The sequence below is a fragment of the Bacillus litorisediminis genome (assembly GCF_022808645.1).
Taxonomy (GTDB): domain Bacteria; phylum Bacillota; class Bacilli; order Bacillales; family JC228; genus Bacillus_BF; species Bacillus_BF litorisediminis.
Window position 1 is genome coordinate 1 of the sequence record NZ_JAKZKT010000027.1, and the last position, 57,671, is coordinate 57,671.

Annotated in this window: 54 protein-coding genes (1 of these 54 running past the window's edge); 16 read left to right on the forward strand and 38 right to left on the reverse strand. The window is 38.1% G+C overall.

Going from position 1 to position 57,671, the window contains the following annotated elements:
* Nucleotides 1–483 precede the first annotated feature (483 nt).
* Nucleotides 484–927: a VOC family protein gene (locus MLE14_RS14015; protein WP_243299036.1), complete on the reverse strand. Its 444-nt coding sequence runs from the start codon at nucleotides 925–927 to the stop codon at nucleotides 484–486.
* An 87-nt stretch (nucleotides 928–1,014) separates the two neighbouring features.
* Between MLE14_RS14015 and MLE14_RS14020 the strand changes: the two genes are divergently transcribed.
* Nucleotides 1,015–1,953: a helix-turn-helix transcriptional regulator gene (locus MLE14_RS14020; protein ID WP_243299037.1), complete on the forward strand. Its 939-nt coding sequence runs from the start codon at nucleotides 1,015–1,017 to the stop codon at nucleotides 1,951–1,953.
* Nucleotides 1,954–2,066: 113 nt separating this feature from the next.
* Here the strand turns inward: MLE14_RS14020 and MLE14_RS14025 are convergent, their stop codons facing one another.
* From MLE14_RS14025 to MLE14_RS14040, 4 genes are all read right to left on the reverse strand, one after another.
* The gene (locus tag MLE14_RS14025; RefSeq protein WP_243299038.1) at nucleotides 2,067–3,206 is read right to left on the reverse strand and encodes a mannitol-1-phosphate 5-dehydrogenase; all 1,140 of its coding nucleotides are present in this window, start codon (nucleotides 3,204–3,206) and stop codon (nucleotides 2,067–2,069) included.
* On the reverse strand, nucleotides 3,207–3,644 hold the full coding sequence (locus MLE14_RS14030) for a PTS sugar transporter subunit IIA (RefSeq protein WP_243299039.1): 438 nt from the start codon (nucleotides 3,642–3,644) through the stop codon (nucleotides 3,207–3,209).
* A gap of 14 nt (nucleotides 3,645–3,658) precedes the next feature.
* Nucleotides 3,659–5,749, reverse strand: a complete 2,091-nt coding sequence (locus MLE14_RS14035) for a BglG family transcription antiterminator (protein ID WP_243299040.1) — start codon at nucleotides 5,747–5,749, stop codon at nucleotides 3,659–3,661.
* Between the two features lie 201 nt (nucleotides 5,750–5,950).
* A complete protein-coding gene (locus MLE14_RS14040) occupies nucleotides 5,951–7,387 on the reverse strand; it encodes a PTS mannitol transporter subunit IICB (RefSeq protein ID WP_243299041.1) in 1,437 nt (478 codons plus the stop codon).
* 553 nt (nucleotides 7,388–7,940) lie between these two features.
* Here MLE14_RS14040 and MLE14_RS14045 point away from each other — a divergent pair.
* The gene (locus MLE14_RS14045; protein WP_243299042.1) at nucleotides 7,941–8,234 is read left to right on the forward strand and encodes a CD3324 family protein; all 294 of its coding nucleotides are present in this window, start codon (nucleotides 7,941–7,943) and stop codon (nucleotides 8,232–8,234) included.
* A 94-nt stretch (nucleotides 8,235–8,328) separates the two neighbouring features.
* Here MLE14_RS14045 and MLE14_RS14050 read toward each other — a convergent pair whose 3' ends face one another.
* From MLE14_RS14050 to MLE14_RS14060, 3 genes are read right to left on the reverse strand one after another with little or no spacing between them, the layout of a single operon-like run.
* Nucleotides 8,329–9,111 (reverse strand): ABC transporter permease, encoded by a 783-nt coding sequence (locus MLE14_RS14050; RefSeq protein ID WP_243299043.1) that lies wholly within the window; start codon nucleotides 9,109–9,111, stop codon nucleotides 8,329–8,331.
* Between the two features lie 7 nt (nucleotides 9,112–9,118).
* The gene (locus MLE14_RS14055; protein ID WP_243299044.1) at nucleotides 9,119–9,922 is read right to left on the reverse strand and encodes an ABC transporter permease; all 804 of its coding nucleotides are present in this window, start codon (nucleotides 9,920–9,922) and stop codon (nucleotides 9,119–9,121) included.
* Nucleotides 9,919–10,896 carry an ABC transporter ATP-binding protein gene (locus MLE14_RS14060; protein ID WP_243299045.1) on the reverse strand — a complete coding sequence of 326 codons (978 nt, stop codon included), beginning with the start codon at nucleotides 10,894–10,896 and terminating at the stop codon, nucleotides 9,919–9,921. The genes MLE14_RS14055 and MLE14_RS14060 overlap by 4 nt, the downstream gene beginning before the upstream one ends.
* A gap of 176 nt (nucleotides 10,897–11,072) precedes the next feature.
* Between MLE14_RS14060 and MLE14_RS14065 the strand changes: the two genes are divergently transcribed.
* Entirely contained in the window at nucleotides 11,073–11,234 is a 162-nt protein-coding gene (locus MLE14_RS14065) for a hypothetical protein (protein ID WP_243299046.1), read from the forward strand.
* 11 nt (nucleotides 11,235–11,245) lie between these two features.
* Here MLE14_RS14065 and MLE14_RS14070 read toward each other — a convergent pair whose 3' ends face one another.
* The 4 genes from MLE14_RS14070 to MLE14_RS14085 form a co-directional block, all read right to left on the reverse strand.
* A complete protein-coding gene (locus MLE14_RS14070) occupies nucleotides 11,246–12,037 on the reverse strand; it encodes a serine/threonine protein kinase (protein WP_243299047.1) in 792 nt (263 codons plus the stop codon).
* A gap of 435 nt (nucleotides 12,038–12,472) precedes the next feature.
* Complete coding sequence (locus MLE14_RS14075; RefSeq protein WP_243299048.1) at nucleotides 12,473–14,350, reverse strand: PTS fructose transporter subunit IIABC; 1,878 nt, start codon at nucleotides 14,348–14,350, stop codon at nucleotides 12,473–12,475.
* A gap of 12 nt (nucleotides 14,351–14,362) precedes the next feature.
* On the reverse strand, nucleotides 14,363–15,280 hold the full coding sequence (gene pfkB, locus MLE14_RS14080; protein ID WP_243299049.1) for a 1-phosphofructokinase: 918 nt from the start codon (nucleotides 15,278–15,280) through the stop codon (nucleotides 14,363–14,365).
* A complete protein-coding gene (locus MLE14_RS14085) occupies nucleotides 15,277–16,029 on the reverse strand; it encodes a DeoR/GlpR family DNA-binding transcription regulator (RefSeq protein ID WP_243299050.1) in 753 nt (250 codons plus the stop codon). The genes pfkB and MLE14_RS14085 overlap by 4 nt, the downstream gene beginning before the upstream one ends.
* A gap of 257 nt (nucleotides 16,030–16,286) precedes the next feature.
* Here MLE14_RS14085 and MLE14_RS14090 point away from each other — a divergent pair, with 257 nt between their 5' ends.
* Both MLE14_RS14090 and MLE14_RS14095 read left to right on the forward strand, forming a co-directional pair.
* Entirely contained in the window at nucleotides 16,287–16,976 is a 690-nt protein-coding gene (locus tag MLE14_RS14090) for a YjjG family noncanonical pyrimidine nucleotidase (RefSeq protein WP_243299051.1), read from the forward strand.
* Nucleotides 16,977–17,198: 222 nt separating this feature from the next.
* The gene (locus MLE14_RS14095; protein ID WP_390628897.1) at nucleotides 17,199–17,786 is read left to right on the forward strand and encodes a YdhK family protein; all 588 of its coding nucleotides are present in this window, start codon (nucleotides 17,199–17,201) and stop codon (nucleotides 17,784–17,786) included.
* A gap of 83 nt (nucleotides 17,787–17,869) precedes the next feature.
* On the opposite strand, the gene MLE14_RS14100 is transcribed toward MLE14_RS14095, so the two are convergent.
* Both MLE14_RS14100 and MLE14_RS14105 read right to left on the reverse strand, forming a co-directional pair.
* Nucleotides 17,870–18,244 carry a hypothetical protein gene (locus MLE14_RS14100; protein ID WP_243299053.1) on the reverse strand — a complete coding sequence of 125 codons (375 nt, stop codon included), beginning with the start codon at nucleotides 18,242–18,244 and terminating at the stop codon, nucleotides 17,870–17,872.
* Entirely contained in the window at nucleotides 18,238–18,624 is a 387-nt protein-coding gene (locus MLE14_RS14105) for a DUF4383 domain-containing protein (protein WP_243299054.1), read from the reverse strand. The genes MLE14_RS14100 and MLE14_RS14105 overlap by 7 nt, the downstream gene beginning before the upstream one ends.
* 315 nt (nucleotides 18,625–18,939) lie before the next feature.
* Between MLE14_RS14105 and MLE14_RS14110 the strand changes: the two genes are divergently transcribed.
* The 4 genes from MLE14_RS14110 (at nucleotide 18,940) to MLE14_RS14125 (ending at nucleotide 21,232) form a co-directional block, all read left to right on the forward strand.
* Complete coding sequence (locus tag MLE14_RS14110; protein WP_243299055.1) at nucleotides 18,940–19,413, forward strand: DinB family protein; 474 nt, start codon at nucleotides 18,940–18,942, stop codon at nucleotides 19,411–19,413.
* 264 nt (nucleotides 19,414–19,677) lie between these two features.
* The gene (locus MLE14_RS14115; RefSeq protein WP_243299056.1) at nucleotides 19,678–20,379 is read left to right on the forward strand and encodes an NAD(P)H-dependent oxidoreductase; all 702 of its coding nucleotides are present in this window, start codon (nucleotides 19,678–19,680) and stop codon (nucleotides 20,377–20,379) included.
* Nucleotides 20,380–20,567: 188 nt separating this feature from the next.
* Nucleotides 20,568–20,750 (forward strand): hypothetical protein, encoded by a 183-nt coding sequence (locus MLE14_RS14120; RefSeq protein WP_243299057.1) that lies wholly within the window; start codon nucleotides 20,568–20,570, stop codon nucleotides 20,748–20,750.
* A gap of 26 nt (nucleotides 20,751–20,776) precedes the next feature.
* Nucleotides 20,777–21,232 (forward strand): GNAT family N-acetyltransferase, encoded by a 456-nt coding sequence (locus MLE14_RS14125; protein ID WP_243299058.1) that lies wholly within the window; start codon nucleotides 20,777–20,779, stop codon nucleotides 21,230–21,232.
* Nucleotides 21,233–21,371: 139 nt separating this feature from the next.
* On the opposite strand, the gene MLE14_RS14130 is transcribed toward MLE14_RS14125, so the two are convergent.
* From MLE14_RS14130 to MLE14_RS14190, 13 genes are all read right to left on the reverse strand, one after another.
* Nucleotides 21,372–21,941, reverse strand: a complete 570-nt coding sequence (locus tag MLE14_RS14130) for an NADPH-dependent FMN reductase (RefSeq protein WP_243299059.1) — start codon at nucleotides 21,939–21,941, stop codon at nucleotides 21,372–21,374.
* Nucleotides 21,942–21,967: 26 nt separating this feature from the next.
* Entirely contained in the window at nucleotides 21,968–23,203 is a 1,236-nt protein-coding gene (locus tag MLE14_RS14135; protein ID WP_243299060.1) for an MFS transporter, read from the reverse strand.
* Nucleotides 23,204–23,225: 22 nt separating this feature from the next.
* Nucleotides 23,226–25,409 carry an insulinase family protein gene (locus MLE14_RS14140; protein ID WP_243299061.1) on the reverse strand — a complete coding sequence of 728 codons (2,184 nt, stop codon included), beginning with the start codon at nucleotides 25,407–25,409 and terminating at the stop codon, nucleotides 23,226–23,228.
* Nucleotides 25,375–26,313 (reverse strand): NAD-dependent epimerase/dehydratase family protein, encoded by a 939-nt coding sequence (locus MLE14_RS14145; RefSeq protein WP_243299062.1) that lies wholly within the window; start codon nucleotides 26,311–26,313, stop codon nucleotides 25,375–25,377. Before MLE14_RS14145 ends, MLE14_RS14140 begins: the two co-directional genes overlap by 35 nt.
* Nucleotides 26,310–27,413, reverse strand: coding sequence for a pyridoxal phosphate-dependent aminotransferase (locus tag MLE14_RS14150; RefSeq protein ID WP_243299063.1), 1,104 nt, complete (start codon nucleotides 27,411–27,413; stop codon nucleotides 26,310–26,312). The genes MLE14_RS14145 and MLE14_RS14150 overlap by 4 nt, the downstream gene beginning before the upstream one ends.
* Before the next feature lie 23 nt (nucleotides 27,414–27,436).
* Entirely contained in the window at nucleotides 27,437–28,120 is a 684-nt protein-coding gene (locus tag MLE14_RS14155) for an O-methyltransferase (protein ID WP_243299064.1), read from the reverse strand.
* Nucleotides 28,117–28,701: an NAD(P)H-dependent oxidoreductase gene (locus MLE14_RS14160; RefSeq protein WP_243299066.1), complete on the reverse strand. Its 585-nt coding sequence runs from the start codon at nucleotides 28,699–28,701 to the stop codon at nucleotides 28,117–28,119. The genes MLE14_RS14155 and MLE14_RS14160 overlap by 4 nt, the downstream gene beginning before the upstream one ends.
* 6 nt (nucleotides 28,702–28,707) lie before the next feature.
* On the reverse strand, nucleotides 28,708–30,558 hold the full coding sequence (locus MLE14_RS14165; protein WP_243299068.1) for a hypothetical protein: 1,851 nt from the start codon (nucleotides 30,556–30,558) through the stop codon (nucleotides 28,708–28,710).
* Between the two features lie 517 nt (nucleotides 30,559–31,075).
* On the reverse strand, nucleotides 31,076–31,933 hold the full coding sequence (locus MLE14_RS14170) for a glycerophosphodiester phosphodiesterase (protein ID WP_243299069.1): 858 nt from the start codon (nucleotides 31,931–31,933) through the stop codon (nucleotides 31,076–31,078).
* 194 nt (nucleotides 31,934–32,127) lie between these two features.
* Complete coding sequence (locus MLE14_RS14175) at nucleotides 32,128–33,033, reverse strand: metallophosphoesterase (RefSeq protein ID WP_243299071.1); 906 nt, start codon at nucleotides 33,031–33,033, stop codon at nucleotides 32,128–32,130.
* A gap of 102 nt (nucleotides 33,034–33,135) precedes the next feature.
* Nucleotides 33,136–33,714 (reverse strand): class I SAM-dependent methyltransferase, encoded by a 579-nt coding sequence (locus MLE14_RS14180; RefSeq protein ID WP_243299072.1) that lies wholly within the window; start codon nucleotides 33,712–33,714, stop codon nucleotides 33,136–33,138.
* A 146-nt stretch (nucleotides 33,715–33,860) separates the two neighbouring features.
* Nucleotides 33,861–35,309, reverse strand: a complete 1,449-nt coding sequence (gene cls / locus MLE14_RS14185) for a cardiolipin synthase (protein WP_243299073.1) — start codon at nucleotides 35,307–35,309, stop codon at nucleotides 33,861–33,863.
* A gap of 95 nt (nucleotides 35,310–35,404) precedes the next feature.
* Entirely contained in the window at nucleotides 35,405–35,917 is a 513-nt protein-coding gene (locus tag MLE14_RS14190; protein ID WP_243299075.1) for a lysophospholipid acyltransferase family protein, read from the reverse strand.
* A 289-nt stretch (nucleotides 35,918–36,206) separates the two neighbouring features.
* Here MLE14_RS14190 and MLE14_RS14195 point away from each other — a divergent pair, with 289 nt between their 5' ends.
* Complete coding sequence (locus tag MLE14_RS14195) at nucleotides 36,207–38,429, forward strand: alpha-galactosidase (RefSeq protein WP_243299078.1); 2,223 nt, start codon at nucleotides 36,207–36,209, stop codon at nucleotides 38,427–38,429.
* Nucleotides 38,430–38,668: 239 nt separating this feature from the next.
* A complete protein-coding gene (locus MLE14_RS14200) occupies nucleotides 38,669–39,991 on the forward strand; it encodes a M14 family zinc carboxypeptidase (protein WP_243299079.1) in 1,323 nt (440 codons plus the stop codon).
* Nucleotides 39,992–40,128: 137 nt separating this feature from the next.
* Here MLE14_RS14200 and MLE14_RS14205 read toward each other — a convergent pair whose 3' ends face one another.
* The 9 genes from MLE14_RS14205 to MLE14_RS14245 form a co-directional block, all read right to left on the reverse strand.
* Nucleotides 40,129–41,400, reverse strand: a complete 1,272-nt coding sequence (locus MLE14_RS14205) for an MFS transporter (RefSeq protein ID WP_243299080.1) — start codon at nucleotides 41,398–41,400, stop codon at nucleotides 40,129–40,131.
* Between the two features lie 205 nt (nucleotides 41,401–41,605).
* Nucleotides 41,606–42,394, reverse strand: coding sequence for an HAD family hydrolase (locus MLE14_RS14210; RefSeq protein ID WP_243299081.1), 789 nt, complete (start codon nucleotides 42,392–42,394; stop codon nucleotides 41,606–41,608).
* Between the two features lie 168 nt (nucleotides 42,395–42,562).
* Nucleotides 42,563–42,982: an arsenate reductase (thioredoxin) gene (gene arsC, locus MLE14_RS14215; protein WP_243299082.1), complete on the reverse strand. Its 420-nt coding sequence runs from the start codon at nucleotides 42,980–42,982 to the stop codon at nucleotides 42,563–42,565.
* A gap of 23 nt (nucleotides 42,983–43,005) precedes the next feature.
* Nucleotides 43,006–44,301 carry an arsenic transporter gene (locus MLE14_RS14220; protein WP_243299083.1) on the reverse strand — a complete coding sequence of 432 codons (1,296 nt, stop codon included), beginning with the start codon at nucleotides 44,299–44,301 and terminating at the stop codon, nucleotides 43,006–43,008.
* Nucleotides 44,302–44,316: 15 nt separating this feature from the next.
* Entirely contained in the window at nucleotides 44,317–44,661 is a 345-nt protein-coding gene (locus MLE14_RS14225; protein WP_243299084.1) for an ArsR/SmtB family transcription factor, read from the reverse strand.
* 113 nt (nucleotides 44,662–44,774) lie between these two features.
* Entirely contained in the window at nucleotides 44,775–46,046 is a 1,272-nt protein-coding gene (locus MLE14_RS14230) for an MFS transporter (RefSeq protein WP_243299085.1), read from the reverse strand.
* Nucleotides 46,047–46,081: 35 nt separating this feature from the next.
* Nucleotides 46,082–46,282 carry a hypothetical protein gene (locus MLE14_RS14235; protein ID WP_243299086.1) on the reverse strand — a complete coding sequence of 67 codons (201 nt, stop codon included), beginning with the start codon at nucleotides 46,280–46,282 and terminating at the stop codon, nucleotides 46,082–46,084.
* 91 nt (nucleotides 46,283–46,373) lie between these two features.
* On the reverse strand, nucleotides 46,374–47,726 hold the full coding sequence (locus MLE14_RS14240; protein WP_243299087.1) for an FAD-dependent oxidoreductase: 1,353 nt from the start codon (nucleotides 47,724–47,726) through the stop codon (nucleotides 46,374–46,376).
* Between the two features lie 266 nt (nucleotides 47,727–47,992).
* The gene (locus MLE14_RS14245; RefSeq protein ID WP_243299088.1) at nucleotides 47,993–49,765 is read right to left on the reverse strand and encodes a SpoIID/LytB domain-containing protein; all 1,773 of its coding nucleotides are present in this window, start codon (nucleotides 49,763–49,765) and stop codon (nucleotides 47,993–47,995) included.
* A 1,768-nt stretch (nucleotides 49,766–51,533) separates the two neighbouring features.
* Here MLE14_RS14245 and MLE14_RS14250 point away from each other — a divergent pair.
* The 5 genes from MLE14_RS14250 to MLE14_RS14270 all read left to right on the forward strand — a co-directional run bounded on the left by MLE14_RS14250 (nucleotide 51,534) and on the right by MLE14_RS14270 (nucleotide 54,282).
* Nucleotides 51,534–51,857 (forward strand): PadR family transcriptional regulator, encoded by a 324-nt coding sequence (locus MLE14_RS14250; RefSeq protein WP_243299089.1) that lies wholly within the window; start codon nucleotides 51,534–51,536, stop codon nucleotides 51,855–51,857.
* 1 nt (nucleotide 51,858) lies between these two features.
* Nucleotides 51,859–52,236 (forward strand): DUF1048 domain-containing protein, encoded by a 378-nt coding sequence (locus tag MLE14_RS14255; protein ID WP_390628909.1) that lies wholly within the window; start codon nucleotides 51,859–51,861, stop codon nucleotides 52,234–52,236.
* 18 nt (nucleotides 52,237–52,254) lie between these two features.
* Complete coding sequence (locus MLE14_RS14260; RefSeq protein ID WP_243299090.1) at nucleotides 52,255–52,599, forward strand: DUF1048 domain-containing protein; 345 nt, start codon at nucleotides 52,255–52,257, stop codon at nucleotides 52,597–52,599.
* 171 nt (nucleotides 52,600–52,770) lie between these two features.
* Nucleotides 52,771–53,532, forward strand: a complete 762-nt coding sequence (locus MLE14_RS14265) for an ABC transporter ATP-binding protein (protein ID WP_243299091.1) — start codon at nucleotides 52,771–52,773, stop codon at nucleotides 53,530–53,532.
* Nucleotides 53,533–54,282 carry an ABC transporter permease gene (locus tag MLE14_RS14270; RefSeq protein WP_243299092.1) on the forward strand — a complete coding sequence of 250 codons (750 nt, stop codon included), beginning with the start codon at nucleotides 53,533–53,535 and terminating at the stop codon, nucleotides 54,280–54,282.
* Nucleotides 54,283–54,705: 423 nt separating this feature from the next.
* On the opposite strand, the gene glmS is transcribed toward MLE14_RS14270, so the two are convergent.
* Nucleotides 54,706–56,508 (reverse strand): glutamine--fructose-6-phosphate transaminase (isomerizing), encoded by a 1,803-nt coding sequence (glmS, locus tag MLE14_RS14275; protein WP_243299093.1) that lies wholly within the window; start codon nucleotides 56,506–56,508, stop codon nucleotides 54,706–54,708.
* Between the two features lie 520 nt (nucleotides 56,509–57,028).
* Nucleotides 57,029–57,671: the 3' portion of a phosphoglucosamine mutase gene (glmM, locus tag MLE14_RS14280; protein WP_243299094.1), read on the reverse strand. Its footprint extends 707 nt past the window's final position; 643 of the gene's 1,350 nt are visible here — the last part of the coding sequence; the start codon falls outside the window, past its right edge; it ends in the stop codon at nucleotides 57,029–57,031.

Genomic DNA, 57,671 nt, shown 5'->3' on the forward strand with positions numbered 1-57,671 from the left:
TCGTTCCGCTATTTGGATGAAAAACCGTACATCAAGGACCGAAGCGGATCCTCGTTCCGTTAAAACTGCAAAATCAATCAAAAATGCAGGTTAAAAAGGCAAATAGCGGAACCAGGAACCGAAACTATCCTCCAAACGAGGATTTTATCTTGAATAACGGAATGAGGATTCATTATGTGAGGAAGGCGGATCCTCGTTCCGCTATTTGGATGAAAAACCGTACATCAAGGACCGAAGCGGATCCTCGTTCCGACCACCATAAAAATTAATCCTCTTTTTAGTAAAAAACAAGAGTTTTTTTGCGAGAGATCTACCTTCGCCACCCGTATTTACAGTATAAACCCACGAAAGCATTCGGAAAGTTATATACAAGACACGCGGCGAATTAAAAGAGCGGATTGCTCCATAATAAAAAGAAGTAATCGTCCCCTACTAACCTAGTGTGGATGATTACTTCTTTTTCTACATTAACTGGAACTAGTTTTAAAAATCATGCATGGTAACACAAAGCTGTATAACGATTCCAAACGGATCTCGTACAATTCCATATACAGGACTAAACACATTTGCTTTGAATGGGACCAAAACTGTAACCTTTTCATGTTGGATAAGAGAATCATACAGCTCACCAATCACTTTTTTATCTTTCGATTGAATGCACAATGAAAAGCTGTTCCCTAATTGCCAAGGTCGCGAATGGTCCATTCCTTCTTCTGCAATCATGACTTTATTCTCACCTATTTCCAAGACAGAATGGGTAAAATATTCTTCTTGTCCTTCTTTATAATGGAAGTTAGGATCCATTTCCTTCATTTCTTTATAAGTTTTCTTAAAGAGTACGTTAGCACCTAAATATTTTTCATAAAAACCAATAGCCTCACTGCCTTCCCCATTCAAAGATAAAAATGGGATCACTTCAAAACTCATGTTGTTGCCTCCTTTATCATTATTGATTACACTTTTAAGTATAGTGACTAAAGGTGACAAAAAGAGGCACCATTAAGGGGTATTTTTATGAAAAAATCGGAACGTCTGAATCAAATGCTCCGCTTCATCAATCAAAAACAACACTTTACCCTCCAAGATTTAATGCAGGAATTTCAAATCTCAAAAAGAACGGCATTAAGAGACATCGCTTCATTAGAGGAATTGGGGGCGCCCCTTTATACAGAATATGGCCGATACGGAGGTTATCGTCTGCTTAATCAGATGCAACTGCCTCCCATTTCATTTACTAGTCAGGAAATTTACGCCCTTTATTTTGCCTTGCAAGCACTTCACAGCTTTTCAACTTTACCCTTTCAAATTTTTTTTCGTTCCATTCATGAAAAATTTATTAACGCTTTATCGGATAATCAAAGACAGGAAATAGAGAGAATGCAAAATAGAGTATCCTTTCGACATACTGAACAAATCAAAGATAGTACCCATTTAGAAATTTTATTATTGGCGGCTGTTCAAAATATCGTATTAAAAATAACGTATCAACATACTCACAAGAAGAGCACACGTCACATTCATCCCATCGCTATTTATGCCATGAAAGGATATTGGTATTGCCAGGCTTACGATATGGATAAAAAAGTGTACCGTGTTTTCCGTTGTGACCGGATGACATCAGTTGAAAGAACGGAAATTCAACCATTAAAGGAGCTAAAGGACATTACTATACAAAATGCTCATTCACTTTGGAAGCCATCTGAAAAAGCGGTTCCATTTAAATGTCTTATGAGTCAAACAGGGATTGAGCGATTTCAACAGGAACATTATCCATCAATGAAGTTAGTCCGAGAGATGGAAAATACGTATATGGTTGGGACATATGAGCCAGATGAACTGAATTTTATGATTAAATATCTTGCTAGCTATGGAAAATCAATAAAAATAATAGAGCCAATCATTTTAAAACAATACTTAAGACAGTTCTATAGAGATCTACTTGATCATATTTAAAGAGCTAAATATCAAAGGGTATCTGAGTATATTAGACCAGATCTATACAAAAAACACTGACAATCTATTAGTATCTAGATCATCAGTGCTTTCACCATGCGGATTTAATGAATTTATTTAATTTGCTCCAAAACTAGTGATCTGAGAGGATGCTCATGTGTAAGGCCGCAAACTTCTTCTAGCGTCCCCTCATATCCCTTTTCTTTCACTTTCTCTTGCAATTTGACAGCTTCCTCATCTTGAGAAAAATCGTATTGAAGAGCAGCTGCGATCCCTTTCGCTAAGTGTACAGGCTGTCCTTCTAGGTATTCATAATATTGTACAGCTGGCCCCACCAAACGGTCATTTGGTCCAAGCTTACGAATAGGACCTCTTGCTACTCGAGGTATTTCATCGTTTATATAAGGATTCGTAAACCTCGCAATAATTTTTTTCACATATTTCATATGTTCATCATAATCAAAGCTATATTTTTTCACCAAAACAGAACCTGATTCCTTTAGAGCTTCTTGAACTGTTTGTGTTACCTCTGAATCCTCCATTGCATCCTTGATTGTCTTTAAACCTGCTTGAAATCCTAAATAAGCTGCAACAGCGTGGCCTGTGTTAACAGTAAACAGCTTTCTTTCAATATAAGGTTTTAAGTCATTCACAAAGGTTACGCCTTCAATATCGGGAATTTCCCCCACCATCTGGGACTGGTCGACAACCCATTCATAAAACGGTTCAACAGATACCATTAATTTGTCTTCATTACTTTGATTAGGAACGATCCGATCTACTGCCGCATTTGGAAAAGCAAAATATTGATCGAACTGTTGCTTTTCAGCTTCAGACAATTTTTCATATACTTTTTCCTTAAGAAAAGCACTGCCCCCAATCATGTTTTCACAGGCAATCACATTAAGAGGCTTGTCCGTTTGTTCTAGCCTTTTTCTTAAACCATATGCAATAAGCTCTGAAATAATCGCCAGTACATTAGGACCCACTGCTGTGGTCACAATGTCAGCAGCTGCTATGGCATCCAGCACAGCCTCTGGATTCTGTATGCTATTAATCGCTTTTACATTTTTAACGATTGTTTCTTGACTTTTTTCATCAGCTAGCACAACACGGTATTCTTGTTTTTCATTAATTAAATTTACAATCTCTGCATTTACGTCTACAAAGCACACCTGGTAGCCTGCATTGGATAAAAGACTTCCAATAAATCCTCTGCCGATGTTCCCTGCTCCAAAATGAACTGCAAGCATTTAATTCACCTCATTGAATAGGCTTAAAATTTCGTCAGCTGTCTTTGCTTCGACTATTTTTTCAATATTTTCTTCCTCCGAACAAACAATCGCGATTTTTGATAAAATCTCTAAGTGTTCTCCGTCTTTACCGGCAATTCCGATTAACACTTTCACAATATTACCGCCGCCGAAATCGACCCCGTCCGGAACCTGAATCAGGGATATCCCTGAAGACTTCACTGATTTTTTCGCATCCTCCGTACCGTGAGGAATTGCCACAAAATTCCCCATATAGGTTGAAGTTAATTCTTCTCTTTCCATCATTTTTTCGATGTATTCTGGTTCTACGTACCCTTGATTTACTAAGATTTGACCTGTACTTCTGATTGCTTCTTCTTTATTCGAAAAGCTTGCATTAAGGATGATATTTTCTTTCGTAAAGATTGGGTTTGTCATACCTGCGCACTCCTTTATTTTACTTTTTCTTGATAAATTGCTTTTAGTTCTGCTCCTAAAAAATCAGCCAGTTCTTCATCTTGACCTGACTGAAACATCTGGATTGATTGTTCATCCCTAATAATAAGGGAACTAATCGAACTTAATATTTCTAATGTTTCTTCATTTGCTTCTTTGGGTGAAAGCAAAAGAAGCATCGTATTCATTAGTATTTGAGTTCCATCCATCGATTTTACCGATATAGGATGTTTGAGCCTGCACATGGTAAAGCACGGTACTTGAACGTATTCACTTTTCGTATGATACAAAGCTAAGGACGTTCCCGGAATCCCTAGTCCACCTATATGTTCCCGTCTTAAAAGATCTTCAATAACCTTGTTGATATCATATACCGCATTTTGTTTATAAAGAGAGTGACATACTTCATTTAATGCACTTTCAACAGACACAGCCTCCGCATGATAAACAGCAAAATTGCTCAAAATCTCATATATAGCCATTGAATAGTTTCTTGTCTTTTGTAATTGTTCCAGAAAATAACCGCGGTCAACGGGGTGCAAGTCAGCTCTAGCGTTTTTCTTCAAGTTAGAGAAGGGGCGTTTTGTAAGTAACAGCCTTTTAATTTTATTGATCTCTTCCTCGGATAAAAGCGGACTTACGACCAAATAATCCTCTTTTAAATCTTTTAAGGGAACCGTTGAAACGATTGCATCAAAATCCTTCACATTAATCTTTTCTAAATCAAACAAAGAGGCATTTACTGTCTTAAGCCCCTGTATTTCTTGCTTTAACTTAGTTGAAAGGATTTTCGAAGTCCCAATCCCGCTTGAGCACACAACCAATATGTTATGTTGGGTATCTTGCTCTTTATTTAATAAAGCTGAAGCAAAATGCATCACTAAATAACCAATTTCCTCTTTAGGCACTTCTAAATCCGGAAAAATTACTTTTACTGCCTTTTCCAGGATTAAAAACATTTCCTGATACTCCTGCTCAATTCTAGGAAGTAGAGGATTTGATATACCCATGTTCTGTTTTATCCGATATAAGGCTGGCCTCAAATGGGCAACCAATCCTTGAAATAAGGATATATTTCTCGTTAAATCAAAACCAATTTCTTCACTAACAAATTGAATCAGTTTTTGTGCGGAATATCCGACTTGGATACTCAATTCCTCAAATAATTCATCGTGATCGGTGCGTAGCTTTGCCCCCAATAAATGCATTGTGATATAGCCTATTTCCCCTGGAGAGATATGAATTCGAAAGACCTCCTCAAGATTGGCCACAATCTTTTTGGCAACCTTGAATTCCTTTGTATCTTTCAGACCTTCAAGGAAATCTTGGTCAAAATGAATTTCTTCCCCGTGCTGTATTCGTTCGATAGCTAAGGCTAAATGAACGACGAGCCCAATATAAGAGCTGTCTGCAAGTGAATAAGGAAGATCATCTTTAATATTTTCTATTTGTTTTTCAATAATCAGAAGCTTCTTTTTGTCGACTAGCCCAAGCAGTCGATCTGTAATCGTATCCTCTGTTTGGGCGGACTTTTTTTGGATGGTCTCTTTTAAAATAGAAAGAAGCTCAGATTCCTCTATATGTTCCATAATCAGCTTGCTCATCGCTTTCCGCTTAGCTGATTCTTTCCCTATTATCTCTACACCATATCCTCGTTTTCTTAATAAACTTAGCCCAAATGGCTCAACTTGCTCTTCAATTTTATTTAAGTCATGACTAATCGTTGCAATTGTCACGTTAAGTTCATTAGCTAATGCCAGCAGCTTCACAGGCTCGTTTGCATCTAATAATGCGGACAAGACAAAGGTTTGTCTCTCTTCTGGTGTATATTCATGATGAGATAAATGAAATAGGAAAAGCCGTAATTTTTCTCGATCCTCCTGATTTCCTGTAATCTGAATACCGATTCCAGATTTCTTATTAAGCTCTAGTCCATTCTCTTGCAGAATTTCCTCTACCCCTTTTAAATCGCGATGAACAGTACGAGGGCTAACTGCTAGTTCATTTGCCAAATCCTTAACGGTCATTTCTTCGTGATGATTCAATAAAAGCTCCAATATCTTTCGCTCTCTCGCAGAGATATACATCGAATCCACTCCACATAATGGCCTATTACAAGAAACTTGTTGACAAAATTAAATTACTTTTTAGTTTTGTCAACCCTATAATAAAACCAGTTTCTCTAAATCACAAGGAAATGTATTTATAATTTCGTCATCTCAATTGTTGCCAAAATTAAAATGAACGAGGCTAACTCCATTATTTAGAGTTAGCCTCGCCAGTAAAAATTATTTTAGATTTTCTATCAGTTCATCATACTTCGGACTATTTAAGAAGTTATCAACAGAAATATGATGAGCTGTTGGTAATTTTTCTTTTGCCCTTGGTGTTAGGTCTTTATGCGTAATCACAATATCGGCATCATCAGGGATATTGCTGATGGCAGTATTCGTAATATCAATATTTAAACCGGCTTTTTGCGCTTTATTTCTAAGAATAGAAGCTCCCATCGCACTTGAACCCATTCCTGCATCACAAGCAAAGATAATTTTCTTTACATTTTTAGCATCGAATGTTTTGTTTTCATTTGCTTTTGGTGCTTCAAAGGTTTCAGCTACAGAACTCTTTTTACCCTTCATCTCTTGCATTTTAGCTGCAGCGTTAGTTATATCCTCTTCCTCGTCTTGCTTACTTGTTTTTAAAATCAGAGAAGCAATCGCAAAGGAAACAGCTGCAGCAACAAGAACTCCAAATAGCACCCCTAAGTGGCCTCCGCCTTTTGGAGTCATCGCCATCAATGCAAAGATACTTCCTGGTGATGGAGGTGCCACTAATCCTACATTGAATAATGTAAAGGTGAACACACCGCTGACTCCACCTGCGATCGCAGCCAAAATTAATAGCGGCTTCATTAAAATATAAGGGAAGTAAATCTCATGAATACCACCGAAGAAGTGGATAATGGCAGCTCCTGGAGATGTTTGTTTCGCTGTGCCTTTTCCAAAAAACATGAAAGCAAGCAAGATACCAAGACCTGGTCCAGGGTTTGTTTCAAGTAAAAACAGAATAGATTTTCCTGTATCTGATGCTTGCTCCGCACCAAGCGGACTTAAAATTCCATGGTTAATGGCATTGTTTAGGAATAAAACTTTTGCCGGTTCTATGAAAATATTAGCTAGCGGCAGTAAGCCTGCGTTTACAATGACTTCAACCCCTGCTGCTAGAACCTGGTTCAATCCTTCAACAACCGGACCAATTGCCCAAAAGGCAATGATCGTTAAAACAGCAGCAAGAATCCCTGCTGAAAAGTTATTCACTAACATCTCAAAGCCTTGTTTAACCTTCGGCTGAATAAATTGGTCTACCTTTTTGATTAACCAGCCTCCAAGCGGTCCCATTATCATAGCCCCGAGGAACATCGGGATATCGGATCCGACAATTACTCCCATTGTTGCGGTAGCCCCAACTACTCCACCGCGGCCTTCATATATCATTTTACCGCCTGTATAACCAATCAATAATGGCAGCAGAAATTTAATCATTGGATCAACAAGCTGACCTAATTCTTCATTTGGAAACCATCCAGTAGGAATAAATAATGCCGTTATAAGTCCCCATGCAATAAACGCACCGATATTTGGCATAATCATGCCGCTCAAATAACTGCCAAAGCGCTGAATCTTTACACGAAAATCAGACTTTGGAGTCTCTGTTACTTTTGACATACGTATTGCTCCTTTCTTTTCAATTGCATAACTATCTAAAGAGGCTGGACACTATCGTACAACTTAATGATAAATCTGATGTAAAACGGTTTCAATTTAAAGAAATGAGCATTTTGTCACTTGCAATGTTGCCAAAATTAAATAAGACTTTAGTCCTGTTTCATTAAAATCAGATGAAATATGAATAAAAGCTAGGTAAAAAATGATTATAATTATTTCTTCACTTGTTTACACTGGTGATTCTGTGAGTTAATAAAGGTGTCGGACCGACAGAAATTGGCGAAAGGAGGCTGATTGAAGTTGATCACAAAATATGAGGTGATTTCCGCTTAGTCGGAATCTCATGGTATGGGACCGCTGCAAAGCGGTCTCTAATATTTTCTGAACATTATGACTTCCCGCAAGTACAAATTCCACTTATACTATAAATATGTGTTATGCCTACACATTTTTGTAAACTGTACGATCAATTTACGAGCGAAAGGAGAGACATGAAACATGAAACATGCGAAATTGTTTTTTCACGTACACCTGAATAAGGAGGACGTAAATTTTGCAATACAAAAATGGAAAAGAGGTGTTCCCTCCTAGCTTGCTGAAAGAAGTACAGAAGCATATTCAAGGCGAACTGATTTATATCCCTAAGCAAAACAATCAGCGAGCGGGATGGGGCGAAGTGAACGGTTCCCGTCGATTACTTGCTCGAAGAAACGAAGAAATTTATCAATTATACAGTGATGGATGGTCCTTTGAGAAATTAGAGCAAAAGTACAATTTGTCCATCGAAAGCATCCGAAAAATTATATATAAAACACGCGGTGAATGTAACGAGCGGCGTGCCCCATAACAAAAAGACAGTCGTCCCCACTAATTAAGCGGGGATGATTGCCTCTTTTTATAATAAAAACTTTTTTATAATCGGACTAAAACCTTTATCGTCATTATGACCCGGTGGACCGATAATACTTAACACCTTTATGCCACAACAACAGACATGGAATGATAAATAAACACCCAAGCACAGGAGTAAACATAAAAATCAGGTCGTTCCCATCCGTTTTACCAAGGAGATAAAGAAGCGGAATATAGTTAACAGTGCCAAAGGGAATAACGTATGTGAAAAATTTTGCGATCCACTTTTGATAAATATTAAGCGGATATTGCGCCATCTCTCTTCCTCCGTCGGTAAAAATGTTCGTAACCTCTAAACCCTGAATCGTCCAAAAGCACAAGGTTGCAGCCAGTATGTAAATCCCCGTGAAAATCAAGACCCCGCTTATCACCATAAAGCATAGAGTGAGAACCTTCATTATACTCCAGTCAATGGTTAAATTTGCTAAAGCCCAAATTAAAACTATAATACTTTGCAGGAGCCTCCCGACTCTTGTAAACTCAAATTTCGATCCCAATACTTGAACGACCGTACTCCTGGGACGGACAAGCAATCGGTCAAAATCGCCATTCACGACTAAATTGGAGAAAGAATCAAATCCGCGCGCAAAGCACTCACTAATCGAAAATGCCATATGAATGATCGCGAAACAAAGAGCCACCTCAAAGAATTGCCAGCCTTTAATTTGTCCAAACTGCTCAAACAAAAAATAGAGCCCGGCGAAAACTGAAAATGGAATAAAAAATTGACCAATAGATAACAGCCAGAATGAGGTACGGTACTGCATTTGGGATTTAAATAGAATTTGTAAATAATAGAAATAGAGACTCAATCTTATTCTACCCCCCTTGTACAACAACCCGTTTCAATACATGTCGCATCGCCATTCTGCCGAAGATCAACAAAACCAACAGCCAAATCAATTGAAACATGATTCCTTGGATTGCCTCATCTTGCGGAATATGTCCGGAATAGACACGAAAAGGAAAATCAGCTGTAAAGTGAAAGGGCAGTGCGTAAGCAATCGATTGCAGCCAGTCTGGCATCAGCGGCAGCGGGATAATTAAGCCTGCAAAAAATTCCCCGGCCACGCCAAACACCAACAGAGAACCAATAGGAGACATCGTGATGAACACGGATATATAAATAATCATAGAAATAGCGACAAGAAGAAGCAGTCCAAATGTAACAGATAACACAAATAACAGACCGGATGTCAGACTTGGAGGAAAAGTCATGTTGTATGGCCAAGGCAGCAAAAAGGCCACAATCAGAATTGGAAAACAACGAAGAAAAGCACTCGACAAACGCTGAGCTAAAAGCTTGGCATACCAGAATGTATATAAATCAGACGGGCGGCAAAGTTCATAGGCAATATTTCCACTCGTAATCAACTGAAAAAGCTCTTGATCCCGAAACCATAACGCGATAAAAGCAAGCAATGACTGCTGCAGCCAAATATAGGTGATAATCTCTTTTAATGACATCGGCGGGGAAACAATCGCATTTTCATAAAACGCCTCAAAAATCATAATGTACATAAAACCCCAGAAAAATTGGGTTGCCACTCCAGCGAGGGCAGCTGCCCGGTACTGCAAACCAATCATCAGCCGCAACTTTAAGACAGAGTAATATACGTTCATATTTGATACTCCTTATAAAGCTCTACAATCATTTCCTCAATCGGCCTTGCTTCAATACTCACATCAATTAGTGCAAGCTTTTGCGACAATTGGGCGATTATATCTGAGGTAGAATGGCTGCTTGTATCCACACTTAAAATCGCACGCTGCGGTGACCAAGAGAGTACAGTAGCACCTTTAATTTGAAAAGACACTTGATTGTCCTGATAGTCAACCGTGATGGTCTTATTCTTACCAAAGCGTTTACGTAATGTTTCTATACTGCCATCATATAAAAGCGTTCCTTTTCCTATTAAGATTACCCGATCAGCTAGAGCCTCAATGTCACTCATATCGTGAGTCGTGAGAATCACGGTAACCCCTTTTTCCTTATTTATTTTTTTGATAAAATCGCGAACCGCTATTTTGGAAACGGCATCGAGTCCGATCGTCGGTTCATCTAAAAATAAAATCTTCGGACTATGTAGCAATGAGGCTGCAATTTCGCAGCGCATACGCTGTCCCAAACTGAGCTGTCTGACAGGAGAATCGATAAAAGCCTCTAATTCTAGTGCTTCAACAAGCAAATCTACGTTATGTTTATACTCATCCTCTGGCACTCTATAAATTTCACGCAGCAACTCAAACGAATCGATTACGGGAACATCCCACCATAATTGTGATCGCTGTCCAAATACGACCCCGATATTCCTGACGAATGGAACACGTTCTTTCCATGGAGTATAGCCCATAATCGTACAATTTCCTGAATCCGGCATCAGGATTCCGCTCATAATCTTAATCGTCGTCGATTTCCCCGCCCCATTTGGACCAATGTAGCCTACAACCTCGCCAGATTGGATTGAGAACGAAATATCATTAAGTGCGTGAATAATGGTGCGTTCCCGGTAAAAAAGTGATTTGGCTGCCTGCAACAGTCCCGAGGTCCGTTTTGCTACCTTATAAGTCTTACTAATTCCTTCTAAACGGATCAACTTCTCCCCTCCCTTTTCATAGAACGAGAGAAAATAGTATCACCAAAATTTAACATCTGTCAATCACTTTTTGAATTTTGAAAATAAAAATGTGAGTTCATTCAATATATAAATCATTATGGTTTGATCATTATCTGTGTTAAACTAAAAAAAATCCAGATGAAATGAGGGTAGGCATGTTAAAAAAAATATTGAAACAGCTGAAACAAATGTCTCATGGCAGCAGTGAAAGAAGACATGGTCATTATCATCGAGGAAGCAGCAGTCATCGCGGGTATAAACGATACCCAATGAGCGGAAGCGACCGCTATAAAAGAAAAGGCAGAAGCAGCAGTTAATCTACCTTTACCTAGTTGATATCTTGTTGTCCTGCTTTAAGTGCAGCCCGAAGGTCGACTAATATTTCACGGCTATTTGAGTATGTCTCTTTAGTGCCTAATAGCCTTTTTAGCAGAAAAACCGTTTCTTTTTCTAATGAAAGTTCTTCCTTCCAGGGAAGAGCTTTTTTCTTTTCGGAGGAGTACGTCGTATAAAGCAAATATAAAAGTATTTCCCCAAGATCATAGTAGTCCTGTTGCTTGAGCTCTTGTATTTTTTGCTGATTTAGCTCATTGTTCAATACTCGCTTAGATAAACCAAAATCGATTAAATATGGATGATTTTTTTTCATAATAATATTGGGAATGCGGAGATCCCGATGGTAAATGCTATTGAAATGGAGTTCTTTTACGATTTCCAGCAGCTCAGCAAGAATAAGCAGAGACTCTTTTTCTTTAAAGGTTTTTTTCTTTTCAAAAATCAGATCTTCGAGATTGTCCCCTTCTATAAAACTCATTACATAAAAATAGTTCCCGTTACCTGTAAAAGTTTCATAAACGGCTGGTACACGGGGATGGTTTAAGGAACGCATAACCTTAATTTCATTTTCAAACAGTTCTATTTCTCTTCTCTTCTTTCGTTTACTAGGTCTAAGCTGTTTAATGACTTTATTCTCTAAGGTCTTTAAATCTTTACAAAGATAAACAATGCCGTAGCTGCCTGTCCCCAGAACTCTTAAAACCTCAAAACGATCATTTAAAGTTGACCCTGCTTCAATGGGTATATCTACAAAAAACTGATACAATTTTCGAATTGAACGCAAAATGAAAACTCTCCTCACCTTTTAGTTACGCTATTATATCAAAATTAATCCTTATTTAGCTTATAATAAAGATTTTAACTATCGAGACAGATTTTGACCGATAGGACAGGATTTTGATTTATAGAACCTAGTTTAGACTTATAAACCAAGATTCTGACCCGAAGAAATTTACTTTGATTGATAGAATATCGGATGAGACCGATAGAATCGCTTATTTGACCGATAGACACCTGATTTTGACCCATAGAACAGGATCTTGACTCGTAAAAAACGATTTTCACCGATAGAACCATATTTTGACTGATAGATCCTCAGCTATTCGCCTTATAAACAGAAGATTTATCGAGTTCCACCAAAAATACAGATTCCGTAAATCCGCATCCCGAAACAAAAGTAAAGACACAGCCTGATATGCGCTGTGCCTCTGCTCATAATCTATTTAACTTCCTTTTTTAAAACGCCTAACAGGATTGCCGTAATGACTGCTCCTATTAAAATTGCGAGAACGTATAAGAATGGGTTCCCTTCGATCAAAGGTATAACAAATATACCGCCGTGTGGGGCTGGCAATCCAATTTCGAAAAGCATAGATAGGGCACCAGCCACTGCTGAACCGACAACAATGGAAGGAATTACGCGACCAGGGTCAGCGGCTGCAAAAGGAATTGCACCCTCCGTGATAAATGATGCACCCATAATATAATTTGTTTTTCCTGCTTCCCTTTCTTGCTTTGTGAATTTTCTGCGGAAAAATGTTGTTGCTAATGCAATTCCTAGCGGCGGAACCATTCCTCCAGCCATAATCGCCGCATGTGGTGTTAAAACCCCATCTGCAATCATTGCTATACCAAAAGTATAGGCAGCTTTATTAATCGGACCACCCATGTCGATCGCCATCATACCGCCAAGAATCAATCCCAAAATAACTGCATTGGTTGTTCCCATTCCGGCTAACCATCCGCCAAGTGCCGTGTTAAATGCGGCTACTGGCTTATCCACTACAAAAAACATTACCATCCCAGTAATAAACATAGCCAACACTGGGTAAAGCAAAATAGTTTTAATACCTTCTAATGACTTCGGTAAGCCTTGTAATACTTTTTTTAGCAGAATCACTACATAACCCGCTAGAAAACCTGCAATTAAACCGCCTAAAAATCCAGATCCGCCTTGCGCTGCCATAAATCCGCCGACCATACCTGGAGCTAAACCCGGCCGATCCGCTATACTCATCGCAATAAACCCAGCTAAAACCGGAACCATTAATCCAAATGCATTACCGCCGCCAATCGTATTTAACGCCTCTGCAAATCGGTTATAATTTTCATCCCCAGGTAAATGAGACGTAATACCAAAAATAAATCCGATGGCGATTAATATACCTCCGCCCACAACGAATGGGAGCATATGTGATACACCATTCATCAGATGCTTATAAAATGCATGCTGGCCAGTTGAACTGCCACCCGCTGATTCGTCTTCTGACTTATCCTCCCCGCCTCTATAAATGGGAGCATTGTCACTAAGTGCTTTTTCAATTAATTCCTGCGGTCTGCGGATTCCATCAGCCACTCCTGTCTGGATCACTTTTTTCCCTTTAAAGCGATCCATATCTACCTTTGTATCAGCAGCAACAATAATAGCATCTGCTTCCTTTATCTCGTCAGCTGTCAGGACATTTTTTGCACCGCCAGAGCCGCGTGTCTCTACCTTTATGTTGACACCTAATTCATTCGCCTTTGCCTTTAAGGCATCAGCCGCCATATACGTATGAGCAATTCCGGTTGGACAAGCCGTTACGGCAAGAATTTTTTTACCGTTCAGCCCTTCAGAATCCCTGCTCTCCTCCGCTAATCTTTCCTTTTCTTTTTCGTCTATCGCTGAGAGAACATCCTCTGCTGTTTTAGCGTCGAGTAACTGCTGTCTAAATGACAGATCCATAAGCATTGAGGACAATCTAGCCAACGTTTCTAGATGATCACTATTTGCGCCTTCACTGGCTGCAATCATAAAAAATAAGTGGCTTGGCTGATTGTCTAGAGCTTCATAGTCCACTCCCGCCCGTGATCTTCCAAATGCAATCGACGGTACTTTAACAGCACTGGTTTTTGCATGAGGGATTGCAATCCCCTCTCCGATTCCTGTCGTGCTTTGAGCTTCTCTCGCTAAGATTTCCTCTTTAAATTTCTCTTTATCTGCTAATCTCCCAGCTGAATCAAGAACATCGGCCAATTCATCAATAACAGCCAGTTTGGTACTAGACTTTAAATCTAATACAATCGTATCTTTCTTTAGCAATTCAGTAATCTTCATCCTTTTGACTCCTTAATGTATGATTTCAATCTCTATTTGCGGGAGTATGCTTTCCACTTCATCCTGTTTACATAAATCCATCGAAAATGCAGTTGCAGTGCCTGAGGCTGCCCCATAACGAAATGCTGCGATCACGTCCTTATTATTCAAATAAGAAGCAAGGAAGCCTGCTACAGTGGAGTCACCAGCACCAACAGAGCTTCTGACATCACCCTTAGGTACTTTCGCATAAGCCATTATTTCATGATTTATAAAAATAGCTCCATTTCCGCCCATTGATACGATGACATTTTCGGCACCCCTTCCGAGCAATTCTTTTCCAGCCTTTATCGCTTCCTCTTTAGAATGGATTTCAATCCCAAGAAGCTCACCTAGTTCATATTGGTTCGGCTTGATTAAAAACGGGCGATATTTTAAAAGATCTAGCAAAGAAGATTCGGAAATATCTGCAATAAAAGGCACCTCTCTTTTCTTGCAGATTGCTGCTATCTCTTCATAGGTATGGTCGGAAACCGAAGAAGGAATGCTGCCTGAAATGATTAAATAATCATTTTTAGTCAAGCTATTAATTTTTAATAAAAATGCATCTTCTGCTTCTTTGGAAATATAGACACCATTCCCATTAATCTCTGTTTCTTCTAAATTTGTTTTTATTTTAACATTGATCCTAGTTGGTTCATTATGCTCAATAAAATCAAACAGTACTCCTCTCTTTTTTAGGCAGTCTTTCAAAAACTCTCCTGTGAAACCGCCAACAAATCCAAGTGCTATACTATCGATACCTAAGTTCTTTAAAACTAAGGAAACATTGATTCCTTTCCCTCCAGGGTAAAAGGCCGTCGTCTCTGGACGGTTTAACTTCCCAATGTGTAGTTCATTGGCTCCGATTTTATAATCAATAGATGGATTTAACGTACATGTATAAATCATTCTGTCACTACCTCGATGTTTGTTTTTTTCCGAAACTCTTCAATCGTTTCGGGGTCTGTCTCATTGGTTATGATGGTTGCCTCTTCTAAATCTGCCACTTTCGAAAATGTAACCTCGTGAAATTTAGTGTGATCTGCAAGAACAAAAACATTTTGACCCAAGTTGATGGCGGTCGCTTTTACCGCTGCCTCTTCCGGGTCGGGAGTTGTATACCCGTAATCAACATGGATACCATTAACTCCTAAAAAAATCTTATCAAATCTATATTTATTTAAACTATCGATCGCACCATGGCCAATGAGTGCTCTAGTTTTTTGCTTTATGCACCCGCCAACCAAATAGGTATTTATATTCTTAGCTAACAGCTGCTCCAAATGAGTTAATCCATTCGTTACGACCGTTAAGTCATGAGCAGAAATGTAAGGGATCATTTGATTTATTGTGGTACCTGCATCCAAATAGATACAATCTCCATCTTTTATCAGCGTAGCGGCATATTTCGCAATCCGGTCTTTCTCTTCCAGATTTTTCGTTAACTTTTCATCAATACTTAGCTCTTCTTTCTTCTGATTTAATAAAGAAGCTCCTCCATGTACACGTTTTAACTTTTTCTTTCTCTCCAATTGACTTAAATCACGCCGGATTGTCGACTCTGAAGAAGACAGAACTTCAACTAATTCCTGGATTCTTACTATTTTTTTTGTCTCTAACAGCTCTAGAATAATCCGATGTCTTTCTTCCGTTAGCATCGTAATTCCTCCAAAATTTTTCTGAAACTCTTTCAAAACAGTCAATTTCAATCAAAATCTTTATGTCTACGAAAAATAATCATACCGCTTATTCGAACCGTATCTCCGTTACAATATTAACTTAAGCGGTTTCACAATTCAATCATTTTCTTTCAAATTCATTCATTTTTAGTCATACCATTTCATGTAAATTTAAAAATACCAATGCCTAATAGTCTGATATACTAGATAACAAACTCAAAACGGAGAGGAAACCTATGAAAAAATACAAAACTTTATTTTTTGATTTGGACGATACTTTACTTGATTTTGAAGCGGCTGAAGACGCAGCCTTGCAATCGCTTTTCAAAGATCAAAATTTACAGTTATCTCCTGAGATCAAAGCGAATTATCAAAAAATAAACCAAGCGCTTTGGAAAGCCTATGAAGAAGGGAAAATAGATCGGGATGAAGTGATCAATACCCGCTTTTCCCTTTTATTTAAGGAATACGGTTTAGAGGTTGATGGGGCTGAAATAGAAAAGAACTATCGCCGTTACTTAGAGGAGGGTCATCAGCTGATAGACGGGGCACTGGAGTTAATTTCAAAATTACAAAATCACTTTGATTTATACGTTGTAACCAATGGAGTTTCCCAAACTCAATATAAACGCTTAACAAATTCCGGACTGCATCCATTGTTTAAAGATATTTTTGTATCGGAGGATACCGGCTATCAAAAACCGATGAAGGAGTTCTTTGATTATGTCTTTGCACGAATTCCTGAGTTTTCTGCAGAACAGGGTTTAATAATTGGCGATTCCTTAACTTCCGATATTAAAGGCGGCTATTTATCAGGTATGGATACGTGCTGGTTTAATCCTACGAAAAAGCCGAACCATACTGATATAATCCCCACCTATGAAATCAAGGAACTCCGTGAGTTGTATCAGATTCTAGAGTCATAAAAATTCAAAAATACGTTATATCTTATCCTTACAGATTTGATATAACGTTTTTTTAATTCAAATTTTTTTTAGAGAAAATTCAATTTACCCCATAAAGGATAAAAAAACAGTAAATGGATAAACAGATTATTGCAGTCATATTTTGGTTCTTTTCAAGCTTCTCCATATTTTCTGCACATTTTCTTTATATGCTATTTTCAAACAACAAAGGAGGAAATCTATGTGTTAAAAAACATAGTGAAACTATCATTTATGATTGCTCTACTCTTATTCCTGGGAGCTTGTGCGAACACTGATGATGAAAGTATGGACCATAGTGAAATGGAAAACACAGATGAAAGTAAAGGAGCTGATCATGGTGACCACGGCGAAATGAACCATTCCAGCTCGGGTGAAGTTCCTGAAGGTTTACAAGAAGCTGAAAATCCTACCTATGAAGTGGGAAGCCAGGCAATTCTCGAGACTGATCATATGGAAGGAATGAAGGGTGCCACTGCAACGATTGTTGGTGCCTATGATACAACCGTCTATGCTGTCTCTTACACTCCTACTACTGGCGGCGAAAAAGTTGAGAAGCATAAATGGGTCATTCATGAAGAGATTCAGGATGCAGGAGAAGAACCATTTAAACCCGGAGATGAAGTGATTCTCGAAGCTGCTCATATGGAGGGTATGGAGGGGGCAACGGCCGTAATCGACTCTGCTGAGCAAATGACCGTGTATATGGTAGATTACACACCTACTGATGGCGGCGAAAAAGTCAAAAATCATAAATGGGTTACTGAAAGTGAACTTTCACCTGTTGAGTAATTTTAATAACTTAGAAAAGGGTTTATCCTGCAATGGATAAACCCTTATTTATACTCACTAGACTGTTACTTACTTTTACCCTACTATTTCACCCTTCTGAGAATTATAGATATACACCATAGATGCACCAACAGAAGAATAACAATCCCAACTGCCCACCATAAAGTAAAATCTGAAAAAACTGAAGCAAAGATCATGCCATTTGCCAAGCCGATTATGATTAAAACTGCACTAAATGTTTTCGAACCTTTATACTGAAGGATTTCTTTTCTGCTTCCCCATATTCCTAACACTAAAATCAGCCAACCTAAGATAACCAATAAGATTCCTAAACTATCTACAATCCCAGGTCCATGTGCTTTACTAAAGGTGATTAAGCGCGGGCCCGTATCAGGTAAGGATATGAAGTATATACCAATTCCAGATAATAAGACCCATAATATAATCCTGGTTACCATTCATTTTTCCTCCCTGTTTTCCTTTCTCCCAGTGTTAAGTAAACTGCGAAAGACAACAAACCTACTAAAACATGAAAAATATTATCGGCTACTCCTAGTGGAATCAAACCAAAAGGATTCGGCCAGAACCACCCTATTAAACCTAGGCAGAAATAAAACAAACTTAAACCTAATAAAAATTTTCTAGATTTTACAAATTTATTTTCTCCAAAACTCGAAAGAGCCCCGATTATTCCTATTAATGCATGAAGGATATTGTGAACTAAATCGTCTGTTCGGCCTTCATAAAGTTTTTGAAAAATACCAAAGCTTGCCTGAATAATAAATAATATAGAAATCAAACGGACATACACCAAACATATTTTTTGTTTCATACTCATGTTCATTCCTCCTATAGTCAATTACTCCTATATTAAGATTAAAAATATTCAGAATTTACATTCCACTAAAAATAATTATACTTTATTATATGTCTATAAACCTAGGATTATAGAACTATAAAATAAAAACCCCAAACATCTCCCAGAGCGCTAATTAGTGCAGTTTATGTAGAAGCTTACTATACGAAAAGGCTCAAAGGAAAAATGAAGATGTCGACTGCTTTTTATACTTGTTCAGTAAATATATGTAATCTAGGCAGGGAAGAAAATTTCACATATCGAATACATCCTCTGTAACAAAAAGGGGGAATTAATTTGCAAAAACGACACGAAATATTATTTACACAACTGGAGACCTACCGAAGCTATATTTTAGACGTTTTAGACAGTATCTCAGAAGAGGAAGCGGAAGTCGTACCACAAGGGTTCCATAATAACATCCGCTGGAACATGGGCCATATTTACTTGGATCAGTATTTATGGATCCACACCTTAACGAAAGACACGGATGTACCGAAAGAGTACAATACATGGTTTGGATTTGGGACATCCCCAGCTAACTTCACCGCAGAAACACCTACATTCTTTGAACTAAAAGAGCTGTTAAGAAAACAGCCCGCTCATATAAAAGAGACGTATGGTGACCGACTGGAAATAGAATATCCCCCTACAGAAATGGGGATGCACACAATTGAACAAGTTCTAGTTCGGACAATCTTCCATGAAGGTATGCACTTACAAACCATTCTAGATATATTAAAGTGTTTGAAAGTTAAATCTCCTCAATAATACAAGGGGACGTTCCACTTGTTTCAATCACTGGATTCGAAGTCGCTACAACGGTGAACACCATTGCAGCAGATGCAAGTGAATATCGATTTTAAATGAAACACTAGAACCGTCCCTATGTTTCACTTCCTTTGATTACGATTATTGTGGTAGTGTAAAGGTAAAAATGAATGTGATAGACTTGAAATTAATCAACGAGAACAAGTAAAAACATCCTGTCGCTATTAACCAGGATGTTTTTTAGGATTACAAGGAGGTCCAAACTTGAAAACCTTATTGATTGTATCCCATCCAAATCTCATAGATTCCGGCAGCCAGCAGTATTTTTTGAGTTCTATTAAGAACCGTGAAGACGTTACGGTACACCATTTAGAAGGTGTCTACCCTGACTGGAACATTGACGTGAGCAGAGAACAAGAATTATTAAAACAGCATGATCGGATTCTTTTTCAGTTCCCGTTTTATTGGTATAGCTCCCCTCCTCTTTTAAAACATTGGCAGGACGTGGTGTTAGAAGAAGGCTTTGCTTATGGGACAAGAGGAAAGGCTCTAACGGGAAAAGAATTTGGCTTAGTCTTAATGATTGGTGTCCAGGAAAGAGAATACCAGTCGGGCGGTGACGAGCAATTTACAATCAGTGAATTGACTCGGCCTTTTCAGGCAATGGCTCATAAAACAGGAATGAAATATCTCCGGCCATTTACCATTTTCCAATTTGCCTATATGGAAGAGGATCAAAAAATGGACACATTAATTCAATATTGGCAGATGCTCACGATGGAAAACAACAACAGCTTAGCAGCAAGAGAGAAATGGCTGATTGATCAATTAAAAGCTGCACAAGCAACTTTAGAATCTAATGATGCCAATACAATTAACTATGCAATCGAACTAATCGAAGAAAATCGAAATCATATTGACGGGCTCAAAATTGTATTAGACCAAATGTATCAGCGAAGCAACTAATTTCAATCACTTCAAGAATAACATCTCGAAAATACTACATGCAGCTTCGCACCGAGCTGAAGGTAATCATCTTCAAATAAGCTATGGCGCAGGTGCACCGCATTTAGTCTTGCGACTAGAGCCAGACAGTTATTCAAAGTCTAGAATTTGTCCTTTCAACACTAGATTGATCGGAGGTGCTATCATCTTTGGAAAATGAAGAATGGATTCTGCAAGAATTACAGCGTATTTATGATAATACCAATAGCTATAATGTTCGTACTCTCATGAAAGCCACACAGGATATCATAAAAGAACAAAGGAAACGGATTGACCAAATGGAAGGGGAAATGGAAGGAACCATTTGGAGTCCAAGAAGATGGGGCGAATAATTAGATCTATATTATGGAGGATTAAGATGGAAATAAAAGTAGATGATTTAACTGGAAGTGAAGTAGCTGAATTGCTGAATGAGCATCTTACTAATATGAGGATGATTTCTCCGCCGGAAAGTGTCCATGCATTAGATCTTGAAAAATTAAAAAGGCCAGAAATTACATTTTGGAGCGCATGGGAAGGAAATCAATTAGTTGGATGCGGTGCACTTAAAGAACTCAATCCTTACCATGGAGAGATTAAGTCGATGCGTACGGCTTCTGCGCATTTGAGAAAAGGTATTGCCAGACGGATGCTTCAGCATATTCTAGATGAGGCTAAGCGTCGCGGCTATAAACGGGTTAGTTTGGAGACCGGTTCAATGGAGGCTTTTGAACCAGCCCGAAGACTTTATGCAAGTTTCGGGTTCCTATATTGTAAGCCGTTTGCAGATTACTCAGAGGATCCTAATAGTGTGTTTATGACGATGGAAATATGAGACTCTATGAAAGTGAGTGCTATTAGTATGCATTCACTTTCTTTATTTCCGAAAAACATCAAAAAGGTTTTTTAAAACCATGAAAAGAATAAAAAAGCACGAATCTACATTCCGTGCTTTTCCTTCTATTCAATGTTAATTATTTTATGTATGATTTATGATTTAGTTTCTCCATATAATTTATTAACTGGTTAGTAAAAGCATCTATACGGTTATTTATATCACTTGAATTAATGATATAGGATTCTCCTTGTAAAGTAAAATCACTTTTGCAAGCTGCAATTTGCATTGGAATAGCTAATCCCAGCAAACCCCGAACTACAATTCGCAAATGATCTAAAGGTTGAGTACTCCTTATTCCCCCACCATTTGCAACAAGACCCACGGGTTTACCATTGAAGTTATCCATATTTAATATATCTAATGCATTTTTTAAAATACCAGAATAAGAATTATGATAGTTTGGTGACCCAAGAACAAAAGAATCAGCTTCTACGGCAAGTTTTACAAAATCTTTTACTACTGGATTTGGATTTCTTTCTGGATGATGATGATAATTTGGATCAACAAAAGGAAGAGGTCTTTCCCGCAAATCCCATATAGTAATTTGACAACCTTTTTTTTGCAGCTGTAACCCTACCTCTTTAACTAAGGAGGTAGTATGTGCAGGTTTAGCTGGACTTCCAGATATCAACAATACTTTAAACACGATATAACCCCATTTCTTTAAATTATTTAAAAATGACTCGATTCATAAACAGCTTGTGGTGATGAATTTTTATTGATACTTCTGTACCAAAAATATGAAAGTAAACCGGTGGTAGCAAAAACGTAAATAGCTATAATCGTAAAAGCTACCAATAACGAAGATACTGACAATATACCTCCAACGATTAAGAATGCAAAAGCATCCGCAATGTTGCCTATACTAGATCTTACTGCCATCACCTTTCCTAACATATTATTTGGAGTCATCACTTGTAATAATGTAGTCATAGTTGTGCCAGAAATTGTACTGCCAAAACCAATTATGACCGCTGCTATAATAATGCTCTCTATTCCACTTGCAATACCTAAAAGAAAAAAAGCGATCCCTCTTATACCATATCCCGTAAAAATCCAGATTACTGGCCTTTTGACCTTCCTGGATGCCAACCAAAATGAAGCAATAGTAGATGCAAGGGCGATAACCGATAATATATAACCAAACATACTGTCACTTGAAATATCTATAGCACTTAAAATTTTGGGAATCCCCAATTGTGTTACACCAACCCCAACTAACAATTGAGTTGCAAAAGCAATCATTATAATTGCTATGGGTTTATTTTCAATACTAATAAATTTAATGCCATTCCATGCATCTGTTAAAATCGAAGTTTTATGACTCCCAGTGTCATTTTCAGTTTCAGGGAATTTTATAAAGTATATAAATAAAGCTGATAAGAAATAGGTTAAACTGTCAATATATAAGAGCTGTGAAACATTAAAGTTAAATATTAATAGGATCCCGCCAAGTGTTGGACCCAGCATCATTCCTAAATTCTGAGTGGAGCCTATATATGAATTTACTTTGTTAAGATCTTTCATGTCATCTACGAGCAAAGGTACACTTGCTTGATTTGCCGGATGAAAAAAGGCTCTTAGCGTTGTAATTAAAAAGCTGACAATAACTATTTGTTGTATCGTTAATATATTTAAATCATATGCGATTGGTATGGACAGCGATAAAATCCCACGCAAAATATCAGATAAAATCATAAGTTTTTTGCGATCAACACGATCGCTAATAACGCCTGCAAAAATACCGATGAAAAAGTAGGGTATGATAGAGGTGAAAAGGATGGCTCCTGCTCCAAAAACGGAATCTGTAAATTCAAAAGACAACAATGTCAGTGCCAAAGTATATATAGCCGTGCCAAATATAGAAGTTGCATCAGCAGCCCAAAGCAATTTGATGTTCCGATTCATGTTCTTCCCCCTCGTAACTTTTTCATTTGGTGAAAAAAATCTCAGTCAATTCTTCTAACATGAGTTCATTTATAAATTCTTTAAAATCAAGATTATTAGTCATAACTGGCGGCGAGTACTGACCCATCCTATCCATATCTCTGCTTAATTGTAAAATTGAACTATGTTTTTTGGGATTAAAATACACCCACATATCTTTAAACCATCTTTCAACTTCATCAGCATATTTCCCCAGATAAATAATCCATTCCCTCACAGTATCTTTGAATAAAAATGTATGACTAGGGTCGCATTGAATTCCCCAAAAAATATATAATTCATTGTTATCGGATATTAAACTTTGCACTATACGATAGGATAGGCCTTTCTTCCGGACCAAACTTTCCAGGGTTGGAAAAGCAGTATTCGTTCCAAAAGCAGCTTCTTGAAGAATTAATGAAGATATAGATTGTTTCGGTAAATGACTGATGATTGCAATCCCATGGAACCTGGCTTTTATAGTTCTTTTTTCTATAATATTCCTTTCAGATAACAGAAAAGCTTTATTTTCATTGAAGGGAAAATTTTCAAAATAGCCTTCATCGATAAATGAATCTTCTGGAGTAACAATACTTATACCGATGAGATTCGCTTTATCTTTTTTTGGTGTAGTTCTTAAAGCTTTAGTAATCTTTCTTTTCATTTCAATTTCCAAATTGATCATATACTTTTCTTCATTAATCTTAGAATCGTACCTTTCATAATCCCACTTAAAGGATAATGAATTTATAATGGACTGCTTCATACTCTTTTCCCCGAAAAAAGAAATATGATAAAGAGTATGCCAACCCTCATATCTAACATTTTCTAAGGTTCCTCTTATTGAAATCTCTGATGGAAGCTCATTTGGTAGTAAAAGCCTTCCAATTCCCCTACAATCTATGCGAAATAGCACGTGATATCTTTTTGTCAGTGGGGAAGAACAAGCTGTATAGTAAAAACTACCTTTTCTTCTTATATAGATTAAAGGATTATTCTTCTCTTTTATCTTTTGTTTTTCTTTTGTATCATCTGTTACTTTAAATAGATTTTTCTCTTTAAGGGTTGTCATGTTTAAATAGTGTAAAGGATAGTAGCTAATCTTTTTTTGTGGATTTTGTAATAGATAAAGGCCATGATTTGTAAGAATATGATTCATAATAACTTTTTGAACTTCTTGAGTCTTTTCTAGTGTCAAATAATGCTGATAATCTAAGGAGTTCAGATAAGCTATTCTCGTTTGTAAATCTTCTGATAATCGATGCTCATGTATAAGCATCTTAACTAAAGCTTTATTAAATTCTTCTAAACTTATTAAAGGTTCCAGATTTAAAATGATTTTTTCAATACAATCCTGATCCGCTTTGTTAGAGATTGAATCTATTGTAAAAATTCCGCCATGATCATAAAGATTAATCCTAAGGTTAAAAATAATCTCAGGATTCAATTTTTTTATCCTAATATCCCATATGTTCTTTAATATATCAACATAAGGCCGGACTGTTTTGTTTAAGTTTATATACCATCCCCCGCCTATAAAGGGAATTTTTATATCTCTTGGGAGGGAAGTCTCTCCCCTGCCAATTGTTAAAGGATGAATTTGACTACTATCATTTGAATATGATTTTCTAATAATGCCTGAATTATTTATACAATCAATTAGATAATCTTTTTTCCAGGGACCTATAATATTAATAGATGCAGGAATATTATAATACTCTATCCCTCTTTCTAACTCCATTTTATCAATCTGGGAAATTTGTCTTTCACTACCTAATATAGACTTTCCATATCCCTTACCGTTAAAAACAAGAGATTGAAGGTATTCCAAAGCCCTATTCCTAGGATTCAAATTAAATTGTTCAATTTCATTGATTATCGTATTTCTTTCTTGCTCTAATATTTTGCCATCAATTGAGATTTGCCAATCTAATTGAAAAACAGTATCTATGTTTTCGTCTGAAATATAGAAATAGTAGTTGGTTTCATCCCGTTGCGTTTGAGCTGTTAATTTCCCTTTCTGAAAATTATGGGCAGAACAAAAAATATGCTCCAAATAATGGGCAGACCCCGTAGGAAGCTGATCATTGGCTGCACCAATAAGAAAATTTATATTTACGATTCCAGTATGTAAGGTAGGTAGTGATTCAATATTAATTTCTGTCCGCTCTAATACATATTTTTCCATAGTACTCCCCTATATACTCTAAAGTCCTTTTTAAATTGTATGTTGGAGAAAAATTATAATCTTTAATAGCTTTATATATCGGTAATGGCTCGCTAGTCTTTGAGAAAAGATCATTTCTATTTCTGTATGAATAATTCTTATGAAAAATTTTCTTTAATTCTATTACAAGTTCCCTTCCACTTGTTACTTTCCCAGGACCGAGATTTACAATATCAAGACGTTTTCCTTTTTCCAGGTTATTGATAATAAAACTAGATAAATCTCTAACATCTAAAAATTCATTTGGACTATATAAAACATCATCTAACTCCACCTGTTGATCATTAGATTGAATCACTTTATTTAATGCGCTACTCATCCAATTACCACTTAAATTTGGATTGGGACCAACTGTACCACAAGCTCTTATTACTAGCACTCTACAGTTTGTATGCTGAGCAATTGTTTTCACAATTTGCTCATTATATAACTTTGTTATGCCGTAACTGGAATATGGTGCTGGAAGGCTTTCTTCAGTTCTTGCCTCACTTACACCATAAACACCAAGTGAACTGATATATACTAAATTATCGATGAAATGTCTAAACAATGCAGTCTGGATCGATAACATTAATTGGCTTTCATTTAATATCGCTGCTCCCGTATGTTTTTTAAAGGAAGGATGAAGGGAGCCGGCGGCTACTACTATATTTTTAATATGGTAGTAGTTAATTATGTTTGATAAATCTTCATAATTCGTAATTGCCTTTTCTATTGTCTGATCTCCTTGAATCGAAGTAATCGAATTCATATAACTAAGATCAATTCGATGGGCAAGTATTATAAAATCTCCTTTCCCCTGATTAACCATTTCCTTTGCTACATGAGCTCCTATTAACCCGCCTCCAATAATTAAAGTGGTCATTTATAAGTCTCCTTTAAGCCTTTTTGGTCTCTATAAACATATTCAACTCTTTGTAAAGCTTCATAAAATACTTCATCTTCAACCCCAGCATTTAGCCGAACAATCGATGCACTTTCGTTGCCGAAAGCCATCCCGGGCATTAATTGTAAATTTGCCTTTTCCCTAACAATTGTTGTGAAATGTGCAGAATCTATGCCTAATTCTTTTGTATCTATACAGATATAAATTCCGCCATCCGGGAAATAAAATGGTATATCTTTCTCCCGAAAAAAAATTACTGCATTTTTTAAGCGATTTTTTACTTTTTGAGACAGTTCATGCGGGTAATCAGGTAATGATTCAATTGCATACTTAGCAATTTCTTGACCAATCCAAGAGACAGACATCCCTGAATTCCAATGAACCTCCCTTAACCCCTCAATAATTTGTGGATGAGCAATTACACACCCCACTCTAATACCGGCTAGTCCATAAGATTTTGAAAAGCTATAAATAAAAATAGTTTGATTTGGGATCATTTCACTTGGACTCGTTACTGCAACCGCGCCGTTAAATTCTCGATAGACCTCATCCGTAATACATAAGGCTTTATATCTTTTACATAATTCACACATCTCCTCAACCACATAGCCAGGCGCTATAAACCCGAGGGGGTTGTTAGGATTATTCCAGATCAATGCTCTTATTCCGCTTTTAAATCCCTCTTCTATTTGCTGAATAGTACGAGCCCAGTTTTTATCAGGACCTATATGATATTCAGTGAATTGTAAACCTAATAGAGCAGCTGTTTTTCTATATAAAGGGAAACCTATATTGGGGATAAGTAATCTTTTATTAGAAATTAAATGATACGCTGATGTTAAAGCCATTGAGGCTCCTGCCGTTACTAATACTTGACTTAATTGCAGTTTATTTTGAAATAGAGGTTGAAAGTGATCAAGTATGGCCCTGCGTAATTCATAAATTCCATAAGGGCTTGTATAACCCTGCCATTCCTCCAAAACTTTAGAGGAGGAAAATTTTCTCAATTCTTCACTAGGCCCGCCTTTTATTTCTCCAAGCGATAGATTAATTAAAGACAAGTCACTTACATTTATCATTATGAAAGCAAGCTCCTCTACATTTAATAAATAGTTCTACTAATACATAAACCACACTGATCGATCGGTAATGTTACGGAGACGGAAAATCTCTGTTTATCTTCAATTCGTTCATAATATTTTTTAAAATCTTCGGAAAATTTTTCGATGACAGGGTCATGTGCCAGAACCAACGCTCCCGGTTTCAGCTTGCTATACCAAGTATCCAAAAGAAGAGCATAATCAGACTTTGAACCATTTTTCTCAACATCGATAAAAATTAAATCAATGCTGGAATCTTCAAATTCCTTAATCCCGGTAAACGCATCAGCACTTTTGATTTCAACCCAATCAAGATCAATATTCTTTAAATTATTTCTAGCACCTTCACATGCTTCTTTATTTATATCAAAGCCAACCACTTTACCTTTATTGAAATGATTCATTCCACCTGCTAGCCAAAAAACAGCGTAACCGAAATAACTTCCTAAAATCACTATATTTTGGACGTTACTGCTTGAGGGTATAGCAAATAGCATCCGTTCCATGATAGGTGAAATAGTAGTAGACGGTACCTGTATATTGCCGACTAACCCTTTCTTAAAATGATGAAATTTTTCGCTCTGAAAATGGGTATCAGAATAGAGAACATTATGCTGTACTAGCTTGTCTACTATTTGACTGACTTTAATATCAATTGGATGCATTGTAATTGGAATTTTATTCATACTACATATTCTCCTGATTTTAAAGCAATATTTTTTCCAAGATTATATAAATCAGTAACTAAATTTTTTTGTTCTTTTACGCTTAAGTTTCGCAAATTTCCAACCATTATTTCCTTTCGAAGGACGTTAGCACCCATGGAAGTAAAAGAATTACGCAATTGGGATGCCCCATGAACAGCATCCGCAAATTCCGCCCCTACGACAATTAAAGATACTTTCTTCCCAATCAATAATTCTTTTTTCTCAGGGAAATCATATAAAGGACCACCAATAATATTGATTGCATTAATTACAGCCCCTGCAACTGATTTCCAATAAGAAGGTGCAGAGATAATAATATGTTCTGCTACAAGCATAGAATGATATAAGTCATCTACATGTTCATTTTGATATTCTTTCGTATCTCTGCCGTCAAAAAAGGGTAATTTCAAATCGCGTAAATCGAGAACCTTATATTGATCATAGTTATGATCATCAAATGCTTTTTTTACGATATTAAGTAACTCACGTGCAGCAGATTTACTATCTTTGCCTGGTCCAGGTTTCATGCTTCCACAAATTAATAAAGTCTGTTTTCCCATTTCCTATCAACTCCTAGTCAAAATTTTCCTCATTTCTTCAACACTGCTTTCCTTACTGTTTCTGATTAGATATTCGTTCATGTCTATTTCAGGCACAGCTTCAAGGTCTACGGAAGGATGGTATGAAGAGAGTTTTGTTTTTGGATGACGCAAAGTTTTTTTAAAGAGGATTTCCCTCAATCGGGGAGTCTCATTTTTAAAAAATTCAGAAATATTTTCAGGTAAAACTCCATCAAAATTAGCACAAATAGCTTTTAAAGTTGCTATATTTTCATCTAATTTCTCTTCCAACGAGCTTGCACGTAAATAACCTTTGATATGCTCTTCAATTTCGGTATATTCTCTAAGAATGAAAGAAATTTTTAAACCCTCACTGAAGTATTTAATTGCTTCCTCATAGTTGCCTATATCTAAATTTACATACCCTAATGCATATACTATACTTTCTGAATCAAGTCTATCTTTCTGGGACAAGGCGTTCTGATAGGATCTTTTCAGGTAATGTACACCTTCTTCAATTTGCCCAGCCTTCCAAGATAGCATTCCCGTTCGATAAAGATACCCTGTTTCATCACCTATTAATTTAGTAAAAGCAGATTTCCAAAATTCCACAGCACTCTTATAATCTCTGCGAATCTCTAATAAAAAAGTTATGTTAGACATTAAATTATATTTTAAATAGAGAGATGCACTATCTTTTTGATTTTTAATTAAAGCTAATGCTTCCATTTCTCTTTTCAGAACACTGTCATAAAGGTTATTTTTTTCTTCTCCTTCAAGTTTACTAGCGGCAACAGTTTCCATAAAACTCATTCCATTAAGAATCCAGCCTTTTTCGAGTCGATTTATTGCATCTGTCTCATCTACAAACTTTAATGCTTCCTCATAATGAGCACGAGCAATGTCCAAATTATAAAATCGCTTAACTGCCAATAATGCTGCCAAACATTCTATATGTGCTCTTTTTGGTCCATGGTCTTCGTATTTTAAAGCTTCTTGGAAAGCAGAATAAGCAGCCTCATATAAACTTAGGTTAGCATGCACCAAACCTATGATCCTGAATATTTCCTCTGTTTTGATATTCCCAGAAATTAAAACTCGATCGCAAGCTAAAAAGGCGTTTTCGTAGTTTTGAGTAATAAGTGCAATCGCAGCATCAGACATAAGTCCATTTTCTGTCCCTAAAAAATGATAATCTGAAAAATCAATTTGGTTTTTTATATCTCCAATAATCAGCGGTTTCTGCTCTGCTAACAGTCTCTTAAATATTCTCGTTCTTGCTACAGAAATGCTTTCAACCATATTAAACGGATCATTCAATTCAAATTTTGAAGGGACATCCCCAGTGAATCCCAGTATTAGTTTAAATTTGGAAGGGGATAAAAGTTTAAAAATTCTATGTAAAACTCTTAAGGATGGTCGATCGATCCATTCTGAAGAATTTATAACTATGATAAGCTTTTTTCCTTCGCTTAAAAAAATCTCATCAACCATCTCAACTATTTTTTCAGCTACTTGATCAATTAATTTAGAAGTAGCACTGGATTCCCGGCTAATCCTGCGAATGATACTGTAGATAACGGAATCTGAACTCATATCCATCCTTTTCCAAGAATTCATTAATTGTTCAAATGCAAAATCAACTTCTTCCATCTTTTCCGTTTTTTCGGAATATATAGTTCCCATTTGTTTAAGAAGCTGACCAATCGTGTAATATGGCAAAAAAGATCGATCATTTACTTGATAATTGATAATGATTCCATTTGTATCTTCCACTGCACTATTGTTTATCTCCTCCATTCCTCTTATCCAAATAACGGAATGATTGGTTAACTGAGAGAGTAAATTGGCATTCATCTAATTTCCCTCCAATACAATAAAAAGTATGTTTTTATGTAAAAGAATAATAATCTCATAGCAAAATAGGGGAAAAGGGACACATAGAAAATGTCCCTTTTTACTTAGCCCTATGAAATAGGGTTATTGGTAAATTACCATTTTACAACTAATTGAGCTGCTTCGATCTCTTCATCAGTAACAACTTCAGCTTCTTCGTTTAAATCTTCTAAGAATTTCAAAAGATCTTGGTTCATTTTCCCTAACCTCCTTTCATTTATTGTAAGATTATGTAAAATCTTGGTTGTTTTCAGAATTTTATATCAAATTACGTAAAGACGCAATATATAATTAGAAAAAGGATACTTTTTTACCATAATCATCCAATTAAGTCGCATTATATCTAATCCTTTTGCCCTTATGTATAGGAAAGAATATCGTACTAAAGAATTACATTGCACTCCAAATGAGAAAAATTCACTATCAAAAAACCTGGTTAATTTTTTAACCAGGTTTTTTGATTTAGTTTGCTCAAAATTTAATTGTTTTTCACCGGGTGTGAATACACATATTCAGGAAAGTCAGTAATAATTCCATCCACCCCAAGCTCAAACAAGCGGTCAGCTTGTTCTTGTGTACGCACTGTATAAGCCCAAATATCCATACCCGCTGTATGAACACGGTCCACTAGTTCAGGTGTTAAAATCGTCATAGTTGGATTAAAATAGTCTGCATATCCGGCAAACTCAGCTAGCTGTTCGTCTGTTACATTTGCCCAGCCAGCCCCCAGAAGCACACCATGTGGGATTTCTGGTAACAGCTCTTTTGAAAGTTTCATAGATTCATGATTAAAGGATTGAATAACAATTTTATGATTGTCTGGAGTGTCCATATTACGTTCTTTTAACGCTTCTGCTACTTTTTCTTCGATACCTGGGTAAAGTTCAGGGGCTTTAAGTTCTATTAAAATACCAACCTTGCCGCGAAATTCATCGATTACCTCTTCAAAAGTAGGAATTGGCTCACCCGCAAATTCTTCGCTAAACCAGCTGCCAGCATCTAACTGTTTCAGTTCTTCGAGTGTATAATTTCCAACCCAGCCTGTTCCATCAGTGGTACGATCTAAAGTTGTATCATGGAGAATGACTAACTCCCCATCCTTTGACATCTGCACATCAATTTCAATGTAATCGGCTTTCATCTCAAAGCCTTTTTGGAAAGCGGCCATTGTATTCTCTGGTGCATGTCCAGACGCACCTCGGTGAGCTACGTTCACTACTTCTTTTTGTTTCCCCATTGAAGTTAGTGCCCCCTCCCCTTCTTGTGCAAAGGCAGACCCTGCAAACAATGCCAAAAACCCTAGCGCCGACATAAAAGTGAAAAATAAACGTTTCATTTTATAAATCCTCTCCCTTATCTTTTTTCACCTTTACTATAGCGAGTCATTATGAAGTTTCATTTACAGGAATATAAAGATAAAATTAACAAAAATAGGAAATTTGTAGGGAGTTCAAAAGTCCTTAATCCAGAAATAGAGAGATTATTTTAACAAATAAAGAGTCAAATCACTGGAAAATGGGTTAAAACATGTTATTGAGGCAGTGGTAAAGTGTTATCGCTAAGCTCCCTATACATTAAATGGCCAGACTGAGCATCTTCCTTTTGTATTTTGTTTAGAGATAGCTGATGAAGTGTGATTTCAGGACGGCTGCCAATCCGGATGTTAATAGATGTTTGTCCTAATCCCTCACTTATATAAAAAGGTTTTTCATCATAATACAGCAGGCCTTTGATCATATTCATTTGCACCATTGTCCGTCCGAGCTTCGCTAGATGATAAGGCTTAGGCCAGTGAATCTGACCGCCGTGGAAGTGACCAGAAAGAAGATAATCAAAATGATAATTTTTCATGTTCAAAACAATGTTGGGATCATGAGTTAAAACTAAATCATATCCTTCCTTTAGACCAGAAAATGATTTTTGAAGGTTGCTTCTTTTTGTGTAAAAGTCATCAACCCCGATAATATTTACCCTTTTCCCTTCGAAGTAAATGGCCACATGTTCGTTTTGGAGTATCTTACAGCCGTGCTTCTCTAAAACATCCTGCAGCATATCAAAATCATTCTGCTTTAAAACGTAATCATGATTTCCAAAAACAACATATATTCCATATGGTACATTTAGGCGCTGTAATACTTTTAGATACGGAATGAGTTTTGGAATCGTGCGCTTTTTATCCAAGAAATCGCCTGTAAGAGCAATTAAGTCAATTTTTTCGCCTGCTAATTTATTGTAGACTTGTTCAGGAGGAATAGAAATTTTTTCAATATGCATGTCCGAGATCTGTAAAATATGTAAAAGAGGACCCTGTTGTTGGTGAGAATCGAAAGCAGGTAACTTCACTTTATTTAAAACAGCTTTTTCAGTATTTTTGTACGCCTTATAAAAAATAAGGAAAGTGCTGAACAACAGTGTAATCAAGAAAAGTGCTTTCATTTTATTCCCCCCGACGTTAGTATAGAGCAGCGAAACCGTATGATTAGAGGTAATTAATACTGATTTATAAATGGAGATAAATCCCGAAACATAGTGGAAAAACTAAAGAAATGCAGTAAAATACAATTCATTATAAAAAAAGCATTTTTTAAATTTTTTTATCACATGGCAATTAAAATCCTGGTTAGTAAAGTAATGAAGATAATCCTTTTCATTCTGTATATAATCACCTTTATCATAATAATTCATAAACCAATTACTAAGTGGGGATCTGTCAAAATAACAAGGCTCAATCACGATAATCCTGCCTTGTGGCTTTAAAATTCTTCTGAATTCCTTGATATAACAAGGGATCTTTTCTGGGTGTATATGGTGCAATACAGCAACAATTAAAATAAAATCGAAGCTATTGTCCGCAACCGGAAGTTCATTTCCCGTATAGGCCATAAAACGGTAATCGTTGTACATTCCTCTTGCAAAGTCGATTCTCTGTGAATCAGGGTCAATCCCAAGGTAATGGTCGGGTGAACATAAGGTACAGTTAGCCCCTGTACCAGCTCCAAAATCCAGTACACTTTTATCTGAAAAATCAAAGTGCTGCCTCACCTTATTGTGAATATATATATTGGTCATCCATTTTGGCCGAATAATTGAGTGATAAATTCTTGGTGAAATTTGCAATTAGGAGCACCTGCACTTTTTGAGAATAGTTGTTCTATATAGTTAAAATATAAAACTAAAGCTTATTTTATCGTTTCATTTAGTAATTATGTTCTCAGGATACTGGTAATAAAAGGATTGGAAATGGTTTGCATTTGCCCTTTCATTTATAAGATTGGAGATAATAACCTAGAGATTGATTCTTTAAAACGCACCCATTTTGGGCTTTGCTGATACTCTTCAAGTGTAAGTTCGCTAGATACTTTTACGTCCTGTTTAAATGATTTTGTCAGTTTTTGAGCAATTCCCTTGTCATACAAAAAGGCATTTACCTCAAAATCTAATTTGAAGCTTCTTATATCAATATTCGCTGTTCCAACAGATGATATTTCTTCATCGATGATAATGGTTTTGGCATGAATAAAACCATTTTTATAGATATAGACCTTTGCTCCAGCTTTAAGTAATTCACCAATATATGACATCGTTGCCCAATATACAAAAATGTGGTCTGGTTTATTAGGAATCATAATTTTAACCTCAATGCCAGTTGAACATGCAATTCGAAGGGCATCCAATACACTCGTATCAGGAACGAAATAAGGTGTTTGGATGAGAACAGACTTTTTGGCTGATAAGATCATTTTAATGAACCCATTTTTTATGTGTTCTAATTCTGAATCAGGTCCGCTTGTAACAATTTGTATTCCAACATTCCCTTGAGAAATACCTTCTGGAAAGTGATCTGGATCGTAGGGAATTTTATGGTAATGGGATGTTTGATTCCAATCGAGAATAAACCGAGTCTGAATGGCATATACAGCTGTACCCTGTATCCTTACATGTGTGTCTCGCCAATATCCAAATTTCGGATCATCCCCCAGATATTCATTGCCAACGTTAAAGCCTCCTACATATCCTATCTTTCCATCAATGATGATTAACTTGCGATGATTCCGATAATTTAGTCGTAAATTGAAGAAGTGAAATTTGGAGGGGAAAAAGACTTCCGCTTCACCACCAGCTTCACGAAACTCTTTGAAAAATCGTTTGGTTAATCCTCTCGAACCCACGTCATCATATAAAACCCGGACTTTAACCCCTTCTTTTGCCTTCTTCGTTAGAAGGTCTATCAGTTTTTTGCCAAGCTGGTCTTTTTTGATCATATAGTACTCTAAATGGATATGGTCCATTGCCGCTTCGACATCCTTAAAAAGCCTGGCAAACTTCTCATGACCATCCGTGAACAATTCAACCGAATTATCTTGAGTTAAGACAGCATTATTGTTAATTAAATTCATAATGATTAATTCTCTGCTTTTTCGGGTAGCTCGATTGCAAAATTCAAATTGACGGGAACTAATCTGAGTAAGTTGAGTTCTTATCCTTTTTTCAATTCCAGTCTTTTTAAGATCTTCCCATTGAAACAGCTGATAACGGCTGAGGTTTTGTCCTAAAAGGAGATACAAGACAAACCCGACTAAAGGAATAAAAAATAAAACCAATAACCAGGCCCATGTGGAACTTGGATCTCGTCTCTCACGAAAAATAATAAGAATCGCAAAAAAAATATTTAATACAATAACTAGCCAGAGCACAAAGGAAGTAATCTGCATAATGAAATCCTCACGAAAATAGCACCTATTTTATTTAATAACAATTTCCGAGCTCTCTAATTCGATCCATAATAGCTCTAGTAACACTTGAGTAATCAGTATTCAAAGGAGGTAACTGATATTTGCGATCCAATCACAACTTTAATCGGGACTCTGAACCCTTTTTTGATTCCGATAATGGAAATTGGCAGAATGGGCGTTTCCGTTTTAGATGCTAGGAAAGCAACCCCCTTTTTAGGTTCAACGATTTCTCCGTTATTACATCTTTTTCCTTCTGGAAAAATTCCAAAAAGCTCGCCATCTTTAATAACTTTTAATGCCTTCCGGACTGGTCTTATGACTACACCGCTAGTCCGGTCCACGGGGATGGCGTAAACATGCGTAAAAAACCAGTGTGAAAAGCGATTCCGGAAAAGTTCGGCTTTGGCCATAAAATAAACTTTTCTTTTTAAAAGACAAGAAAGAAGAATGGGGTCATAGTTACTTACGTGATTAGCAGCAATAATGAATGGATCATTATTCGGTATATGTTCCCATCCAATGATTTCTATCCGAAATTTCAAGCGCATCCATAATTTTGCAATTGGTTTTAAAGCATAATAGAGCATTCGTTCCACTCCACATTTAGAATCCATGTATTATTTTTGGTTATTACTCCACTTTCATACTTGAATTTTCTAATTAACCACGATTTATTTAAAAACTGTCCCCTTATTAGCAGGGACTTGATTTCTTTGGAAGCTGATTCTTGTTTCCGTTGAAGATTCCTTTTCCAGATCAAAGATAAACGAGCCCTCTAGTAAACTCTTGGCCTCCGAATCACTCAGCTGTAATAACACTTAAATTGTTCTAATAAAATGATCTATATATTTCAATAAGACCAAGGAGCTGTCATGTATGCCTATTTTTTTCAACAAAAAAACGAGAGAATTTCATTTGCAGGCAAAAAATGTCAGCTATATTTTTACTGTGCTGGAAAATAATCAATTGGGCCATATCTATTACGGCCGCAAGCTTACACATCGGAAATCGTTCTCACACCTATATACAATTCAGAAAAAAACGTATACTGCTGCTGTTTTTGATGATGATTTAACCTTCTCCTTGGACACGATTAAACAGGAGTTTCCCTCTTATGGAACCACTGATTTCCGCGAGCCGGCTTTTCAGATTTTGCAGGAGAACGGAAGCCGTATCACTCAATTCCAATATAATGGCCACAGAATCTTCCCAGGAAAGATAAAACTTGATGGATTACCTGCTACGTATGCAGAACAGGAAAGAGAAGCCACTACATTAGAAATTTCCTTACACGATCATTTAATGGATGCTGAAATCATTCTTCAATACACTGTGTTTGAACAATTCAATGCGATTGCCAGAAATGCAAAATATATCAATCATGGGAAAGAAAATTTGATACTAACCAGGGCAATGAGTGCAAGTGTCGATTTTTTTGACGCTGATTTTGAAATGATTCATTTATCAGGGTCCTGGGGCAGAGAACGATATGTGATAACAAGGAAGCTTGCGCCTGGGATACAGAGTATTTCCAGTACGAGAGGAACAGCAAGCGGAACAGGGCATAATCCGTTTCTTGCATTGAAGCGGCCTGGTACAAATGAACACCAAGGAGAAGTATATGGATTTAGCTTGGTATATAGCGGAAATTTTCTCGCACAGGTGGAAGTTGACCCTTACGATGTTGCCCGGGTTAGCATAGGAATCAATCCGTTTGATTTTCAGTGGCTCCTTGAAAGTAAACAGAGTTTTCAAACCCCTGAAGTGGTTTTCGTGTACTCCGACCAAGGGATGAACGGAATGAGTCAAGTCTATCATTCCCTTTACAGGACAAGACTTGCGAAAGGAATATGGCGAGATAAAGAGCGGCCGGTCTTAATCAATAACTGGGAAGCTACTTATTTCAATTTTAATGAAGAAAAAATCATAGAAATTGCCAGGGTTTCAAAAGAGCTTGGTATCGAATTATTTGTCTTGGATGACGGCTGGTTTGGTCAGCGTAATAATGCTAAAACTTCTCTTGGGGATTGGGTTGTTAACAAACAGAAGCTTCCAAATGGAATCGCTGGACTTGCCAAAAAAATAAATCAATTAGGTCTGTATTTTGGCTTATGGTTTGAACCGGAAATGGTTTCAAAGAACAGTCTGTTATATAAAAAGCATCCCGACTGGATTATTCAAGTACCGAACAGAAAGCCTTCACAAGGCAGAAATCAGTATGTACTTGATTTTTCCCGTAAGGAAGTAGTCGATTACATCTATTATTCTATGGTCAAAATCCTGGGCACAGCCCCTATTTCCTACATTAAATGGGATATGAATCGGTATATGACGGAAATAGGTTCTGTCAATCTTCCTGCAAACCGGCAACGTGAGGTTGCACACCGTTATATCTTAGGTGTATACAATTTGTATGAACGGCTAACGTCTGAATTTCCAGACATTCTATTTGAATCATGCGCGGGAGGCGGAGCACGATTTGACCCTGGTATGCTCTACTATGCCCCGCAAACGTGGACGAGTGATACTACTGATGCGATAGAACGACTTAAAATCCAATACGGAACATCCATGGTTTATCCCTTAAGTTCAATGTCTGCCCATGTTACAGCTGTTCCCAACCATCAGGTTGGCAGAATTACAAGCATGGAAACAAGAGCAAATGCAGCCTATTTCGGCATCTTCGGTTATGAACTTGATGTAACAAAAATGTCTTTAGAAGAAAAAGAGAAAATCAAAAAACAAATCGCTTTTTACAAAGAAAATCGCGGTCTTTTTCAAAAAGGGACCTTTTTCCGACTCCAAAGCCCTTTTGAGAAAGATGGAAATGTGACCAGCTGGATCGTTGTTTCAGAAGACCAAAAGGAGGCAGCGGCATGCCGCTACCAAATATTAGGCAAACCAAATGCACGCTACGAACGTTTGGTATTAAAAGGATTGCGCAAGGATTATAAATATAAAATTGAAGGGATTCCTTGCTTTTTTTACGGCGATGAGTTAATGAATGCAGGAATCTATTTAGATAATGTTGTCCTTGCCGGCAAGCTCCAATATTGTGACTTTACCTCTCAGATTTTTAAACTATCCTATTTTGAATAAAACAAAATGCCCGATAATTGGGGAAAAAATACCAGGTTTTTTCTGAATAATCAGTAATATTGTTCTATATCAAATTTCTATTAATTATGTGAAAATTTCCATATACAGGGTTTTTCCCCTATCAAACGAATGAAAGGAGGTAGTTTGAAAAACTAGATTTGTTTGTACATATTTCCTCGTATTTTTTTGTCATTTATTTAGACTCCCTAAAATTCTGATGAACGAAAGGATTGTCGAAAATGAAAAAAACACTAAAAGCTATGATTCCAGCCGCCCTAGCTATATCCACAATCATGGCAACAACTGCTTATGCTGAACCACAATCCAGGCCAAATGGTCCTTATGTGGAGAATGAGCAAAACATCTCACTTTCAAGCTATATGAGCAATCAAGAGCTATACGACACCTTAAAAAAGTTAGAGGAATCTTCACAGGGAAAAATGAAGCTTGAAGTAGCTGGATACTCTAATCAAACTTTGGATGGGTATTCAACGGAAGATACCCAAGGTGATCCACTGTATCTAGTAAAGTTTGGTGATGCTGATCCTAATAAAAAAAGAATCCTGATTACCACTCAGATTCATGGAAACGAACAAATTGGAACTGAAGCAGCCATAGATATCATCCAAAAGCTTTCATCAGGCGGGAAAGAGGTAAATGACATCCTTGATAAAGTGTCTATATGGATTATGCCGCGTATTAATCCTGAGGGAGCGGACAATCAATATGAAGGTACTTGGTATCCGACCCGATATACACACCAAACGTGGGATCCTTTGAAAGTAGAATTGCCTGAAGGTACAGAAGCGCCATGGTATTATAATGCAGACGGCAGTGAACGAGCTCAAAACAATAATGGCCGCATCGTCTATGGCATTCCGGGATATGATCAGAATCGCGATTATAATCCAAATCTAGATTTTAAAATTGAGGACTTAAATAAAGATGAGGTAGCCGATTTCTTAAACAACCCGGAAACTAATAACAGCAACTACGGCGGATTTTATGTAACAGCAGAAGCAAGAACAGTCACTAGTGTATTTAAAGAATTTAAACCGGATGTTTATGTCGATGTCCATCACCGCGGATTTAACACAGTTTCTGATGAAGACGATCGATCCGTTCCAGTGCAGTTAGCGGCCGTTGTAGCTACTGATTCTTATACAGATCCGTTTACTGGAAAACAGTATGAAGTGGATGATGAAGCATTAAAGCTCGGAAAACAGGTGAATGCCTTATCATATTTAACATTACAAAGAGGCTTCTCCCATTTTGGGGCGATTCAAAAATATCCTGACGTAAATCTTCCAGGAACAGCGCTTGGAGCTTTTGCATTAAACGATGCAGCCATCATGTTAATTGAAATTAAAGGGCAAAGCCAAACATTAGGACAAAAGCAGAGTGGAATGCTTAAAGAAACTGTAAAAGCACCTCTTTATGAAGTATTTAAAGGATTAGCGGATGGTTCCATTCATACGATTGATCCGCAAATCTACGACGATATCCCACCATCCTCCAATCGTATTAGCGATCCAACAACAAGAGATGATCAAGGTTTTTAAGAGTAACTTAAGGTTTAACTCAGAAGTTTTAGTATGATGACTTTTTTAAATTATAAAGAGCCGGTTATTTAGCTGGCTCTTCAATTGTTTAATATATCGTTTTTAAAATACTCCCAAATGTTCCGTCTGAAGCTGACTTATAGACCCGTCTCCTTATAAATAGGGGTCTGAATCCTTTTGGAAACCGCTTCTTGTTTCCAAAGCCATTTTCCAAGTATGATTCCAATTAATCCTATGCCGCACACGATAAATCCACTTGTTTTGATTATAGTGGACGCCCCTATCGTTTGAACTAATATCCCACCTGTAATCGGCGCGATGATTACCACAATACTTAACAATGAGTTTGTAATCCCAAAAACACGGCCCACCATCTCCTTAGGAGACTCCTTTTGCAGGGCAAAGTTAAAAGAGACCATCCATACTCCATTGCCTAGACCAACCACTAATCCAAATAGGGCAGGCAGCCATAATGACATTCCTTCAGTAATAAACCCGGCACCGGCAAACCCAATGCCAATCAAGCTCACCCCCCCGCCAATCGCCCAGCCATATTGAATTTTTTTAAACCGATGCATCCACGCAATGGCAATGATCGATCCTACTCCGGTGGTACTCATCAGCAATCCGAACACTACCGGATCTTCCATATTGAAGGAACGCAATAGAACAGGGAACTGAAAGTCAACAAGCTGTACGCCCATTATTCCAAAAAAAGCAAAGAGTATCGTATTAAAAATGAATCGGTTTTTCGATACGAATGTCCAGCCTTCCTTCCAAGCTGCCGTAAAACTTTCCTGCTTTTTTTGCTCCTCTTGCTGTGCATTCTCTTTATTTTCTTTTATATCTCGCATGGTAAACAAAATCAGTCCAGAAGCGACACTGCTGACGGCATTAATCAAGATACAAATTTGAGGTGAAAAAAAGGAAACGATAAAGGCTCCAAGCAGAGGACCTACTATTTTTCCGGAGTTATTCACGATTTGGTTATAGGAAGTCGCTTTTAACAATTGATCTTCTGTTACCACATGCCGAGTCAATGCTTGAGCAGCTGGGGAACTAATCAGCCCCATCGTTGAACGTAAAAATAAAAGAGGAAGTACCCAATAAATGTGATCAGCAAAAACCAATAAACCTGTCAAAAGGGCACTGATGAAATCGGACGCCATCATGAGATTCACTTTCCGGTATCGATCTGCCAATACACCAGCAAATGATCCGAATACTATTCCTGGCAATGCAAAACAAACGGGAATCAAGCCTATTAAAGCAGGATCCGTATTCCACCCATAGGCAACCAGAACGGAAATGGCCAAGATATCAAACCAATCGCCATAAATCGAAATAGAGGAAGCAAGAAACAATTTGGTATACGTCTTATTTTTAAAAAGGGGCATAGAACTCTGCATTTAAATACACTCCTGTCGTTCATGTTACCCTCATCATATTCCTTACAGAGGAAAGACTGAACCTGCGACAGGTGGAACTTTTATCATCCTGCAGACGGAGACCAGATTATAAAAAAATGAGAGGTTTACCCTCTCAATTGATTGCAATATATATAGATTCAAACTGGTAAAGCCAGTAATCTATAATATCTTCTACTGCTCTCTGTTACTGTACTAACCCCAATTTTTTTAATCCGTTAAAAATGCCTGAATCTGTTACAGATGATGTTATATGTTTAGCGTATTGAAATAAATCAGGATGAGCATTCCCCATCGCAAATCCTTCTCCCACAGATTGCAGCATTTCCTTATCATTCATACCGTCTCCAAATGCAATTGATTGTTCTTTTGGGATATGTAAGTATTCAAGTACCCTCTTTACTGCAACACCCTTATTCATATTTGTACGAATAATATCATATGCATGCTCAGCCCCTTCAGCATGTACCTGTGAAAGACGAATGTTCTCATCTAGTTCATAAAGTGACGCTTGCGAAGAAACAGTTACATTCATCACTGTAATTCCTAAAATTTCATTGATAACCGTGTCAGTAAACAAAGCATTTTGGGTAAGATCAAATAACTTGTTAAAATTCTGAACTAATGGATGATCTAAAGTAGTAAAATAATTTTTTTCGGAGGTATACAATACCATTTCATGATCGTTTTGTTTTGCAATATCTAAAAAACTTTTTACATGTGATGTCTCCATCGGTTCCTCAAGGATCGTTTTATTTTTATACACCGCAAATGCCCCATTATAGCCAATAAAGGAATCAATTTGTAATTCATGTGCCAGCTCATTAATTTCGTGCAGCGGACGGCCCGTAGCAATAAATACTTCAATGCCCTTCTTTTTTAATTGCAAAATCGCATCCTTTGTAGACTCTGAATAGGTATGGTCAGGTTTTAAAATCGTTCCGTCTATGTCTAGAAATAAAATTTTGTAAGTCATACTGTACTCCTTTACCATATCGAGTTTTTCAGACTTTATGCAATTTTGACCAAAGTTAATATCTCATTTTCTTTCGATAATTGGATTTATTTTTTAATTCTTCTAGTATACCATTTTTCGGGTTTATTGAAAAACCAAGAGAGGATTCTCTTGGTTTTTTAAATTGATTTACTCCCCAGTTTCTGCAAAGCGTTTAATTCTATCCCCAATTTCATCACGTACTCGTTGGAAAACAGCCCATTTTTCTTCTTCCGTTCCTTCAGCCTTAGCAGGGTCATCAAAGCCCCAATGTACTCGCTTCACTTTAGGAGGTGTAACTGGGCATTTATCGGCTGCATCTCCACATAATGTAACGACTAAATCAGCATTATTGAGGATTTCAGGATCAATCATATCAGAGGTTTGATTCGAAATATCAATTCCAGCTTCCTTCATCGCTTTAACAGCGTTCGGATTTAATCCATGTGCTTCGATACCTGCACTTCTGACTTCCCATTCATCGCCTAAATATTTCTTTGCCCAGCCTTCTGCCATTTGGCTTCTGCAAGAGTTCCCTGTACATAAGAAGTAGATTGATTTTTTTGACATGGTGCATTCTCCTTTATGATTTATTAAAATATTAATAACCAGATATAAAGGCCAACTAAGGTAATAAATAACGTTGGGATGGTTAAAATAATTCCCGTTTTAAAGTATGTTCCCCACGAAATTTTAACTCCTTTTTGGGAGAGCACATGCAGCCATAATAAGGTTGCTAATGAACCAATCGGAGTAATCTTTGGACCTAAATCCGATCCAATTACATTCGCATAAATAAGTGCTTCCCTTATCACACCGCTTGTATTGGTGTCAGCAATGGCTAATGCATCAATCATCACAGTCGGCATATTATTCATTAACGAAGAGAGCGTAGCTGCTATAAAGCCCATCCCAACAGTTGCCGCAAACAGCCCCTGATCTGCTACAGCTTGGATCCAATCTGCTAAAACGGTGGTTAATCCGACATTCCTTAATCCATAAACCACAACGTACATTCCAATAGAGAAAAATACGATACTCCAAGGTGCTCCTTTAATGACTGTACGTGTTTCAACAGCCGGGCTCCTTCTTGCCATGATAAGAAAGAAAATAGCAATCATGCCTGCTATAAAGGAAACGGGAATACCCAGGAACTCACTGGCGAAATAGCCAACAAGCAGTATCCCTAATACGAGCCACGAAAGTCGGAACATTTTTTTGTCACGAATAGCTTCGGTTGGCTTCTTTAGGTTAGATAAATCATAGTTCCTTGGTAAGCTTTTACGGAAAAAAAGATACAAAACTAGAGTACTAGCAATTAGTGAAAAGATATTAGGCACAATCATTCTGGATGCAAACTCAGCAAAGCCAACGCCAAAAAAGTCCGCCGATACAATATTTACCAGGTTACTTACAACAAGAGGAAGAGACGTCGTATCAGCAATAAACCCGCTCGCCATGATAAATGGAAATACCATTTTTTCACTAAAATTAAGATTTCGAACCATCGCCAATACAATAGGAGTTAGTATGAGAGCCGCACCATCATTGGCGAACAGCGCAGCCACAACAGCACCTAATAACGTTACATAAACAAACATTCTGATGCCATTACCCTTTGCTGCTCTTGCCATATGAAGAGCAGCCCATTCAAAAAAGCCAATTTCATCTAATATCAGTGAAATTATAATGATGGCAATGAATGCTAACGTTGCATTCCAAACAATCGAGGTTACGTCTATGACATCATTAAAATCAACGACACCTGCGATAAGTGCTAGTATGGCCCCTCCACAAGCAGACCATCCGATGGACAAGCCTTTAGGCTGCCATATAACGAAGATAAGTGTTACTATAAAAATCACTGCTGCTACTATTACAGATGTCAATGTATGAACCCCCAACTACTCACAAGAGATACGCAATCCTTGTTTCTCTAGTTCTTGTAATTTAAAATCTTGATTCGGAAGATGCTTCAGAATGTTTTGGACTAATGGATAGCATTCGCTGCTCTTATTTAATGAATAAATAATCCACTGCCCTCTTCTCGTTTCTTTTACGACTCCTGCATCTTTTAACTTGCGGATATGCTGGCTGATTGCAGGCTGGCTTGTCTTAAATATTTCTACAAATTCACAAACACAACAATCATTGGTATCTAACATTTTTACCATCGTTAACCGTGTTTTATCACCTAACAATTTTAAAATGGATGCTGCTTTTGCTATTTCAACAATTGATTCTTGCATGCAAGCACCTCCAAATATCAACATATAATCATTTGCTTATATAATACTAAGCTTATATATTTTGTTCAACTGTGTATAAAAAGGAACCCTTAATGGGTTCCTACTTTTAATATTTAATGCTTAAAATGATGAATGATAACTGATTCTGCTTTTTTGTACTTAATCTTTTTTTCACTTAAATGAATGATTGACCAAAGAATTGCTAAAAGGATAAATATTCCTGCACCGCCCCAATAGAGATATGTAAAACCTAACTTAAATTGAAGTATCAGGTAGCTGATAAAAGGGCCTAAAGCTGCACCAACATCCTGAGCAATTGAGTATACCGTTAGAAACGAAACTACATTTGCAGTCTTAGCAGCATCTAGTGCAATGGCATCCATGACAGTTGTTATTGAGGTGGCACCAATCATGACGAAGAAGGTAATGATAACCCATACACTAATTGTCAAATTACTGGAGATCATGCCAAATGTTAAACTGGCAAAGGCTAGGGAGATAACAAAAATAGGAATCCTTCCTCTTGGCCCATCTGACCATTGCCCAAAAAGCTTTCCAAGCGACGGCTCCCATACCCATCTGACTGAAAGAATGATACCTGACAGTAACGTTGCACTTAATACAGTACCGAATATAGGAATATGATTACCATGAACCTGTTCAATGACTAAACTGATGGTAGAAGTAAAAACCCCTTGATATAACATGGTAATAAAAAAACCTGTAGTGATAATGCTTAACTTATATTTAAATGTTGATTGTAAAAGGATCGCTTTATCAAGAACCGGAACCTTTTCAGCTTTATGAGGTTTTTCCTTTGTTTTAAGAAAGTACATGATTAATGGAATCCCTAAAAGAGTAAGAACACCAAAAATCATGGAAACCGTACTTAACCCAATGAAGGGAACCAAAATTCCTCCAAGAAGCATTCCTCCTAAGCTGCCCAGGCGGTACACCCCATTATATAAGCCCATGGATTGACCGCGATGTCTTTCATCAGCAAGAAATGCGACAGCCGATAGACCTCCGATTCGAAAAAGTGACCAAGCAATCCCCCATAACCCGCGTAATAGAACCCAGGCGATAAACCCTTCTAACAAACCATAACCTAAGGTTGTTAAACCGCCTAAAATAACGGCTATAAGCAGCCCGGATTTTAAAGATATCTTTTTATAAACCCATCCTACCAATGGATTGAAAGGTAGTCGGACGAACCGGTTTATGGAGAGGAGAATACCGACCTGCCACATTGAGTCTAGCCCGGCCTCTTCCCAATAAAGGGGTAATGCTATATATAGCATGGAATCTCCTAAGAGACTTAAAGCTGTTACAGTGGCAATAACTGTAATAACACGGGAATCATCAAGGCTTTCCTTTGCTTCCATATTAGATACTCTCCTTTCCCGCAATAAAAATCATCCTACAATCCTTTTAGTTCCTTATAGGCCTTTAAAAATTGCTGGTACGTTTCATGGCCCAAGCTATCTTCCTGCAATCCAAATAAACGCTGAAAGGCTAACTCCTTCGCTTCTTCAACCTGGTAACTATACGCATTCATAATTAATTTTATATATGAAATAAAATATTCTTTTCGTAATGAACCCGCACGATTAATGACCATTTTTCTTCTCCTCTGAACTTTAAATGCTCAAAAATTTTACGGGAAGCCAAAGCTTCCCATAATCTTAGTCACTCAAATATAAGTACCTGAATCAATTACAACAGTTATTATTGTTGAGATTTGTACTGCAGACCCCCGTTTCAGGTAATTCTAATTCCACTTTTTCAGCGGAAACAAAATCTCCACAAAGGTAAGCTACTACTGATCTAACCTGTTCATATCCGGTTGCCATCAGAAATGTTGGAGCCCTGCCATAGCTTTTAGAACCAATAATGTAGAAATTTCTTTCGGGCTGACGCAGTTCTCTTTCCCCGTGCGGACGTACGGTACCACAGCTATGGATGTTAGGATCGATGAGCGGAGCCAAGGCCTTCACGCTTTCAGTTGCTGAATCTATAGAAGTTCGAATTTCATTAATCATGGTGAAATCAGGACGGCTCCCTGTATTTACAATCAACTCATCAATTCCAGTAAGACTCCTGTCTTCAGCCTGAAGTTCAATTCCTTCTTCAGATTTCTTAATCAGTTGGATATAGAATGGAGTGATCACTTCTATTTTCTGTTCGTCAACTAGCTTATGAATTCTACTGCCTAGAGCACCCCGAGCTTCAAGAGCATCTTTTTCTTCTCCGCCATAAGCATCTTCAACTCGCTGTCTTCTCATAATCCATAAAATGTCTGTTTTAGGAAAAGACTCTTTTAGTTTCACCAAATCCAATAATGCATTGATGGCTGAGTGCCCTCCACCTACAACAGCTACCCGCTTGTTGGCATATCGTGCCTGTTCACTACCTAAAACATCGGGAATCCCGTAAAAAATCTGATTCTGAAGTGATTTCTCTTCTTTAAACCATATTCCGCTTGAGACAGCAGGATTCGGATTTCCCCAAGTTCCTGTTGCATCAAGCACAGCCCCAGCTTCATATGTTTTATACATACCATTGTTTTCAGTATGAATAATAAACGGGATATGGTCTCTATTCCATGTTTTCATTTTATCAATATTTTTTCTGCCTATTGCTAGTACTTTTGTATTTAAATGAACAAATGGCTGAATTTCTGGAAGATTAGCTAATGGTTGTAAGTATTGTTGAACAAGTTCTTTCCCTGTCGGCAATTGGTCTAAATTTGGATGTCTCCATCCACTTGTTTCGAGTAAACTCAGAGACGCTTTATCGATGTTATAACGCCAAGGTGAAAATAATCGAACATGTCCCCAGGTTAAGATATTGGCACCTACTTGATTACCCGCTTCTAGTAAGACAAAGGATTTCCCTCGCACCGCTAAATGGGCTGCTGCTGCTAAGCCAACAGGTCCTGCACCAATAATCGCAACTGGCAAACTATGTTTTACATCATTGTTGAACGTACTATTATTCTTAACGCTAGTTGTTGGACTGCAACATCCTTTTACTTGAATCGGAATATTTTTTAGATTGGTCATAATGTTTACTCCCTCTTTCATTAAATTTTTATGAATGACCGAGACAAGGTATTTGCAATATGCAAGTATTTATTACGAGATTTTACCCTGAAAAGGTTCAATTCATTAGGTTCACTTTAAACATTCTTTCTTGCTTGCTAGTTTTTTCCTTTGATTTATTTATACATAATTAATTTGCAAAACGCAAGTATTTGTTTAAAATTTTATTGATGCAAAAAATAACTGCTGTCCATATAGAACAGCAGTTTTGAATTTGCACGATCTATTTACTTTCCTAATTCAGTTAACACGGAAAGGTCAGTCAACGACATATTTGGATAGTAAGAAGTTAAAATTCTGTCGTAGTCATAGTTTAATGTTGTACCAAGGTAATAAGCACCGTATTGACTCATCCCTACACCGTGGCCGTTTCCGCCGCCATAGAATGTAACACCCTTTTCCTCATCCATTTCAAAACCAAAGAAAGCTGATGGCAGGATGGTGTAGTTATTTAAGGTTCCAGTGTAGTCTTTGCTTCCAGCGGCAGCGCGGTGCAAGACCACGTTTTCTCCGCCTGTAAATGCATTGCTTGGTCTGATGGTAAAACGAATATTGTACTCTTTTACAATTTTATAGGTACCTGTGGTTCCCTCAATCACAAGCTCCATAATATTTCCGCCATCACCGCGTTTTGCAACGTACATGTCCACAAATTCCCCGATTCCTTCCGCAGGGATTGGCTGGCTTACAAATTCTCCGGTCTCATTTTGAGTTAACACAAAATTAGGATCAGCTTTTTGTCTGCTTATAATGTTTGCATTAATCGTATTCTCTAACTCTTCTTTAGACAGGCTAACCTTCCATCTAAACCAAGGAGAATTTCCATCATAGCCTGTATGAGACAATGTTTTATAGAAGTCTAGTATTTCTTCTTCACTTTGTGTATCTATTTCAAGCATTTTGCTAGGATCATTCGGATCAAATGTATGGCTTTGCGCAATCAAATACGGTACGACTTGACCCGGAAATGAACCATCGGCATCTGCCCATACCTGATGTTTTGAAGCCCCATATCCTCCAGAAGTAGAGTAGTATCTGGCATCTACTAAACTACCATCTGCACCTAACATAATAACGCCCGCAGTTTCATTTACTGCCTGTGTTGTAATTGCATTTTCTGGAGTATTGTTATAAACCTGACTCATAACGCTGTCTAATACAAAGAATCCATCCTTTGCAAAGCGATCGCTTAAGTAATCCCCTAATGCATAGGTTCTAGCAGCAACAGCTTGAGCTTTTAGTGCCTCAAGTCCAAAATAAGCTGGCATCTCACTTGGAACGACTTGATATAAATATTGCTCGAAATCCACTTCGTTTATTAAGTTCAGCTTATCCCCTGCATCAGATACAGTTATTTCAAAAAACCCGCGATAAGACGGATCCCCGCTTGCTCTTGTAATATTCTCTACTTTGATTTTGCTTCCCTCGTCCGTAAATGCATACAGTCTGTTAGGAGTCGTATATAATACATCTCCATTCGCATTCGTTACTGTTATTTCCCCTGAATCAGGTGTAAACGTAACTTTTTCTCCTGCAGCAACTGCCAAGGTTTCACCAGCCACTTTATCAACGATTTCAAGTCCTGCTTGAGAACTTAATACAATTGTATCGTGGTCAACCGTCGCAAAACCTGAAGTCATAATCCCTACTCTCATTGTTTCAATCGGGGTAGGACCATCGATCAAAATTTTCGTAATTTCATTTTTATGGTTCACGCGAACGGTTACATTTTCCGCACCTACTCTTACATCATCGAGCGTTTTTTGAAACACTCTGTTTTCGCCTTTTTGTATTACATCGTAATTGTTTGCAAGCTTTAACTCACCTTGAAGCTCTAATTCAAGCACTTCTTGATCCTTTGCCATTATTTTTTCCGTATACTCAACCCAGGATCTCTGTTCTTCTGATTCGGAAGCTTGTCCTAATTGAGAAAAAAGCCCAGTAAAAATAACGGTGATGGCCAATACACGAATCCATTTACTTACTCGGTTTGCAAGCATAAACTATTCCCTCACTTTCCTATTTTGGTAGCGCTTTCTAATCATTGCAAATCTAGTAAACTATTTCATGATTCTCCCTTAATTAGTAGATTCGTGGGTTTATCGTAACATATTAAATTTTCTGAAAAAAGGGACTTTATACCTGTCTAGTATCTAGAGATTTATAGCTTTGTTCGAATAAATAAGTCTATAGACTTGGTCTATATCCTTCTAATATCGTCACCCCTAAATGGATAAAATGCATCGACACCGTATATTTGCATAAAAAAGACCGAAGCTCTGCAGTTCAATACGTGACGGAATATAAACGTTGCGGACCCGCACAAAATCAGTGCGTGACGGCACATATACAGTGCGGACCAGCACATAAACTGTGCGTGACGGCACATAACAGTGCGAACCCGCACATAAACTGTGCGCACCGGCACATAAACGGTGCGAATCGGCACATAAACGGTGCGGATCGGCACATAAACTGTACGTGACGGCACATAACAGTGCGGACCAGCACATAAACAGTACGTGACAGCACATAAACAGTACGGAACGGCACATTTACAGTACGTCACGGCACATAAACGGTGCATGACAGCACATATACAGTACGTGACGGCACATAAATGTTGCGTGCCGACACATAAACGGAATGGAACGGCACATTTACAGTGCGCACCGGCACATAAACAGTACGGAACGGCACATTTACAGTACGGACCGGCACATTTACAGTACATGACCGCACATAAACGGTGCGTGACGGCACATAAACAGCGCAGACCCGCACATAAACAGTACGGACCGGCACATAAACAGTGCATGACGGCACATAAACGGTGCGTGCCGACACATAAACGGAACGGACCGGCACATTTACAGTGCGGACCAGCACAAAAACGGGTTAAGTGGTGGTTCGGAGTTCCCCGCTTCCGGTAGTTACACCCTCCCTACCGGTTGTAAAACCCTCTCTTCCGGTAGTAACTTTAATAAATTTCAGCCAAAACAACAGAAAAATCGAATGCAATGGCACCCGATAAAGGTGTTTGAACCTCTCTTAAACTTGTTTTAAAAGTCACTATCCCGTTACTCAAGCTTTGAAATTCATGCCAGTGTTCTGCTTGTATATTTGAATTAGGATCATGAATAATACTTTTTGTCTTTTCGTATGTCCAGTATATTCTTTATTGTTTGACGCAGATGGTTCGACCGCAAAGTATAAAGTGTCAGTTCCAAAAGTTTTCCATAACTGGATGAAGGTAATAAGGTGATTTCAAGACATAAATATTTTTAAAAATCTTTGTACTATTTATTTCCTTTGACAATTTAGCTACCATAACAATGTTTGAAGGTGTTCCATAGATGTTAATATTGGTATCGAATTCTTTTTAAGAAAAATAGTTGACACCCTTACTACTCGGTGTTACAATGTACCTGTAATAAGCAATACTTAATAGCGTGATTTAAAGCTATGGTACTAAGTTATACTGAATATAAGTCAGACAAAATAGAGGAGGATCTGAACATGTGAAAAATTTATTTCCTTTAACCGAAATAGATACCGTATCAATATGTGAAGGTGTTGCATAGCCGTTAAAATTGGTATCGAAATATTTTGAAGAAAAATAGTTGACACCCTCACTACTCGGTGTTACAATGTACCTGTAATAAGCAATACTTAATAGCATGATTTCCAAAAGCTATTAAGTAAAATTTTTCCTCAGTACTAAGTTATACTGAATATAGGTCAGACAGAATAGAGGAGGCTCTAAACATGGAAAATTTAACTGAAATGCTGAAGGGTGTGCTGGAAGGCTGCGTGCTGGAAATCATCAGCCGCCATGAAACCTATGGCTACGAGATTACCCGCTTACTGAACGAGCTTGGGTTTACCGAAGTCGTGGAAGGGACGGTCTACACCATCCTCGTGCGATTAGAAAAGAAAAAACTTGTGAACATAGAAAAAAAACCGTCAGATATGGGACCACCCCGCAAGTTTTACTCACTTAATGAGGCTGGCCGCCAGGAACTTGAATTGTTTTGGAAAAAATGGGATTTTTTATCTTCAAAAATTAATATGCTAAAGGGGGAGGAGTAATATGAAGAAATTTATAGAGCTAATCTCTGGAGATTTAGAAAGCAAGAAGGAATACAAAGCATTTATGAAAAAAGTAAATTCCCTACCGAAAGATTACGTCTATGTGTTCAAAAAGATTCAAAAGTACATGTGGAATTTCGGATATGGATTTGGTGAAGAAATCATCCATTTGTATGAACTGTTTGAAGCTAGTGCAGCAGAAGGCAAGCATGTGCTAGATGTTACAGGTGAAGACGTGGCGGCGTTTGCCGACGAATTAATGGCTCTCTCAAAACTAGATGGAGAATCGGCAAGTATATTAGGTGGGCAAGTAGATTTGAAAAAAGAAATTGAGAGTAGAGTTGAACAGCAAGTAAAAATATGGACGAATAAAAAATAAGGCAGGAGGTTAAATACTATGGTAAATTTCATTAAAAAGATACTTGACGATAAAAAAGAATACAAAGAAATGATGGCGCGTGTGGAAGCTTTGCCAGGCGACTACCCAGAAGTCTATAAAAAAATATGCAACTATATGTGGAATTTCGCCTCTGGAAGCGGCATGGATATGCTGAGAATCCAGTATGATCTCATTGATTTGTTTGAAGCTGGTGCGGCAGATGGCAAAGACGTATTGGAAGTGACGGGTGAAGACGTGACAACTTTCGCCAATGGACTTATCGACCAAGCAAAAAGATGGGATGATAAGTTACGCAATAATTTGAACAAAAGCATTCTGAATCGTGTGGGTAAGAAAAAATAAGCGTTGAATAATCCAACTGAAGAGCTTCTTTATTAAAAAGCTGTTCAGTTAAATTTTGAACCACTATATAGTATAACTGATTATCTGTCATACTATATAGGCAAACCCAGTTGCAGGCGCACTGCACTGTGAGGACGCGCCTTCAGCTTTATAAATAGGAGGGAAACAATGATGAGTAATGTAGCGATTTCTGTAAAAGGATTAAAAAAATCCTTTAAAGATAAGGAAGTCTTAAAGGGAGTGGATTTTGAGGTGCGGCGTGGCGAAATTTTCGCACTGCTGGGCTCAAATGGAGCGGGCAAGACGACGACGGTCCATATCCTCTCGACGCTGATGAAGCCTGATGGCGGCGAAGCAAGTATTTGCGGATCTGATGTCCAGCGTCAACCGGATCAGGTTCGCCAGAGCATTAGCCTGACAGGGCAGTTCGCCGCTTTAGACGGCATGCTCACCGGGCGGGAAAACCTGATCATGATCGCCAAGTTGCGGGGAGTTTCCAATCCCGCTCAAGTCGCAGACCATTTGCTTACAAGATTCAGCCTGACCGATGCGGCCAACCGCAGGGCAGACCAATATTCCGGCGGGATGAAGCGCCGGCTTGACATCGCCATGAGTCTGATCGGTACGCCAGCCGTCATTTTTCTCGACGAACCGACGACAGGGCTTGACCCTGAAGCTCGGATTGAAGTCTGGAATACCGTCAAGGAGCTTGCCGGCGGCGGTACGACCATCTTGCTGACAACCCAGTACCTGGAGGAAGCCGAACAACTGGCGGACCGTATCGCCATCCTGCATGGCGGAAAAATCATCACGACTGGTACCCTTACCGAACTTAAAAGTTTGTTCCCGCCAGCGAAAGTGGAGTATGTCGAGAAGCAGCCGACATTGGAGGAAATTTTCCTCGCGATCATCGGCAAAAAGGAGGAGATGTAAATGAAAAGCAGAACAGGGGTATTACTAGGGCGTTTAATGCGTAACATCATGCGCAGCCCGGATACGATTATCACGGTGGCGATTACGCCGATTATGATGATGCTGCTGTTTGTCTACGTATTTGGCGGCGCCATAAAGACAGGAACGGAAAACTACGTCAATTATTTATTGCCGGGAATCTTGCTAATGGCGATTGCATCCGGCGTCTCTTACACTGCCTTTCGGCTGTTTGGGGATGTAAAGAGTGGGCTGATGGCGCGTTTCATTACCATGCCGATCAAGCGCTCGTCGGTATTGTGGGCTCATGTGTTGACATCGCTTGTTTCTAATGCGCTTACTGTCGTGGTGGTTATCCTCGTCGCGCTCATTATGGGCTTCCGTTCCAGTGCTGGTATCTTGGATTGGCTCGCGGTAGCTGGAATACTCGGGCTGTTTACGCTGGCGCTGACATGGCTTTCGGTTATTCCCGGCTTGACAGCGAAGTCTATGGAAGGAGCGACGGCCTTCTCGTACCCGCTGATATTCCTGCCGTTTATCAGTTCGGCATTTGTACCGACCGAAACCATGCCTAAAATTGTCCGTGCGTTCGCTGAGAACCAGCCCGTGACTTCAATCGTGAATGCGATTCGTGCCCTCTTATATGAAGGGTCTGTTGGCAACGATATCTGGATCGCGCTTGCCTGGTGCGTCGGTATCATGGTCATCACTTACTTCTTCGCCAGTAAAGCATTTAAACGCCAGTTAGGGTAAGTACACTATCGGTTCGGTGTTTCGTGGCAACTAAAATCTTCCCAAATAAAAAATAGGTTTGGGAAAGCAAAGAAAATTTTCCGTGCTTTAATGATTTGTCATGTTCTAAAGGAAACTAATGTGGATATAACACCTTCATGTTATTCAGTATCGGGCGCAATTCTTGAATAAGAATTGTGCTTTTATTTTTTTAATTGCCAAATACAAGTACAATTTACTTACAACAAAATACAGCCTGCTTTTATAAAAAACAGAATTCAGATCAATCTATTTCAATGGAACAATTGATTTTCAAATACAGTTATACATTAAAACCTGGTTAGAAAATATACTAACCAGGTTTTTAAGTCATCACTTAGTAGTCTAACCTACTAATGAGTGATCGAGTCACGATTGAGTTGTCTCAAAACAAAACAATTCATTTTACTCCACCGTCACACTCTTCGCCAAGTTCCGCGGTTTATCCACATCACAGCCTCTGTGCAGGGCTGCGTAGTAAGCTAGTAATTGTAACGGTATGACTGAGATAAGGGGTGTTAACATTTCGTTTACTTCTGGAAGGACGAAACGGTCGTCTTCCTCTTCTAAGCCTTTCATAGAAATGACGCAAGGATAGGCGCCGCGCGCTACTACCTCTTTGACATTCCCCCGAATGCTTAAGTTAACGCTTGGTTGTGTAGCCAGCGCAATCACTGGTGTTCCTTCTTCAATAAGGGCAATGGTTCCGTGCTTTAATTCCCCGCCGGCAAAGCCTTCTGCTTGAATATAGGAGATTTCTTTGAGCTTTAGCGCCCCTTCTAGTCCAACATAATAGTCAAGCGAGCGGCCAATAAAGAAGGCATTTCTTGTGACAGATAGGTACTCACGGGCGATGTATTCGATCTCGTCTTTCGTATCAACCAATACCTGAATGGCATTTGCTACGATACCAAGCTCTTGAATAAGGTCAGCTTCGAATCCAAGACCTTTTGCTTTCCCAGCTACATGGGCTAAAATCGCAAGTACAGCTAGCTGGGCTGTGTAAGCTTTAGTAGAAGCAACCGCAATTTCAGGGCCAGCATGCAATAGCAATGTATAGTCAGCTTCACGGGATAGTGTTGAGCCCGGAACATTTGTAATCGTTAATGCCGGGTGGCCTAATTCTTTAACGTGGACTAAACAAGCACGGCTGTCTGCTGTTTCCCCGCTCTGTGAAATAAAGACAAACAGCGGTTTTTCAGACAGTAGCGGCATATTATAAGCAAATTCACTCGCTACATGGACCTCTACCGGAATTTTAGCCATTTTTTCAATGAACTCTTTTCCGACTAATCCGGCATGATAGCTCGTTCCAGCCGCAACAATGTAAATCCGGTCAGTCTGATTTACAGCCTCTACGATTTTGGGATCGATGCTAAGCTCGCCTGCTTCATTTTGATAAGCTTGAATAATTTTACGAATGACCGCTGGCTGCTCATCGATTTCCTTTAGCATATAGTGAGGGTAAGTACCTTTTTCAATATCACTGGCATCTAATTCAGCGATGAAAGGAGCCCGCTCCACTACTTCTCCGTTAAGCTTTTGAATCGTAACCGATTCTTTTGTTACAGTTACCATTTCTTTATCCATAAGCTCCACATAACGGTCCGTTACTTGAAGCATCGCCATCGCGTCACTAGCCACCACATTAAAGACATCGCCAAGGCCAACCAGTAATGGGCTTTTATTTTTTGCAACAAAAATCGTGTCTGGATTCTCGCGGTCTAAAAGGGCGAGGGCATATGATCCATGTAACAGCGATAGCGTTTTGCGAAACGCTTCATTCACTTCCAGTCCGTCATTTACGAATTTTTCAACGAGCTGAACAATCACTTCTGTATCTGTTTCGCTGTTAAATATTACATCTGCCAAGTACTCGCGCTTAAGCTGGAGGTAATTCTCAATCACTCCGTTATGAACAAGCGTAAATCTTTCGGTTGTACTTTGATGAGGGTGTGCATTCTCCCGGCTTGGTTCACCGTGGGTTGCCCAACGGGTATGGCCAATTCCAGTATGGCTCTCAACTGAAGGGTCAACTATTTCACGAAGATCTGCAATCCGTCCTTTTTCTTTGAAAACTTGCACACCTGATTCTGTTTGAACTGCGATACCTGCAGAATCATAACCTCTATATTCCAGCTTCTCTAAACCTCTTAAAAGAATCTCTTTTGCATCTGTATTTCCGATATATCCAACAATTCCACACATACTTCATTTGCCTCCTAATTTTTGGGGGGCAAAAGGAAGCCACGGTGTTCGGGGCAATCCAATTGCCCCCTTATCTCTAGTTAGTCTAATAGCTCGTGATATCTCCAGTTTTACTGGGTAGCACTCGCCTATGAAGCGGTCTGCATCCCCATTCCTTTGTGCAGAAAGTCACCTTTCTGTTTTAAGAATAGAGTTTCAGCTGTGCAGAGCAGCTGGAAGGCATCCGCCGAAAACTTCGATCGTCCTTCTCCTCGTCAACTAAACAAATCTGTTTAGTTCTGGCGCTTTATCATAGTAAGTGTCCTCCTACCCTCCTTTTCATTGAATATGTTCTGTATACCCCGCTTTTAGCATAACAAAACACATGTATTGATATTACAATACCTGCTTTGTACCGTCAACTAAAAGCTTTCCTTCATGATAAGGGGAAAATTTGCCAATCCTTTTCTTTTTAGGGGTATATACAAAGATATGCAGGAGTGGAATAAGGGGTTCCACCTCTGCATATCTCCTTTTCGCATTATTCAGCCAGGCCCATTTCTTTTTTTACAACTTCTGCAATCCGCTCTACGTATTCTTGACATTGTTCTTCTGTCTGCGCTTCTACCATAACGCGAACTAATGGTTCTGTACCCGAAGGACGTACAAGTACACGGCCATTTCCATTCATTTCTTGTTCTACGGCTTCTATCACTGCTTTGACTTTTTCATTATCTTTTACATGTTCTTTATCAGTTACCCGAACATTGACTAATTTTTGCGGGTATTTCTTCATTTCAGCTGCTAATTCTGAAAGCGGCTTGCCGGTAATCTTTAAAATATTGACAAGCTGAACACCCGTTAATAATCCGTCACCTGTTGTATTGTAATCCAGGAAGATAATATGGCCAGATTGTTCGCCGCCTAAGTTGTAGCCATTCTTTTTCATTTCCTCTACCACATACCGGTCGCCGACTGCTGTTTGGACACTTTCAATTCCATGTTGCTCAAGGGCTTTATAAAAACCAAGATTACTCATAACCGTAGATACAACCGTATTATGGCGTAACCGTCCATCTTCCTTCAGATACTTCGCACAAATATACATAATCTGATCGCCATCTACGATGTTTCCGTGTTCATCTACTGCTATCAGACGATCCCCATCCCCGTCAAAGGATAGA

Excerpts from the sequence above, each read along its gene's own strand:
- MLE14_RS14015 (WP_243299036.1), bottom strand. The coding sequence starts at position 927 with ATGAGTTTTGAAGTGATCCCATTTTTATCTTTGAATGGGGAAGGCAGT.
- MLE14_RS14020 (WP_243299037.1), top strand. The coding sequence starts at position 1,015 with ATGAAAAAATCGGAACGTCTGAATCAAATGCTCCGCTTCATCAATCAA.
- MLE14_RS14025 (WP_243299038.1), bottom strand. The coding sequence starts at position 3,206 with ATGCTTGCAGTTCATTTTGGAGCAGGGAACATCGGCAGAGGATTTATT.
- MLE14_RS14030 (WP_243299039.1), bottom strand. The coding sequence starts at position 3,644 with ATGACAAACCCAATCTTTACGAAAGAAAATATCATCCTTAATGCAAGC.
- MLE14_RS14035 (WP_243299040.1), bottom strand. The coding sequence starts at position 5,749 with ATGTATATCTCTGCGAGAGAGCGAAAGATATTGGAGCTTTTATTGAAT.
- MLE14_RS14040 (WP_243299041.1), bottom strand. The coding sequence starts at position 7,387 with ATGTCAAAAGTAACAGAGACTCCAAAGTCTGATTTTCGTGTAAAGATT.
- MLE14_RS14055 (WP_243299044.1), bottom strand. The coding sequence starts at position 9,922 with ATGAACGTATATTACTCTGTCTTAAAGTTGCGGCTGATGATTGGTTTG.
- MLE14_RS14065 (WP_243299046.1), top strand. The coding sequence starts at position 11,073 with ATGTTAAAAAAAATATTGAAACAGCTGAAACAAATGTCTCATGGCAGC.
- MLE14_RS14075 (WP_243299048.1), bottom strand. The coding sequence starts at position 14,350 with ATGAAGATTACTGAATTGCTAAAGAAAGATACGATTGTATTAGATTTA.
- pfkB (WP_243299049.1), bottom strand. The coding sequence starts at position 15,280 with ATGATTTATACATGTACGTTAAATCCATCTATTGATTATAAAATCGGA.
- MLE14_RS14085 (WP_243299050.1), bottom strand. The coding sequence starts at position 16,029 with ATGCTAACGGAAGAAAGACATCGGATTATTCTAGAGCTGTTAGAGACA.
- MLE14_RS14090 (WP_243299051.1), top strand. The coding sequence starts at position 16,287 with ATGAAAAAATACAAAACTTTATTTTTTGATTTGGACGATACTTTACTT.
- MLE14_RS14100 (WP_243299053.1), bottom strand. The coding sequence starts at position 18,244 with ATGGTAACCAGGATTATATTATGGGTCTTATTATCTGGAATTGGTATA.
- MLE14_RS14105 (WP_243299054.1), bottom strand. The coding sequence starts at position 18,624 with ATGAGTATGAAACAAAAAATATGTTTGGTGTATGTCCGTTTGATTTCT.
- MLE14_RS14125 (WP_243299058.1), top strand. The coding sequence starts at position 20,777 with ATGGAAATAAAAGTAGATGATTTAACTGGAAGTGAAGTAGCTGAATTG.
- MLE14_RS14135 (WP_243299060.1), bottom strand. The coding sequence starts at position 23,203 with ATGAATCGGAACATCAAATTGCTTTGGGCTGCTGATGCAACTTCTATA.
- MLE14_RS14140 (WP_243299061.1), bottom strand. The coding sequence starts at position 25,409 with ATGGAAAAATATGTATTAGAGCGGACAGAAATTAATATTGAATCACTA.
- MLE14_RS14145 (WP_243299062.1), bottom strand. The coding sequence starts at position 26,313 with ATGACCACTTTAATTATTGGAGGCGGGTTAATAGGAGCTCATGTAGCA.
- MLE14_RS14150 (WP_243299063.1), bottom strand. The coding sequence starts at position 27,413 with ATGATAAATGTAAGTGACTTGTCTTTAATTAATCTATCGCTTGGAGAA.
- MLE14_RS14155 (WP_243299064.1), bottom strand. The coding sequence starts at position 28,120 with ATGAATAAAATTCCAATTACAATGCATCCAATTGATATTAAAGTCAGT.
- MLE14_RS14160 (WP_243299066.1), bottom strand. The coding sequence starts at position 28,701 with ATGGGAAAACAGACTTTATTAATTTGTGGAAGCATGAAACCTGGACCA.
- MLE14_RS14165 (WP_243299068.1), bottom strand. The coding sequence starts at position 30,558 with ATGAATGCCAATTTACTCTCTCAGTTAACCAATCATTCCGTTATTTGG.
- MLE14_RS14170 (WP_243299069.1), bottom strand. The coding sequence starts at position 31,933 with ATGAAACGTTTATTTTTCACTTTTATGTCGGCGCTAGGGTTTTTGGCA.
- MLE14_RS14175 (WP_243299071.1), bottom strand. The coding sequence starts at position 33,033 with ATGAAAGCACTTTTCTTGATTACACTGTTGTTCAGCACTTTCCTTATT.
- cls (WP_243299073.1), bottom strand. The coding sequence starts at position 35,309 with ATGCAGATTACTTCCTTTGTGCTCTGGCTAGTTATTGTATTAAATATT.
- MLE14_RS14190 (WP_243299075.1), bottom strand. The coding sequence starts at position 35,917 with ATGCTCTATTATGCTTTAAAACCAATTGCAAAATTATGGATGCGCTTG.
- MLE14_RS14195 (WP_243299078.1), top strand. The coding sequence starts at position 36,207 with ATGCCTATTTTTTTCAACAAAAAAACGAGAGAATTTCATTTGCAGGCA.
- MLE14_RS14200 (WP_243299079.1), top strand. The coding sequence starts at position 38,669 with ATGAAAAAAACACTAAAAGCTATGATTCCAGCCGCCCTAGCTATATCC.
- MLE14_RS14205 (WP_243299080.1), bottom strand. The coding sequence starts at position 41,400 with ATGCAGAGTTCTATGCCCCTTTTTAAAAATAAGACGTATACCAAATTG.
- MLE14_RS14210 (WP_243299081.1), bottom strand. The coding sequence starts at position 42,394 with ATGACTTACAAAATTTTATTTCTAGACATAGACGGAACGATTTTAAAA.
- arsC (WP_243299082.1), bottom strand. The coding sequence starts at position 42,982 with ATGTCAAAAAAATCAATCTACTTCTTATGTACAGGGAACTCTTGCAGA.
- MLE14_RS14225 (WP_243299084.1), bottom strand. The coding sequence starts at position 44,661 with ATGCAAGAATCAATTGTTGAAATAGCAAAAGCAGCATCCATTTTAAAA.
- MLE14_RS14230 (WP_243299085.1), bottom strand. The coding sequence starts at position 46,046 with ATGGAAGCAAAGGAAAGCCTTGATGATTCCCGTGTTATTACAGTTATT.
- MLE14_RS14235 (WP_243299086.1), bottom strand. The coding sequence starts at position 46,282 with ATGGTCATTAATCGTGCGGGTTCATTACGAAAAGAATATTTTATTTCA.
- MLE14_RS14240 (WP_243299087.1), bottom strand. The coding sequence starts at position 47,726 with ATGACCAATCTAAAAAATATTCCGATTCAAGTAAAAGGATGTTGCAGT.
- MLE14_RS14245 (WP_243299088.1), bottom strand. The coding sequence starts at position 49,765 with ATGCTTGCAAACCGAGTAAGTAAATGGATTCGTGTATTGGCCATCACC.
- MLE14_RS14250 (WP_243299089.1), top strand. The coding sequence starts at position 51,534 with ATGGAAAATTTAACTGAAATGCTGAAGGGTGTGCTGGAAGGCTGCGTG.
- MLE14_RS14255 (WP_390628909.1), top strand. The coding sequence starts at position 51,859 with ATGAAGAAATTTATAGAGCTAATCTCTGGAGATTTAGAAAGCAAGAAG.
- MLE14_RS14260 (WP_243299090.1), top strand. The coding sequence starts at position 52,255 with ATGGTAAATTTCATTAAAAAGATACTTGACGATAAAAAAGAATACAAA.
- MLE14_RS14265 (WP_243299091.1), top strand. The coding sequence starts at position 52,771 with ATGAGTAATGTAGCGATTTCTGTAAAAGGATTAAAAAAATCCTTTAAA.
- MLE14_RS14270 (WP_243299092.1), top strand. The coding sequence starts at position 53,533 with ATGAAAAGCAGAACAGGGGTATTACTAGGGCGTTTAATGCGTAACATC.
- glmS (WP_243299093.1), bottom strand. The coding sequence starts at position 56,508 with ATGTGTGGAATTGTTGGATATATCGGAAATACAGATGCAAAAGAGATT.